This window comes from Azospirillum sp. A23, from assembly GCF_042938965.1.
Taxonomy (GTDB): domain Bacteria; phylum Pseudomonadota; class Alphaproteobacteria; order Azospirillales; family Azospirillaceae; genus Azospirillum; species Azospirillum melinis.
Window position 1 is genome coordinate 56,249 of record NZ_CP170669.1, and the last position, 55,419, is coordinate 111,667.

Genomic DNA, 55,419 nt, shown 5'->3' on the forward strand with positions numbered 1-55,419 from the left:
CGCCCCGAATCCTGAAGGCACCTGCCGAGCTGGCCCCCGAAAATTGGGCAATTGGTACACTGGTCTTCTATTCCAGTGGATAGTGCACCGGGCGAGGGCCTGTCAACTGCATAACGCTGGATGCACAAAATGTTTTGTTAACGTGCGACCGACGGTCGCAGGGCAACGCCTTGACTTCCCGGGCCTTCATGGACCGAGCACCACGGCCCGACGGGGTTTTCCGCTTGGACGCCCATGCCCATCCCGTTGATGGAACGTCATATTTTTCCTGACACCCCCGGCACGCCGGCAATCGCCGCTGCCCTATGCCAACGACGCCTGCCGCAAGTCCGAACACGCCGTGTTGACAAGTGCGTGCGACCAGCATAATCATCGAACCAGAAGACCAATTTGCACATTGGTCCATTTTACCGGATCCGCGCCACCGCCGCTGCCGGGCACCTTGGCAAAGCACGAGGCGCCCGCGGGCCGGACAATCGGACCGCATCCCACACGGACAAGAGGCGCGACGGCGCGCCGTTACCTTTCAGGAGAGACCAGATGCGCGGCTGTGTTCTGCATGGACAAAAGGACCTTCGCCTTGAAACGCTCGACGAACCGGCCCTGAAGCCGGGAGAGGTCCGCGTCAGGATCGCCGCCGGCGGCATCTGCGGCTCGGATCTCCATTATTTCTTCGAAGGCCGCGTCGGCGATTTCAACGTCCGGGAACCGATGGTCCTGGGCCACGAGATCAGCGGCGATGTCGTCGAGGTCGGCCCCGACGTCACCCGGACCAAAATCGGCGACCGCGTCGCCGTCAACCCCGGCAAGCCGTGCCGGACCTGCCCGCACTGCCTGGCCGGCCGGGAAAATCTCTGCGCCAACATGATCTTCTTCGGCAGCGCCTCGCGCTTCCCCCATGTCCAGGGCGCCTTCCGTGAAACGCTGGTGGTGCGTGACTTTCAGTGCTTCCCGGTGCCGGCCGACACGAAGCACACCAATCTGGTCTTCGCCGAGCCCTTCGCCGTCGCCCTCCATGCGGTGGCACAGGCCGGCAGCCTGCTCGGGCGGCGCGTGCTGATCACCGGCGCCGGGCCGATCGGCTGCCTGATCGCCGTCGCCGCGCGCCGGGCGGGGGCGGAACACATCACCATCACCGACCTGTCCGACAAACCGCTGGAAATCGCCGCCCGGATCGGCGCCGATGAAACCGTCAACGTCCTTGCCGACAGCGAAACCCCCAACGGCTGGCAGGCCGACCGCGGCTGCTTCGACGTCTGCTTCGAAGCGTCGGGCAGCGCCAGGGCGGTGGAGACCTGCGTGCTGAGCACCCGCCCCGGCGGCGCCGTCGTCCAGGTCGGCATGCTGGCGCCCGGCCTCACCCCGATCCCGCTGAACCGGCTGCTCGCGAAGGAAGTGACGTTCAAGACCTCGTTCCGCTTCCACGAGGAATTCGCCTGGGCGGTGTCCGCCCTGACCACCGGCGGCGTCGACCTGTCGCCGCTGGCCACGGCGCAGTTCCCGTTCGAGGCGGCGGCCGACGCATTCGCCGCGGCGCATGACCGCAACAGCAACATGAAGGTTCAGATCGTCTTCTGATCCGGCGGCGCCGTGCCGCGGCACGGCGCAAGCCCACCCCTCCCTTGCGAGCGCTCCATGAAAATCACGCAGCTGGAAACACTGAGGACGGACGAGTTCTCCAACGTCGTCTGGGTCCGCGTCCACACCGATGCCGGCATCGTCGGCCTTGGCGAGACCTTCTACGGCGCCGGCTCGGTCGAGGCGCACATCCATGACGTGCTGGCCGCCCGCCTGCTCGGCAAGGACCCGCTGCGCATCGAGGCCCATGCCCGCGAGCTGGTGAATCTGCCGATGGCGCAGTCCTCGACCGGCGCCGAATACCGCGCCGCATCGGCCATCGACCTCGCATTGTGGGACATTCTCGGCAAGGTCTGCGGCCAGCCGGTGCACCAGATGCTGGGCGGCCTCTGCCACGACCGGGTGCCGGTCTACAACACCTGCGCCGGCTACGGCTATGTGCGCTCCAACAAGATCAAGCCGGTCGACACCTGGAACCTGGGCTCCAGCGAGGGGCCGTACGAGGATCTGAACGGCTTCATGAGCGATGCCGGCCGGCTGGCGGAAAGCCTGCTGGAACAGGGCATCACCGGCATGAAGATCTGGCCGTTCGATCCGGCCGCCATCGCCAACGACGGCCGTTTCATCACCGCCGAGCAGATGAAGCGCGCGGTCGAACCGTTCGAGAAGATCCGCAAGGCGGTCGGCGACCGCATGCAGATCATGGTGGAGTTCCACTGCCTGTGGAACCTGCCGACCGTCAAGAAGATCGCCCGCGTCCTGGAGGACTACGATCCCACCTGGTACGAGGATCCGATCCGCATGAACTCGGTCAATGCGCTGACCGAGCTGGCCGCCTCGACCAGCGTGCCGATCTGCGCCTCGGAAACGCTGGGATCGCGCTTCCCCTACAAGGACATGCTGGAATCCGGCGCCATCGGCGTGGTGATGACCGATCTGGTGTGGACCGGCGGCCTCACCGAGGGCCGCAAGATCGCCTCGCTCGCCGACACCTACCATCGCCCCTACGCCCCGCACGACTGCACCGGCCCGGTCGCCTATGTCGCCGCGGTCCACTCCTCGCTGTCGAACCCGAACACGCTGATCCAGGAGTCGGTGCGGGCCTTCTACACCGGCTGGTATGCGGAACTCGTCACCGAGGTCCCCCGCATCGTCGACGGCCATGTCCTGCCGATGGAAGGGCCGGGGCTCGGCACCGAACTGCTGCCGGCCGTCTTCGAGCGTCCCGATCTGCGCGTTCGCCGCACAAGCCTCTAACCGGAAGACTCAACCATCATGACCACCATGTTCGATCTGAGCGGGAAGACCGCCCTTGTCACCGGATCGGCCCGCGGGCTGGGCAACGCCATCGCCGAAGGGCTGGCCGAGGCCGGTGCCGCGATCATCCTCAGCGACATCAACCCCAATTCCCTTGCCGATGCCGCCGCCAGGGCGCGCGACAAGGGCTATACCGTCCATGAATCCGCCTTCGACGTGACGGACGAGGACGCCGTGGCGAAGGCTTTCGCCCAATTCGACGAGCAGGGCATTTCCGTCGATATCCTGGTCAACAACGCCGGCATCCAGATCCGCAGCCCGCTGGTCGATTTCCCGGTGGCGGACTTCCGCAAGGTCATCGACACCAATCTGACCAGCGCCTTCCTCGTCGGGCGCGAGGCCGGCCGCCGCATGGTCGCGCGACGGGCGGGCAAGATCATCAACATCGGCTCGCTGACCAGCGAGCAGGCCCGCGTCACCGTGGCGCCCTATGCCGCCGCCAAGGGCGGCATCCGCCTGCTCACCAAATCGATGACCGCGGAATGGGCGGAGTTCAACGTCCAGATCAACGCCATCGGTCCGGGCTACATCGTCACCGAGATGAACAAGCCGCTGATCGAGAACGAGGAGTTCGACGGCTGGGTGAAGAAGCGCACGCCCGCACGCCGCTGGGGCAACCCGGCGGATCTGGTCGGCACCGCGGTGTTCCTCGCCTCGCCGGCATCCGATTTCGTCAATGGACAGCTGATCTTCGTCGATGGCGGCATCATGGCCGTCTACTGATCCTCCGATCTTCCCTCCCGCCGGGTGGAGACGCCCGGCGGGGGCCTGCGATTGACTCGGCCGTCAAGGATGCCTAAACAACTGGAGTGATCGTAAACCAGCGAACCAGTTCGGTGATCGGAGAGCGGCATGGATGATCCTGATTTCGACGTCTCCCGCCACTTTCAGAAGATCAAGATCCGGCGTCCGCCCGACATCATCATCGAGCAGATCAGCGACCTGATCGCCCGCCGGATCATCAAGGCCGGCCAGAAACTGCCGGCCGAACGGGTGCTGGCGGAGCGTTTCGACGTCAGCCGCGGCACGGTCCGGGAGGCATTGCGCCGCCTGGAGTTCTTCGGGATCGTCCGCACATCGCCGCAGAGCGGGACGGTGGTGGAAAATCTCAGCGAGCATGTGCTGATCGGCCTGATCAGCAACATCCTGAACGCCGGCGACACCAGCCCGGAGATGCTGATCGAGGTGCGCGGCGCGCTGGAGGCATTGTCCGCCCGGCTGGCGACCGAACGCGCCCATGGCGCCCAGATCGCCGAAATCCGCAAGGCACAGCAGCGCATGCGCGAGCAGGCCGAGGCCAACGCCTACACGCTGGAAGAGGATCTCCTGTTCCATCTCAAGGTTGCCGAAGCGACCAACAACAACCTGCTCCGCTCACTGATCGCCCTGATGGGACCGGACGTGCTCCGCTTCTCGCACCAGCACGCCACCTACAAGGACGGCCGCATGCATGCCGCGGCCAACGAGCATGATGCGATCATCGCGGCCATCGAAAGCGGCAAGCCCGACGAAGCCGAAAAGCTGATGAAGCAGCATATCGACAAGTCCTATGAGCATTACCGCCGCGACGGCAACACCGACGCCACGCTGGCCGACGACGATGCGGAGTCCGGGAAGCCGGTCCGCAAGCGGCGCTCCAAGGCCACGGCCCTGTGAAGGCAGGCTTGTGAAGGGGGGCGGCCGGACCGTCCGCGCGCAGGATCGACGCCGTCAGAACAGCGGGAGCTGGACGCGGCCGCCGTCGTCCGCATGGGCTTTCGCGGCACGCAACGCGGCATCCTGGGCACCGGCCATGGTGCGCGCGGTTCCGGAGCGGACCTGCTCGCCGGCGACGGTGACGACCCACGCCCACATCTCCGGCCCCCGCCAGATCACGGCGAGGTCGCACCCGTGAACCCGCGTCACCGCGTGCCGAATCGTCCAGTCCGTCTGTGTTGGCATGCCGGCGTCCCCATCAGTTTCGGCATGCTGTAGCACAGGGTCGGGGGAGCCAGCCAGCACCGGTCCGCAGCCCATCGGTGTCTGCCGGTGTCGGCGCCGATTTTCCGTCACTCCTCCACGATGCGTTCGATCCGCCGGTCCGGCACCAGCCACAGCAGGATCACCAGGATGTAGAGGGCGACGGACAGCCACTGCAAAACGAAGGCCAGCGGGATGGCCAGGGCATACAGCCCCAGGCTGATCTTGCCCTTCAGGTCGGTCCCGACCGCCCGTGCCACCACCGACTCGCGCCCGCCGCAGGCGATGATCGCGCGTTCGGTCAGGCTGTAGCCGACGGCCGCCATGCCGAGCACGACGCCGTAGGATGCCGTCGCCACCGGCGAGAAGTCGCTGGCATCGAGCCAGCGGATGACGAAGGGGACCAGCGACAGCCAGAACAGCAGGAACAGGTTGGCCCACAGCACCCGCCCGTCGATGCGCGTGGTGGCTTGCAACAGATGGTGATGGTTGTTCCAGTAGAGCCCGACATTGATGAAGGACAGCACATAGGCCAGCAGGATGGGGACACGCTCCGCCAGGGCGGCGAGGCTGCCATCCTCCGGCACCTTCAACTCCAGCACCATGATGGTGATGGCGATCGCCACCACGCCATCGGTGAACGCTTCCAGCCGGCCGGCCTTCATGCTCCGAACTCCTGTCTTTGCGGAGGACGCCGTACCGGGGCGGCAAAGCCCCGGCACGAAATCGCCCCGGTACGAAATCGGTCTCGTCAGGCCGCATCCACCATGACGATTTCGCTGTCCTCCAGCGCCGTCACCGTCAGGGTGTCCAGATCGGCGATGGCCGCACCGTCGCGGGCATTCACCCGCACCCCGTCGATCTCGACGGCACCGCTGGCCGGGACCAGATACGCGCGGCGGTCCTTGCCGAGCGGGTAGGTCGCCGTCTCGCCGGCCTTCAGCGTCGCCCCCAGCACGCGGGCGTCGGTGCGGATCGGCAGGGCGTCGCCGTCATCGGAGTAGCCCGACGCCAGGGTGACGAAATGGCCGCTGCGGTCGCCCTTGGGGAAGGGCTTGCTGCCCCAGCCCGGCTTCTCGCCGCTGCGCGTCGGCATGATCCAGATCTGGAAGATGCGGGTGGTGACATCCTCCAGATTGTATTCGGAATGCGCGATGCCGGTGCCGGCGGACATCACCTGGACGTCGCCCGCCTCGGTACGGCCCTTGTTGCCCAGATTGTCCTGGTGGGTGATGGCGCCCTCACGGACATAGGTGACGATCTCCATGTCGCGGTGCGGATGCGTCGGGAAACCGGTGCGGGGGGCGATGGTGTCGTCGTTCCAGACGCGCAGGTTGCCCCAGTTCATCCGCTTGCGGTCATGGTAGTTGGCGAAGGAGAAGTGGTGCTTGGCATCCAGCCAGCCGTGGTTCTCGCCGCCCAGGCTCTCGAAGGGACGCAGTTCGATCATGGTCCGTCTCCTGATTGTGCGACCGATGGGTCCTTGCCGCATCGGCCGCCGTGTTTCGCTTGAGAGGACAATAGCGCTGGTCTCCTTTCAGGTTTACCCCTATAAAACGCCGCAAGATGTTCAAGAAAGTTGAACGATGAGCAGCGTCGGCACCCCCAGCTTCGACCAACTCAGCATCTTCCTCGCCGTGGTGGATGCCGGCAGCTTCGCCGGGGCGGGACGGCGGCTGAACCGGGCGGTCTCCGTCGTCAGCTACGGCATCGCCAACCTCGAAGCCCAGCTCGGCCTGGCCCTGTTCGACCGCGAAGGGTCGCGCAAGCCGGCGCTGACCGCCGCCGGGCGGGCGCTGCTCGTCGAAGCCCGGACGATTGCACAGGCGATGGACGGCTTGCGCGCGAAGGTGCGGGGCCTGCACGAGGGGCTGGAAGCGGAGGTCGATCTCGCCGTCGACGTGATGCTGCCGGCCGACCGTCTGGGCCGGGTGCTGCGGGACTTCGCGCGCAGCCATCCGACGGTTTCGCTGCGCCTGCATGTCGAAACTCTGGGCGCGGTCGCCGCCCTGGTGCTCGACCGCCGGGCGGTGCTCGGCATTTCCGGCCCGGTGGCGGCCGGCATGGACGGGCTGGACCGGACGACCGCCGGATCGGTGCCGATGGTGCCGGTCGCCGCCCCCGACCATCCGCTGGGCCGCATGGCGCAGATCGCCCCCGGCGCCGGACGCGACCATGTGCAGCTGGTCCTCACCGACCGGTCGCGTGCCACCGAGGGACAGGATTTCTCGGTGATGAGTCCGCGCACATGGCGGCTCGCCGACCTGGGCGCCAAGCACGCGCTGCTGCGCGAAGGAATCGGCTGGGGCAACATGCCGCTGCCGATGGTCGAGCCCGATCTGGTCGCCGGCACCCTGGTGCGGCTCGCCATGCCCGACCATCCGGGCGGCACCTATCGCTTCTCCGGCGTCTGGCGGCGCGACACGCCGCCCGGCCCGGCCGCCTCCTGGCTGCTCGCCCAGTTCGTGCAGTCAGGAGCCGGCGACCGTGAGGAAGACGGCTTCACCGACCTCTGACGGATTGTTCCCGGTATCGCCGCACCGGCATCAGGCCGCAACCGGTGCGGTCGAGGCCGGGTGAAGCGCGCAGAACGCGGTGCCTGCCAGCACCAGCGCGCCGACGACAACCAGGGGCAACACCAGCCCGCTCTGCATGACCATGACGGCGCCGAGCGCGGCACCGAGGAAGATCGCCGCCACGCTGGCCATCCGGCGTCGCGCATTGGTGTTCGCCCCGCCGGCAAGGGCGGAATCGGCGGCCAATCCGGTCAGGGTCAGGGTGAGGACCGTCGTCGTCAGATCGGGAACCTTCATCTGCCGGACCGTGGCGTTGCGGAATCCCATGGCGAAACCGGTCAGGACGATGATCGCATAGAGGGCGGCCGCCGGAGCCTGCGTCCCGACATCGAAGCCCGCGGCGACGGCAGCGGCGATCCAGAACAGGGCCGTTTCGAACAGGGCGGCGGTCAGCAGCCAATGCCGCATCGGCCGGCCGGCGAATGTCCTGCCGAGCCGGCCGGCGATCAGGGCGCCGGTCAGGAAGGACAGCAGCGCCGCCACCGCCGGCAGAACCCGGAAGCCCGGCGTACCGACGACGGCGAAGCCGAGAAAGACGATGTTGCCGGTCATGTTGGCGGTGAAGACCTTGCCCAGGCCGAGCACGCTGACGGCATCGACGAGCCCCGTCGTCACCGACAGCAGCAGCAGCAGGATGGGCAGTGGGGAGGTGCCGGGTACGGCCGGTGCGGACATGGCTGTCGCTTCCTGCGGTTTCTTCGGGTGAAGGGGTTAGTATCGGCGACGGCGGCCGGCATGGTCTTGTCGCATCGGCACGAAGTTGGACCATTCTGGACCTCCCGGCAGGTCTGGCCGCAGGTCTGGCCGCATGGCGAACAGCCTCGACAGGATGGACGGATGGGTTAGGCTGCCGGAACTCCCGGTCGTCACCAGCCGTCATCCCCATGAACAGCAGCGCCATCCGCTTTTCGGACTCACAGCTGGAAGAGCGCCGCCCGGTCTGGGAAGCGTTGTCGACGATGTATCTGGACACGGACGTTGCGCTGTCCCGCGCATGGCGGGTGCAGGTTCTTTCGGCCTCGCCCTACAGCCTGGAGGAGATGGACGCCATCCTTCGCGAGGAAATCCACCCCGTCTGCTTTTCGAACCTGCTCCAGCCTGCCGGTGAATGGGCCGGCTTCGATCCCGCCATGCTTGAGCTGGCGATCCGAGGTCGCCGGACGCGCTGGCGCTCCAGGCTGCTGGCGAGGCTCAGCCAGGCCCTGCCGGGGTGCTTCCCGAGGGAGGAATGGACGGTCACGCGCCGCGAGATCGCCTGCCGGCGCAGCCGGCGCAGGGCATCGCAGACGTGAGGGGCACCATGCAGCCGCGCACGGGTGAGGCCGGGCACGCCGCATCACGGCGTCGTCCTGATATCGGATAATGTATCGCAGACGCTACACAATCGGCATCTAACGTACTATCTATGAGACGCAAACCGGCCCGGCCCGAGGCTTCGCTCCGATCTGCATAACGTCTCGCACATGAGGCCTAATTTCTGGATTGCGCATCAGGTGTAAGACGATGAAAACCGCAGACGGAACCTACAGGACCAAAGGATCGCCGGTCTATCCGGCGGTGGCTCGGGCAATCGCGAAGCTCGGCCGGGACATCTCTCTCGCACGCCGGTCGCGCCGCATTCCAGCCGAGGATTTCGCGCGGGCGATGGGCGTGTCCCGAGCGACCCTGCATCGGCTGGAGAAGGGCGATGCCGGCGTCTCGCTCAACACACTCGCGATGGCGCTCAACGCGCTCGGCCGGCTGGATCTGCTCACGAACCTCCTCGACCAGACGAAAGATGACGTTGCCTTGATGATGCTCCGCCAGGACGTGCCGACCCGCGTCTCGAAGCCTCGGGCGAAGAAAAACGGGTCGAAGCCCGATGACGCCACGACCGGCCCCATCGTCTCCAACGAAGAGGTGGAGGGTTGGTGAGATGACGACACGAAGGATCGACGTCCGGCTCGGAACGAATGCCGTTCCCGTGGGAGAGTTCATCCACGAGAGCACGGGCACCCGCGAAACGTCCGCATTCACCTATCACGCCTCGTGGCTGGACAACCCGCGGGCCTTCGCCATCGCGCCCGACCTGCCGCTCCAGGTGGCTCCGTTCTACCACGCGCGCACGGGCAACGCCTCCGCGCTTCCCGGTCCGATTGCCGATGGTTCCCCGGATTCGTGGGGCCGTGCCATCATCAGGATGGCGCTGGGCGGCCGCGTGGACTCGGAACTCGACTACCTGTTGGAGGCCGACGACGAACTCCGCTCCGGAGCGCTTCGCTACTTCGACAAGCCGGGCACTGCCGGGAAGCCGCTCGCACCCCCCAGGGAGGCGGGCGAGATCTCCATTCCGCGCCTTTTCGACCTCGAGCAGATCGTGGCCGAGTCCCGTGCGTTCGAGGCGGACCCCATCCACTACCGGGAGAGCCGGGCGAAGATGCTTCACGGCGGTCTGCTCAAGACCGCCATCGGATCGCTCGGCGGCGCGAGGCCGAAGGTGAACGCCCGCGATGAGCATGGTGCTCTGTGGATCGTGAAGCTGGCGAAGATGGACGATGAGTATGCTGTCGCCCGTGCCGAGGTTCTGGCGCTCCGCCTGGCCAAGCGCGTCGGCATCAAGGCGTCCACGGCCGACGTGCTGCCGACCGGTCAGCGCTTCCCCGTCGCGATCATCCGGCGTTTCGACCGCATTGCCGGCCGCGCAGCCGGTCAGCCGCACGCCCGTGTCCCCTTCATCTCGGCACAGACCTTCATGGGGCTGCGCGGTGCCCAGCCGGGCAACTACGTGGATCTGGCCCAGCGGATGCTTACGCACTGCGCGACCCCACAGACCGACATGCGCGAACTCTTCCGGCGGGTGATGTTCAGCATCCTGATCCGGAACACCGACGACCATCTGCGGAATCACGGTTTCCTCGCCGCGCCCGGAGGCAAGTGGACCCTCTCTCCGGCGTTCGACGTGAACCCGGTTCCGGAGGAGGGCACCCTGAAAACCGCCATCTCCGAGATCCACGGCAATGAACTCAGCGTGGCCCGCCTGATCGAGGCCGCTCCGTATTTCCAGACGAGCGAGGACGAGGCCCGCAAGATCGCCATCGGCATGGCCAATGCGATTTCCGCCGAGTGGCGGCAAATCGGAACGAGGCTCGGCATGACCGGGCAGGACATGCGGGCCATCGCCCCGGCGATGGAGAACCGCCAGATCGAGGAAGCGCTTGCGCTCGGGCGAACGACGGCTCCCGGCGCCACCATCCCGTGAGGCGGGGCATGCCCGGTTTCCGCTGCCGGGCATGCCGCACCCGTCATTCCGGTACGGAGCCTTTCACCACGACGCGCATCAGCACGCGGCGGTGCTTGCCCATCTCGTAATTGGCGGTGGCGCGGTGCAGCAGGCAGCGGTTGTCCCAGAAGACGAGGTCGCCGTGCCGCCAGCGGTGGATGTGGACGAAGCGGTCCTGCGTCGCATGCTCCAGCAGTTCCTCCAGCAGGGTGCGCCCCTCCTCCTCCGGCATGCCTTCGATGTGGGAGCTGTACATGCCGATGTAGAGGCTCTTGCGCCCGGTCTCGGGATGGGTGCGGACCAGTGGATGGGCGATGGGCGGAGCGGCGGCGATGTCGTCCTCGGTCGGCGGGGCGCTGCCGGTGTAGCGGCGCATGAACTCCAAACTCTGCACCGACTTCAGCCCGTCGATCCGCCGGCGCGTGGCCTCCGGCAGCGCGTCGTAGGCGGCGGTCATGTCGGCGAACTGGGTGTCGCCGCCGTTCGGCGGCAGTTCCACCGCCTGCAGCATCGTCAGCAGCGACGGCTCGCGCAGGAAGGACTTGTCGGTGTGCCAGAAATAGTTGGAGCTGATGAAGGGCTTGGCCACCGGGTTGCCGGCGGCGTCCAGATTGGTGATGGTGTGGACCGCATCCCACTTCGACCCGTCGGCCAGCCGGATCATGTGGCCCTCGATTGGGCCGAACAGTTCGGCGAAGCGGTACATGCGCTCCTTGTCCAGCGACTGGTTGCGGATCACCAGCAGATGATGGTCGCGGAAGGCCGTCCGCACCGCATCGACCGTCGCGTCGTCGAGCGGCCGGGACAGGTCGAGCCTGTCGGTTTCCGCCCCGATGATGCCGTCGAGCGGCGTGAACAGGGGAATGGTCGCGGCCGAGGCGGCGGAAGCAGCGGCGGAAGAGGCGGCTGGCGCATGGAGGCTGGTCATCGGGACGGTTCCTCGTGCAGGTCGGTTGGTTTTCAAAGCGGTCGGCGGCAGGCCCAGAGGGCGGCGCGCGTCAGTATTTGGCGGTGGACCGGGTGTTCCAGGGACGCGCGGTCATGGCCCAGCGTGTCGGCCACCACCCGCCCCGGCCCGGCGTCGCGCGTCCACAGGGCGGGCCAGGCGTGTCCCCCTTCCGGCGCCACAAGCGCCAGCGGCCGGACATCGCCGGCCAGATCGAAGTCGCCGTATGCCTCGTCGGTGACGGTGAAGGGCGGCAGGCCGGCGGTCAGGGGATGGGGAAGGTCGGTGGGGACCAGAGTGACCGGACCGCGCGGCGGGTGGGCGGAGCGGCCCCACACCCAGGCGCCGCCCAGCAGATCCTTCCAGTCCGGCCAGTCGTCGAAGCAGATCAGCGCGGTGTGCAGGCCCAGCAGCCCGCCCCCGCCGGTGACGAAGTTCCACAGCCTCCGCCGCCCGTCGGGCGACAGCGAGAAGGCCCAGCGCTCACGGTGGGGGGCGTATTTCTCGCTGCCCAGCATCCGCCAGCGCAGCGCATAGACGGTGAGCAGGTCGAAGCCGCCCTGTTCCAACGCCGCCAGCCCGCCTTCGATGTCGTCGGTGACGGTCGAGACGATCCCCGCACCGGCCAGAATCCTCTCCAGAGCCGGAGCGGCGTCGGCGAAGGGGTGGCCGATGCCGCCGGTCAGGATCAGGTTGCGGACCGCCCCGCTCATCGGTCGTCCGCCGGGGACTTCACCGCCGGCGCACGGCGGGGCAGGTGCATCTTCAGGCTGAAGGACACGCCGCCGTCGACCATGAGATGCTGTCCGTGGATGTAGCGCGCCCGGTCCGAGGCCAGGAACAGCACCGCGTCGGCGACATCGTCGGCGGTGCCGAGCGACCGGGCGGGGACGGCGGCGCCGCGCACCGCGCGCACCTCCGCATCCGCATAGATCGGCGCCGACATGCCGGCGTCGATGAAGCCGGGGGCGACGGCGTTGACCCGTACGCCGCGCGGCGCCAGCGCCAGCGCCAGATGTTCGGTCAGCAGCGCGACCGCCGCCTTGGTCGCCGGATAGGCCCCGGCGTCGGGGCTGGGGGCGACGGCGTTCAGCGAGGTGATGTTGACGATGGCCCCCGACCCGCGGTCCGCCATCCGCCGCGCGACGGCACGGGTGACGATGAAGGTGCCGGTCAGGTTGACGTCCACCACGCGGCGGAAATCGGCGACGCTGTGCTCCAGCAGGTCGCCGAAGCGGACGATGCCGGCATTGTTGACCAGCAGGTCGGGGCCGTCGCCGAACGCCTCAGTCATCGCGGCGACCACCGCGTCGATCTGCGCCTCGTCGGTCACATCGGCGGTGAAGGCCAGGGCGCCGGGAATGCGCGCGGCCTCGACCTCCAGCCCGGCGGGATCGAGGTCTAGCAACGCCACGCGGTATCCCTCGCCGGCCAGACGGCGCGCGATGGCCGCGCCCAGCCCGCCGCCGGCTCCGGTCACCAGAGCGGTCTTGGTCATGCGATCCTCCCGGAAAAACGGGTTTTGAAGGTTGACGGGATCCCCGTCGCAGCGTGCTCTGCACCCATCGCAGTGGTCTTCCTTGTTCCGGATGCGGCGGCCCGTCAGCCGCGCGGGCGCCTGCTGACGACGGTTCCGGCCTCGGGCTGGAAATAGCTGCGCTCGGGCTTGTAGGTACCGCTGACCACGGTGATGCCCCAGCTTCCCTGCTCCAGCGCCATGAAGCCGTGAATGTCGGCGGGCGGGGCGATCACCACGCTGTCGCCCGGCTCCAGCACGCGGTCCTCGACCATGGTCAGGTCGGCCTTGCCGGGAACCGAGCCGTCGTCGCGCCGCTCATAGACGGTGTGCTTCACCCGCCCCCGGTAGATCGCCATGCTCTCCCAGTTGCCATGGTCGTGGACGGCGATGGGCTGGCCGTCGGGCAGCTCGAACAGCAGGATCGACAGGTCGCCGTCATAGTAGAGGTACTGGGAATTGGCGACGTGGTTGCCGATGCGCGGCACGCCGGCCGTGCACAGGTCGGGCCGGGCGGCGAGCGCGGCCAGCGGTTCGCGCAGCGCCTCCGTCAGGCGGGGGGTGTCGTGTCCGTGCGTCTCGATCGCCCGGATCGCCGCCTGGGCGCAGGCGCGGATGGCGGTGCCGGTCTCTGGGCTGGCGGCCATGATGGTTCCTCCTGGGTGGGCGGTGGTCAGAGCGTCGCCAGCAGGCGGCGGGTGGCGGCGACGGCGCGCGCCACGCGGGCCGGCGCGTCCATCTTCCGCGCCAGGGCGGCGGTGGGGATTTCGAGGGCGAGCGGCAGGCCGGGCGGAAGCGCGCGCAGCAGCCCGGTCAGGTCGATGCCGCCGTCGCCGGGAAACAGCCGCTCCTTCACCGCGGTGTGCAGCAGGGCGTCGCGGTCGGTCCCATAATCGCGCGGGGCGTCGCAGAGATGCATGTAGGCGAACAGGCCGGGCGGGATCGCCGCCACCTCGGCCGGCGTGCCGCCGGAGCGGTCGTAATGCAGCGCGTCGAGCGCGAGGCCGATGTTCGGGCGCCCCACCCGGCCGATCAGCCGGGCGGCGGCGGCGGCGCTCGGCACGCTCATCCAGGGCACGAACTCGAACTGCACGGTCAGGCCGAAGCCGGCGGCATCGTCGCACAGCCGCCCCAGCCTTGCCGCCAGCCGCCCCTCGTCGGGGTCGTCGCCGGTCGCCAGAACATGGCGGGCGCCCAGCTCGGCCGCCGCCTCCAGGAAGGGGCGGAAGGCGTCGAGGTCGGTGTGGGGCAGGACGCGGGCGGTGTTGGCGTCGAGCGCCGTGACGCCGCGGTCAGCCATGCGCCGCTTCATCTCGCGCCGCAGGACGGGGTCGGCCAGCAGCGGCATCGGATCGCCGTCGGGCTGGCCGCCCAGCAGGCGCAGGCCGACATGGGCGCAGCCCTGGTCCGCCGCCACCGTCACCATGTCGGTCGGCGACAGCTCCGGGACCGTGTAATAGGAGAGCGACAGCGGGTTCACGCGGCGCCTCCCGCCGCCTGGAGGGGGGAGGGAGCCGGACGGACGCCGCCATACTGCGCCCAGCTGCCGGCGACGTGCCATCCGGCATCCACCACCAGATTGACGCCGGTGATCGCCGACGCCCGGTCGGAGGCCAGGAACTCGATGCTCTCCGCCACCTCGCGCGGCTGCACGATCCGGCCGAGCGCCGTGAATTCGGCCGGATCGGCGGCGTAGCGGCCCGACCGGATCCGTTCGACCACCCGCGGCACCAGCGTCGAGCCGGGCGAGACGCAGTTGACCCGGACCCCGGCGCGCCCCCATTCCCCGGCGAGGTTCAGCGTCAGGCTGACCACCCCCGCCTTGCTCGACGCATAGGCATGGACCGGCACCGAACCGATGGCAGCGATCGACGCGATGTTGACGATGCTGCCCCGCCCCTGCCGCGCCATGCGGGTGCCAAAGGCGCGGTTGGCGTAATAGGTGCCGGTCAGGTTGACGTGGACCGTGCGCTCCCACACCTCCAGCGGCAGCTCGGCCGGCGGCAGCACCGGCTGGAAGACGGCGGCGGCGACCACCAGCGCGCCGACCGGACCATGCGCCGCCTCGATGACGGCAGCCGCCCGCTCCACCGCGCCGGCGTCGGCGATGTCGAGCGCCAGCGCGGCGCCGCCGAGATCGCCGGCCACCCGCTCCGCGGCATCCGGGTCGAGGTCGGCGACCGCCAGCCGCCAGCCGCGCGCCGCCATCAGCCGGGCGGTCTCCTCGCCGATGCCGTTGCCGCCGCCGATGACGACGGCCAGCGCGCCGTCCGCGGTCGAGGTCTGCTGCGTCATGGCCGGGTCCATTTCCGGGTTCTCCGTCACTTGCGCAGATCTGCGGCGAGGAAGGAGCTGTCCAGCACCTTCGACCAGTCGACCGGGCCGGACCATTCGCCCATGCGCTCCATGCCCTTGACCCAGATGTTCAGGGCGTCCATGTCGAAATCGCCCTGGCTCCAGTACTTGATCGCCGCCATGCGCTTCATCGAGGCGGTGGCGACATCGACCGGCAGCGTGTCGCCATAGCGCTTGGCGACCATCTTCGCGGCCTCTTCCGGATTCTCGTAGATGAAGTTCACCGCGGAGCGCCAGGCGGCGAGCAGCCCGCGCAGCTGGTCCGGGCTCTTGCGCATGAAGTCGCCGGTGGCGACGCCGACGGTCGGCGTCATCGACGGCAGGTTCTCCAGCGAGAAGGCGACCTTGTAGCGGTCCTTGCGGGCGCTGTAGAGCGGCTCCAGGATCAGCGCCGCGTCCACCCCGCCCTGCTCCAGCGCCGACAGGCCCGAGCCGACCGATCCCAGCGCCACCATGTCGGCCTTGCCGGGATAGCCGGCCGCCTCGAAGGCCATGACGACCATCAGCTCGCTCGACGATTTCGGCGCGGTGATGCCGACCTTGCGGCCGACCAGATCCTTGACCGAAGACACGCCGCTGTCCGGCCGCGTCACCCACAGCAGGTCGTCCACCCGGCGGATCGCGGTGTGGACGATGCGGATGTCCATGCCCTGCCTGATGCCGGCCAGCGCGGTGGAGGTGCTGACGATGCCGTAGCCGAGCCCGCCGCCCACCATGTTGCGGATGCCGGTGCCGCCGCCGACCGAACTCATCACGTCGGTGACGTCGACGCCGTTCTTCTTGTAGTCGCCGCGCTCCAGCGCCACCGCGATGGGGGCGGTGTTCAGCAGGGCGCCATAGTGGGACGCCATGATCTCCAGCGCATGGGCCTGCGGCGCCGAGGCCAGCAGGCCGCCGATCAGCGGCACCGCCGCCAGCGCGCGGGTCAGGAAACGGGTGATGGTCATGGCGTCCCTCCGTTGTAGGTTTTGTCTTTTCTCAGCAGGCGGCGGGCGTTGCCGGCCAGCGCCGGCGACACGGCGCCGTGATGCCCGTCCTCCGGCTGGTCCCAGCCGGCGAAATTGGTGCCGAAGACCAGCCGGTCCGGCCCCACCACCTGCGTCAGCAGCGCCAGCGCCCGGTCGTCGTTCAGGTGCGTGTCGAACCACAGGCGCGACAGCATTTCCTCGAAGGCGCCGTCCTTCTTCATCGACTGGCTGGCCCACGGGCGCTTCATGCCGGCCTGCGCCAGCCGCCCGGCGGTGAAGGCGGCGGCACCGCCGCCATGGCTGATCCAGACGTCCAGCCGGGGATGGCGCTCGAGCACGCCGCCGAAGATCAGGGTGGCGACGGCGATGGTCTCCTGCGCGGCGAAGCCGATGATGACGTCGAGGTCGAAACGCTTCAGCGCCGGGTCGCCGGGCGGCCCGTCGATGCCGGCCGGGGCCGGATGCAGGAACAGCGGCACGTCCAGCCGCACGAATGCCTCATAGAGCCTGTCGAACTCCGGGCTGTGCAGCGGCTCGCCCGCGAATTCGGTGCCGGTCGCCGCCCCCCACAGTCCCAGCTCGCCGACGGAGCGCTCCAGTTCCTCCGTCGCCGCGCGCGGATCCTGCATCGGCAGGGCGGCCAGCCCGCCCAGCCGGTCCGGATAGCGCGCGATCAGCTCGGCCAGCGCGTCGTTGTGCCGGCGGCAGAAGGAGACGGCGGAGGGCACGTCGATGTGGTGGAAATAGTTCAGCGGACTGGCCGACAGCACCTGGAAATCGATGCCGGACTGGTCCATGCGGCGCAGCCGCAGCTCCGGGTCGGTGAAGGGGCTGTTCAGGTGGCGGACGCCGCTCAGCCGGTAATTGCCGACGCGGTACCAGGGCTGGCCGTTCTCGTCAACGCCATGCTCCGGCCCGTGGATGCCGGCGGCGCCGTTGGTCGCCTCGAGGCGGACATGGGCATGGACGTCGATCAGCGACGCGGTTTCGATGGGCATGGCAAGGTCCTTTCCGCCGGGCGGGCCGGCGGCCGGGAAGAAAGGGGCTGGCGGAGAGGGCGTTCGAATGCGGGCGCCGCTCAGGCGACCCGGTGCATCCGGTTGTCGAGCGCGAGCAGCGCGCTGTTGACCGCCAGGGCGAACAGGCCGATCAGCACGGTGACGCTCATCATCGTCGCGGTGTCGTTGACGCTGATGCCGTTCATGATCATGAAGCCCAGCCCGCGCTTGGACGCGAACATCTCGCCGACCATCACGCCCAGCAAGGTGATGGAGAAGCTGATGCGCAGGCCGGTCACGATCTCCGGCACCGTCGCCGGCACCAGGACCGCGGTCAGCGTCTGCATCCGCGTCAGCCGCATGGCGCGGGCCGAGCGCCGCAGCACCGGGTTCATGGCGCGGATGGCGCCCATGGTGACCAGCATCATCGGGATGAAGCCGTGCAGCGTGCCGAAGGCGACCTTTGCCGGCATGCCCAGCCCGAACAGCAGCAGGATCACCGGATAGAGCGTGACCTTGGGAATGGCGTAGAGGGTGACGAACAGCGGTTCCAGCACGTCCGACAGCGACCGGTTGGCACCGATCAGCACACCCGCCAGCCCGCCGCCGATGCAGGAGATCAGCAGCGACAGCCCCAGCGCCTTGGCGGTCTCCGCCACATTTTCCCAGAAGGACGGGTTGCCGAACAGCACGGTCATCCGGTTCAGGGTGACGGCGGGCGAAGCCAGCGCCTCGTCCCCGGCGAGCCCGTGGAACAGCTGCCAGCCGCCCAGGATCAGCAGGGCGATGACGGCGGCGGCGGCCAGCTTCTCCCCCGCCCCGGCGGTGTCGCGGGCGCCGCCGACGCGGCCGGCACCGGAACGGTGGCGCACCCGCTGTTCCGCCCAGTGCAGCAGCACGGTCAGGCTGGAGACGAAGACCACGACGAACAGCAGCAGCGCGTACATCGTCCGGTCCTGGAGATTGTTGTACGCGAAGGCGATGGAGTAGCCGAGCCCGCTGCCGGCCAGGATGAACTCCGCCCCGATGACGCCGGTCACCGAATAGCTCAGCGCCAGCTTCACCCCGGTGAAGATGTGCGGCCCGGCGGCCGGAAGCTGGATCAGCAGCGCGTCCTGCACACGGTCGAGGCGGTAGGTGCGGCCGACCTTGCGCAGCACCGGCGGGATGCGGTCCAGCCCGGACAGCGTCGCCGTCACCATCGCCATCACCGCATAGAGGAAGCCCATGGCGATGATCGGCAGCGCGTTCATGCCGAGCAGCACGATGAACAGCGGATACAGCACGAAGAACGGCAGGGCGTAATAGCTGGCGATCAACGGCTCGACCGCCCGGCGGACCCGCGGCAGGGCGTGGAGCGCGACGCCGCCGGCGAAGCCCGCCACCATCGCGGCGACGGCGGCGGCCAGGATGTTGCGCAGGGTGAAGCCGATCTGCGACCAGAAGCCGTCGGTTCCCATCAGACGGACCAGCTCGGCAAACATCTCCGACGGTGGGATCATGGTGCCGCGCCCGACATAGCCCAGCCGGCAGGACGCCTCCAGCGCCAGGACGGCCGCGGCGGTGATCAGCAGGCGCTGGATGCCTGCCCGCGTCATCCCGCGACCCTCCGCTGGCTGGCCATCGCCTTCAGCGACTCCTCGCGCAGCGTGTTCCACAGGCGGGTGGTGACCTCGCCGAAGGCGGGTTCGGCGGCGATGGCGCTGGTGCGGTCGCGCGGCCAGCCGGTTTCGACGATCTCGATGAAGCGGCCGGGGCGCGACGACATCACGCCGATGCGGTCGGACAGCATCGCCGCCTCGTCCAGCGCATGGGTGATCAGCAGGACGGTCGCCCCGCTGGCCCGCCACAGCCGCAGCAGCTCGTCGCCCATCAGCAGGCGGGTCTGCTGGTCGAGCGCGCCGAACGGCTCGTCGAGCAGCACCAGGCGCGGGCGCATCACCAGCGTCCGGGCGATGCAGACGCGCTGGCGCATGCCGCCGGACAGCTGGTTGGGATAGGCGTCGGCGAAATCGTTCAGCCCCATGAAATCGATGGCATGGCGAACGCGCTCTTCCGCCTCCGCACCGCGGAAGCCGGCGCGGCGCAGGCCGAAGGCGATGTTGTCGCGCACGGACAGCCAGGGGAACGACGCATCCTCCTGGAAGACCACGCCGACCCCGTCGGGAACCGTGCCGCGCACGCGCTTGCCTTCGAAGGCGATGGTGCCGTCGGTTGGGCTGCTCAGCCCGGCCAGCACGTCGAGCAGGGTGGATTTTCCGCAGCCGGACGGCCCGACGATGGAGAAGAACTCTCCCCGGCGCAGGTCAAGATCGACCGGACCCAGCGCATGGACCGCCGATCCGAAGATGCGGGTGACGCCGGTCATCACCGCGTGGGCGTCGGCCGCGAGGCCGTTGGAACTCTGGGCACCGTTCGGACCCTGGGCGCGGCCGAAGGGAATGGGCTGCGCCGGATGGGACGCGCCTGCCGGCCCCTGGGAGGGATTCTTGGAAGGATCCTGGGGGATCGGTGCTCTTTCTGACGATAGGCCACGCATGGGCTGCATCTCCCTCCCGGTGTCGGGCGTTCGGCGTTGCCGCCTGAATTCTGTTTGTTTTGTAAGCATACAAATGCAGCCCGCCGGCCCTGTCTAGGACAGCTTTGGACCACCCCCATACAAAAATTGTTTGCCCTCCCCCGCCGCCGATGCGAGGCTTCCGTCCCTGCCGGTGGCGTGCCGCACGGCCGCCACGCTGGGCCGCCACATGGGGCCGCCCCACTGGGCCGCAACGATGGATCCCGACCGATGCGCAGCCGCCAGTTGGAGAGCTTCATCCTCGTCTGCGAACTGGGCAGCATCAGCAAGGCGGCGCTGGCGCTGAACATCGCGCAGCCGGCGCTGGGGGTGCAGATCAAGGCGCTGGAGCGGGAGTTCGGCGTGCCGCTGCTGGTCCGCACCGTCACCGGAACCTACCCCACCCCGGCCGGCCTCCTCTTTCTGGAAGAGGCGCGGCTGATGGTGCGGCGCCTGCAGGATTTGAAGCGCTCGCTGCGCGAGGTCGCCGGGCAGGTCCCGAGAACGCTGGCCGTGGGACTGACCCCCAGCCTGTCCGGGCTGCTGGCCGGCAGGCTGATGGAGCGGCTGCACGGCGCCCTGCCGGGGGTGGAACTGAAGCTGTTCGAAGAGCTGAGCCATGCCCTCATCGGCCATGTCTCATCGGGCAAGCTGGATCTGGCGCTGGCCTACACGGTGCCGCGCAGCCGCATGCTGCACCGGGAACCGCGGCTGAACGAGGCGCTGTGCCTGATCACCCATCCCGGTTCGCGGTTCGACGGGACCGGCCCGCTGTCACTGGCGGCCATCGCCGACGCCGAACTGGCGATGCCCAACGAGGGCGATCTGGTCAGGCGTCTGGTCACCGACGCGATGACGGCGCGCGGGCTGGTGCCGAACATCGCCTTCTCGCTCGAATCGATGCAGGCGATCAAGGACATGGTCCGGCGCGGACTGGCCTGCGCGATCCTGCCGCACAGCGCCGTCGCGGAAGACATCCAGGCCGGCACCCTGGTGATCCGGCCGATCTGCGACCCGGCGCTGATGCGCACGCTGTTCCTCATCCATCCCGCCGGAACCGACGTGAATGCCGCCACGGCAGAGGCGCTGCGCATCATCGACGGCCTGCTGGACGAGCTGAGGCGGAGGGACCGGAACTTCACCGTCGCGACGGAAGAGGAGTGATCGTTTCCGTGATCCTGCTGCCGACGCGGAAGCGCCGGCGGTCATTCGGCCGGCTCGGCCGCCCTTCGATGCTGCAACGCCCCAAGCACGCCACGCTCCGATTGCCGCAGATACGCGTCGAGCGTCGTCATCGATGCCAGCCGTTCGCCCGTCTCCAGCGCACGGAGGAGGGTGTGGTTGAGGTCGATGTAGGGCTCGTGAAGATGGGCCATGTCCTTGAGCTGCCCGAAGGCAAGCCGGAGTTCGGCGAGCACGAGGTCGAAGCTGGCGCTGAGCCGGGGGCTGTCGCACAGGCCGACCATGGCGCGGTGGAACTCCATGTTGTTCGTCCCGACCTTTTGCCAGTCCCGTTTGGCGCCAAGCTCCCTGCCCTCTTCGACCAGGACCCGCATGCGGGCGAACGCCGGATGGCCCCGGCTCGCCGCTTCGACGGCGCCACGCTGGATCACCGCGCGGACACGGTAGATGTCGATGATCGCGGCCTCGTCCGGCACCACGACGAAGACGCCGCGGTTGGGAATGTAGGAGAGCAGCCGCTGGCTGGTCAGAAAGCGGAACGCTTCGCGCAGCGTGTTCCGGGACACCGCGAAATCCGCCGCCACCCGGTGTTCCGAAAGCTTCTGGCCGGGCTCGAACTCACCGGCGATCAGCATTTCACGGATGCGGATCGCCACCGCGCCGGCAAGGGAAGCCTCGTCGGCTTCCATCGTCGTCCTGATCGTCATCGGCACCTCCCAAGATCCCGGCACTGCCGGATCGAGTCAAGATTGTTGAACAATAATTTTTGTGATACTCAACAATCTATACTCACTCGTTGAGCATATTACCGCATGGCCGTTATCGATCTCAATGATGATCACGGCGGCGATTCCGGCGGTGATGCCAGCGGCAATCCTGATGAACCGAACGGAAAAGCCAATGAAGCCCACCCCCATCACCGCGCCCCCCGCAGATGCCGCTGCACGCAAGGCGGTCGGGCCGGTCATCTGCTATCCGACGCAGAGCCTGCCACGTGCCGATCTGGCGGCATACCGCGCGGTGCGGGACGGGATGGAGCTGGTCGGGACGGTGGTGGTCCCGCCGCGCGATGCGGCCACCTGGACCGTGCCCGCCGGTCACTTCTTCCGCATCGTCTCGACCGAGGGCGCACAGGTTGGCGACCTCAACCTCTTCAACGCCAACGATTTGACGGAGCGGCTCTACACCGGCAAGACCCGCGCGCTGAACGGCACCCATGTAGGGCTTGGCGATCAGCTGTTTTCCAACTTCCCCTACCTCCGCCCCATCGCCACCATCACGCACGACACGCTCGACTGGTACGGTTTCGACGAATTCGGCGGATCGGTGCATGACGTCATCGGCACCCGCTGCGACCCTTACACGCACAACCTGCTCAGCGCCGGGGACCACTACCACCACTGCTGCCATTCGAATCTCACCCGCGCCCTGGCGAAAGCCACCGGCATGACCCTGCCCGAGGCCGAACCCCACATCCACGATGTGCTGAATGTTTTCATGTGTACGGGCTTCACCCGGGACACCGGGCAGTATTTCATGAAGGCAAGCCCCGTGAGGCCGGGCGATTACCTCGAGTTTTTCGCCGAAGTCGACCTGCTCGGCTGCATGTCCGCCTGCCCCGGCGGCGATTGCTCGTCGGAACATTCCTCGGACGCGGCCAGTTGCCATCCGCTCCTCGTCGAGATCTACAAACCGTCGCGATTGCCGGAGGGATGGCGCGCACCGGCCATCAATGGCTACGACCGAAGCCACGGCTGCTGAACGGCTCCGGACATCGCAGATCGCACTTGCACCGCGGCCGATCCCGATGACTCATGGAGCGGGCATCGAGCGGAGTGACGGACACATCATGCGTGAAATCCTGAAGATGGGTGATCCCCGCTTGCAGCGGGTGGCGAGGCCGGTCGAGGATATCCACGACCCGGCGGTGAAGTCGCTGATCGCCGAGATGTTCGAAACCATGCACGCCACCAACGGCGCCGGGCTGGCTGCACCGCAGATCGGCGTCGACCTGCGGGTGATCGTCTTCGGCTTCGACTTCAATCCGCGCTACCCGGACGTGCCCCCCGTCCCCGTCACCACGCTGATCAATCCCTGGTTCGAAAAACTTACCGACGAGGTGGAGGAGTCCTGGGAGGGCTGCCTGTCGGTTCCGGGACTGCGCGGGATGGTTCCGCGGTGCACGCATATCCGCTATGGCGGCACCCTGGAAGACGGCACAACGCTCGTCCGCGAAGCGACAGGCTTCCACGCCCGGGTTTTCCAGCACGAGTTCGACCATCTCGACGGCTTCCTCTATCCCCAGCGGATCGTGGACATGTCCAAGTTCGGCTTCATCGATGTCCTGTTCCCGGAGTCCGGACTGGCCGATCTGGAAGCGCACTGACCCGATCCAGGCGGGAGATGTCCTCGGCCGAAAACCCCCAATCCTCCAGGACGCTCCGCGTGTGCTCTCCCGGCTCCGGCGGCGGCCCCTGGACCGCCGGCCTGCTGCGGCTGAAGCGCGGGGCCGGCGCCGGCTGAACCACGCCGTCCATTTGGACGAAACTTCCACGCGCAGCCATGTGCGGGTGGTGCGGCGCCTCCGCCATCGACAGGACGGGGGCGAAGCAGACGTCGGTCCCCTCCAGCAGAGCGCACCACTCGTCGCGCGTCCGCGTCCGGAACGCCTCGGCGAACGCCTTGCGCAGACAGGGCCAATTGGCTTCGCTGCGGTCGCGCAAGGCCGCGTCGGTCAGCCCGAGAAGCTCCAGCAGTCTCTCGTAGAAGCGCGGCTCCAGCGAGCCGATGGCGACATGCCTGCCGTCGCTGGTCTCGTAGCTGTCGTACCAGGGAACGCCGCCGTCGAGCAGGTTCCCCGCCCGGCGGTCCCGCCACAGTCCGGCATCCAGCAGCCCATAGAGCGCGGCGCCCAGCGAAGCCGCCCCGTCGACCATCGCCGCATCGACCACCTGCCCCCGCCCCGACCGGTCGCGTTCGAGCAGGGCGCAGACGATGCCGAACGCCAGGTACATGGCCCCGCCGCCATAATCGCCGATCAGGTTCAGCGGCGGCAGCGGCCGGTCGGCCGGACCGATGGCGTGCAGCATGCCGCTGAGCGCGATGTAGTTCAGGTCGTGCCCGGCGGCCTTCGCCAGCGGCCCCTCCTGACCCCAGCCGGTGATCCGGCCATAGACCAGCCGCGGGTTGACGGCCAGCAGGTCGTCGGGGCCCAGGCCGAGCCGCTCCATCACGCCGGGGCGGAAGCCTTCGATCAGGGCGTCGGCCCGGACCGCCAGCCGCTTCAGCGCCGCCACCCCTTCCGGACTTTTGAGATCGAGCACGACCGAGCGCCGGCCGCGGTTGGTGACGTTGCTGGGGACCGGAATATCGATGCCCTGGTCGGGCGCCGAGGCGCGGTCGATGCGGATCACCTCCGCCCCCATGTCGGACAGCATCATGGCGCAGAACGGGCCGGGCCCGATACCAGCGATCTCGATGACGCGCAGGCCTACCAGCGGCCCCGTCGGCTTCCCATTCTCCATCGCATCGCGCTCCACAAGGTTTCTGCTCATTCGCCACACCACAGCGGCGACGCACGCCGTCTTTCCGGGCGTGCGGCGTCCCGGTCAGCGTGCGGCGTCGAAATCGAGCCGGATCACCGGCTTGCCGACGCTGCGCCGGTTCCGGAAATCGTCCAGCAGCGCGACCAGCGCGGACAGCGGATGAACGATGGGCCGTTCCGGCCGGAGAACGCCGGACCCGAACAGCGTGCGCAGGCGCGCCAGCAGCGCCCGGTTGGCCGCCGGCTCCTGCTGCATGAAGCCGCCCCAATCCACCCCGACGACGCTCGCCCGCTTCAGGAGCGGCAGGTTGAGCGGAATGCGCGGGATCTCGCCGGCGGCGAAGCCGACGACCAGATGGCGCCCGCCGGGGGCGAGGCTGCGGAAGGCCGGTTCTGACAGGGCGCCGCCCACCGGGTCCAGCACCAGATCGACCCCGCCGCCCAGCTTTTCCGTCATCGTGCGGCGCCAGTCCGGGGCGCCGTAATCGACCGCCAGATCGGCCCCACGCATCCGGCAGAAGGCCAGCTTCTCCGCCGAGGAGGCCGCCGCGACCACCCGGCCGCCGAGCCCGCGCGCGATGTCGATGGCAGCCGCTCCCACCGTCCCGGCGCCGCCGAGCACCAGCACCGTCTCGCCGGCGCGCATCCGCCCGCAGGTCTCCAGCGCATAGAGGCTGGTCGCATAGGCGCTGAGGACCGAGGCGGCGGTGGCGGCGTCCATATCCGGCGGCGTCGCCATGCAATGGTCGCAGCGGGCCACCGCGCGTTCGGCCAGCGCACCCTTGAAGGCGATGGCGGCGACCCGGAGGCCGACCAGCGCCGGATCGCCGCCCTCCCCCACCGCCAGCACCCGCCCGGCCAGTTCGCGGCCCGGAACGAAGGGCGGTTCCGGGCGCTCCTGGTAGCGTCCGCCCAGCAGGACCGCGTCGAAGCCGCCGATGCCGACCGCCTCGACCGCGATCAGCGCCTCGCCGGGGCCGGGCTCCGGTCCGGCGGTCTCGGCGATGCGCAATTCGGGCGGATCGCCATAGGACAGGCACTGCAACGCCTTCATCGGATGGTCCCCCCGCGCAGCCGGCTCAGGCCGTTTTTGACCACCACGATCTCGCGTGCCTTGACCCGCGCCTGGAAGGACACGGCGTCACCGTCCACCCACAGATCGACGGTGATCGTCTCCCCCGGAAAGACCGGGGCCGAGAAGCGCGCCTGATGGTGCAGCATGCGCTCCGGCTGGAAATCGCAGCAGGCCGCCAGCACGGCGCGGGCGGTGATCGCATAGGTGCAGAGCCCGTGCAGGATCGGGCGTGGAAATCCGGCGGCACGCGCCGCTTCCGGGTCGGCGTGCAGCGGGTTGAGGTCGCCGGAATGCCGGTAGAGCAGCGCCTGCGATGGCGTGGTCGGCATGTCCAGCGACAGGTCGGGTGCGCGGCCGGGCACCGGATGCGGCGCCGGCTGTCCGTCGGCCGGCCCGCCGAAGCCGCCTTCCGCCCGGCCGAAGGCGGTGGTGACGACGGTCGCCAGCGGCTCGGGATCGCCATCGAGGCGCAGGATCTTCTCCTGGGCGAAGACCGCGCCCTTCCCTGCCCCCTTGTCCCAGGCGCCGATCATGCGGCCCTCGACGATGCCCCTGCCGCTCGGCGGAAACGGTCCGTGCAGGGTGACGGACTGCTCGCCGTGCAGGAGGTAGCGGGTGTCGAGCCCGATCTGGAACAGCGGTCCGCCGGCGAAGGTCGGGACGATGGGGAAGGTCGGCAGCACCTTCAGGCCGCGTTCGTAGACGAAGGGCAATTCCTTTTCGTCCAACGAACTGGCCGCCGAACTGACCACTGAATTGGCGCCCGCCCCGACGCCCAGCGCGTAAAGCATCACGTCGCGCTCGGTCCAGGACGCCGGATCCTGCGTCCTCAGTGCCATGATCGCCGCATGGTCCAGCATGGTCCGCTCCCTTCCGCTTCAGTTCACCCCGCGCGTTCTGCCGCGCCAGTAGGGTTCGCGCAACGCCTTGCGGTCCACCTTGCCGAGTCCGGTCAGCGGCATGTCGGCGACGATGTCGATGGATTTCGGCGACCAGGGCGCGCCGCGCACTGCCTTCACATGCGCCTGGAGGTCCGCCGGTTCCACCGCGGCGCCGGGGCGCAGGGTGACGAATCCCTTCACCGCTTCGCCCCATTTGCTGTCCGGGATGCCGATCACCCCGGCCAGCGACACCGCCGGATGCGCCATCAGCGCATCCTCGACCTCGCGCGGATAGATGTTGAAGCCGCCGGAGATGATCATGTCCTTGGTGCGGTCCACGATGTGGAGGAAGCCCTCGGCATCGCGCCGGGCGACGTCGCCGGTGTGCAGCCAGCCACCGTGGAAGGCCTGCTCCGTCAGTTCCGGCTGGCGCCAGTAGCCGGCCATCACCAGCGGTCCGCGCACACAGAGTTCGCCCGGCTCGCCGACCGCGACCTCGCGCATGTCCGCGTCGAACAGCTTCACGTCGCACAGCGCGGTCGGCCGCCCGCAGGAGCCGAGCCGCTCCGGCTTGCGCAGGTCATGGTCGATCCGGCGCAGCGTGGTGACGCATTGCGGCGCCTCCGACTGGCCGTAGAGCTGGAGGAAGATGGGACCGAAGGCGTCGATGGCCCGGCGCAGCAGGTCCGGAGCCATCGGGGCCGCCCCGTAGACGATCAGACCTAGCGACGACAGGTCGTGCCGGGCCAGCAGGGCCGGGTCCTCCACCAGCGTATTGACGATGGTCGGCACCAGGAAGGCGGCGGTGATGCGCTCCTCCTCCACCGTGCGGCAGAACTCCGCGCCGTCGAAACCGGGCAGCAGCCGGGCCGAGCCGCCCATCAGCATGATCGGGTACAGCATGATGCCGCCGGCATGGCTGATCGGCGTGACCGCGGCATAGCGCAGCTCGGCCGGCCATTCCCATTCGGCGGCGATGGTCGAGGCCATGGCGGCGATGGTCCGGTGCGGCAGCATGATGCCCTTGGACCGGCCGGTCGTGCCGCCGGTGTAGCAGAGCAGCGAGATGTCCTCCGCCTCCACCTGCGGGTCGAGCGGCGCCGGCTCCAGCTGCGGCAGTTCCTCCAGAAGATCCCGAATGCCGCCGCCCGGTCCGCCCAACGGACCCAGGGACAGCAGATGGTCCAGCGCCGGCACCCGCGCGCGCAGCGCCAGCGCGCGCGGCCCGAACCGTTCGGCATCGACGATCAGGGCGCGCGCCTCGCAGTCGGCCAGGATGAAGGCGTGGTCGTCCTCGCCGGCCAGCGGATGCAGCGGCGTGTAGCGGATGCCGAGGATGTTGGCGGCGCAGATGGCGGCCCAGGGCTCCACCCGGTTGCCGGTCAGGATGGCGACGCCGTCGCCCTTGCCGAGACCGAGGGAGCGGAAACAGGTGACGAAGCGGCCGATCCAGCCGCCAAGCTCGGCATAGGTCCAGCGCGTCCGGCGGTCGGCCAGCGCCGGGCGGTCGGCGAAGCGGGCGACGGCGTCGGCGATCAGGCGCCCCGCCGTGCCGCCGGTGTGCAGGGATGGCATCGAACGGTCCCCTCACGGGCAATGATGGCGTGAAAGCCGAAACCGGCCCGGCGAAATGCCGTAAAAGGCCCCCTCCCCGTTGGGAGAAGGTTGAGGGAGGGGGCGAGAGCCGTCATGCGCTCACTTCTTCACCAGCGGGCACTTGCTCTCCGACAGCGGCGCGAAAGCCTCCTCGCCGGGGATGGTCTTCAGCAGGGAGTAATAGTCCCAGGGCTGCTTGCTCTCCGACGGCACCTTGACCTTGAACAGGTACATGTCGCGCAGCACGATGTTGTCGGCGCGCAGATGCGAGGGCTTGGTCACCGCGTCGCTGATCGTCGTCTCCTTCATCGTCTTCAGGACCGGAGCGGTGTCGGTGCTGTTCGCCGCCTTGACGGCCTTGAGGTAATGGTTCACCGCCGAATAGAGGCCGGCCTGCACCATGGTCGGCATCTTGCCGCGCTTGTCGAAGAAGCGCTTCGACCATGCCCGCGTCCGGTCGTTCAGATCCCAATAGAAGGACTCGGTGACGTACATCCCCTTGGCCATCGGCAAACCCATGGCGTCGATGTCGGTGATCATCGGCAGGAGCGGCGTCAGGGCGACGCTGCCGTTCAGGCCGTACTCGTTGGCCTGCTTCACCGCGTTGATGGTGTCGGGACCGGAGTTGCCGAAGCCGATCGCCTTGGCGCCCGAGCTTTGCCCCATCAGGATCTGCGAAGAGAAGTCGTTGTTGTTGAAGGGATGCTTGACCGAACCCAGCACCGTGCCGCCGGCCGCCAGAACGCCCTTGGTCGCATCCTCCTCCAGCGAACGGCCGCCGGCATAATCGGCGGTGACGAAATACCAGGTCTTGGCGCCGTCCATGGTGACCGCCTTCGCCGTCGTCGCGGCGACCGCGCGGGTGTTGTAGCTCCAATGCAGGGTGGTCGGCTTGCAGTCCTCGCCGGACAGGCTGTTCTGGCCGGAGGCGGTGGCGAGCACCAGCGTGTTCTTCTCGGCGCCGATGTTCGACACCGCCAGCGTGACCGAGGCGCCGGCCACGTCGGTCAGCACGTTGACGCCCTGCTCGTCGATCCACTTGCGGGCGATGCTGGAGGCGACGTCGGCCTTGCTGGTGTGGTCGGCGGACACCAGCGAGATCCTGAAGCCGGGCTTCTCCGCCGCGGTGAAGTCGTCGATCGCCATCTGCGCCGCCAGCACCGAGCCGGGTCCGACCAGATCGGAATAGATGCTGCTCATGTCGGTGAGCACGCCGATCTTCACCTCCTTGACCGGCGTCTCGGCCCCGGCGGCGGTGGGCGCGGCGGCCGTCACCGCCGACAGGGCGGCGGCGATGGCCAGACAGGACACGGCACCACGAAGCGACTTGGCGAACAACATGGTTTTCCTCCCCGGATTTCGGATTTTTCGCTTTTGGATTCTGTCTGCCGGCCCTTGCCCGCCGGCCGGCCGGCGCGGCTCAGCGCAGAGCCCGGCTCAGCGCAGAACCTGCTCGATGCTGTAGACCCTGGCCGCGGTGCGGCTGAACAGCGCCGCCTTCTCGTCGGCCGACGCGCCGGCGGCAAGCCGCTTGAAGCCGTTCCAGAGGACCGCGTAGCTGCACGACAGCTGGTCCACCGGGAAGTTGCTTTCGAACATCGCGCGGTCGGGACCGAACGCCTCGATGCAGGTCTCGATGTAGGGACGCCATGCCGCGGCCAGATCCTCGGAGGACGGCGGCACCGGCCGTTCGTGGAAGCCGAAACCGCCCAGCCGCATCGCCAGCCCGCCCAGCTTCACGGTCACGTTGGGACGGCGCGCCACCTCCAGGATGCCGGCCTTCCACTGCGCGAAGACCTCGTCGCGCCGGCCGGCATAGGGACCGATGCCGACCGGGCCGCCGACATGGTCGAGAATGATCGACGTGTCCGGGAAGGCCGCCGCCAGATCGGCGACATCGGAAAGCTGGTGATGGTAGACCCAGGCATCGAAGGTCAGGCCCAGCGGCGCCAGACAGGCGAAGCCGCGGCGGAGCTGCCCGTCGCGCAGCAGCCCTTCCGGCGGGGTGCGCATGGTGGTGCGGATTTCCGGATTGGGGTCCCAGGAGGTCGATTGGCGGATGCCCTTGAAGCGCCCCTTGCCGGCGGCGATGTGAGCCTCCAGAACGGCGCGCACACCCTCGCCCTCGCGCAGGTCGGCATAGCTGATGATGCCGGCGCACAGGCCGGCCGGCCGGTAGACGCCCGCCTCGCACCGGTCGGCGATGGCGGTGACGAATTCGGTCTCGCCGACCGGCCGCATGTTCTCCGGCCCGTCGGTGCGGTACCCCTCGGTGCAGTCGGCGAAGACGGTGGCGACGACATTGTGGCCCGCCTGCGCGTCGCGCTGCAATTCCTCGGCGAGGTAGCGCGGCGACCGCGGAGAGTCCCACAGATGGTGGTGCGGGTCGATGATCGGCAGATCCGGCTCCAGGATCGCCTCTTCCCGCAGGGCCAGCCAGTTCGGATCCGCCGACGGCAGGATCGCGCTCTGCGTGCCGCTCTTGGTCTCGGTCATTCGGTCCTCTCGTGAACGTCGGATGAGCGGCCGGGAAGCGGACCGGCGGCGCCGATCCTCCCGCCGCCATCCCGGCGGGTGTCGCAGCCGGCGCGGCGAGGTCCGCGCTTCGCACACCGTTTATTTGCTGGGCAAGTCAATCATAAGCTAGACGAACATGGAACATAAAAAATCACTCAGGATTGATTTTTAGAGGTGCTCCGATGCGTGCGCGGCTCTGCCGCTGCTTTCCACGCTTCGATTGCGAGGTTTGTCGTCCAGCCATCGGCGGGCCAGGGGCCGAGAAGCGGATTGACAGATAAAATAATTCGTGTGTGATTGTATTGAATCGACCAACAACCCCGGCCGGCGCACTGGCGCTCCCGGCCGGTGCCGGCAGCCCCCCGGTCCGTCGCGGCCCCGCGGTTTCAATTTCCCCCAACCGCCCACCGCCGGCCGGCCCCGCCGTTTGGAGCCTTTCCGATGAACGAAAGCGGCATGATCGACAACGGCGTCCCCGTCAGCGGCCCCAATAGCGGAACAGCCCGGAGCGGCACGGCCCCCCCGTCCCGGCTTTTCGAAATGCTGGACGGCGCGCCCGACGACGCGACCATGGTGGTGGGACAGCAAGGCCCCGTCACCTACGGCCGGATGCGCGCCGAGTCCGCCAAGCTCGCCACGCGGCTGAAGGATCTCGGCCTGCGGCGCGGCGACCGGCTGGCGCTCTGGCTGCCCAACATCCCGGAATGGCTGACCACGGCGCTGGCCTGTTCGCGTCTCGGTGTCGCCGTGGTGCCGATGAATGTGCGGCTGGGCGCCCATGAGGTCGCCTTCCTGCTGTCGCGCGCCCGCTGCCGGGCGGTGGTGTTCGCCCCCGGCTACCGCAACGGCGCCTGCGCCGACGTTCTGCGCGCCGTCGATCCCGCCGAGCGCGCGGCCCTCGATCTGGTGGTGACGCTGGGCGAGGGCGAGGCGGCGCTGCTCGACGGCGTGCGCCAGACCCGGTTCGCCGACCTGATCGCGGAATCGCCGTCTCCCGTGCCCGAGGTCGCCGACGGCCGGCCGGAGGATGTCAGCCTGATCCTCGCCACTTCCGGCACCACCAGCGCGCCCAAGCTGGTTCAGCACACGCAGGAACGCAGCACCCGCCATGCCGGCGACGCCGCGGCCGCGGTCGGGCTGACCGGGCCGGGAACCAGCCTGCTGCTCGGCATCCCGATGTGCGGCGCCTTCGGCTACACGCTGGCGATCACCACCATCCGGGCGCAGCGCCCGCTGGTCCTGATGGAAGCCTTCGTGCCGGAGGATGCCGCCCGCCTGCTGGTGGAGCATGGCATCACCCACATGCTCGGCACCGACGACATGCTCGACAAGATCCTGTCGGTGGTGCCGGAGGGCAAGCCCTTCCCGGACCTGCGCATGTTCGGCCATGCCAACTTCACGCCGGCCCTGACCGCCATCCTGCCGCCCAAGGCGGAGGCGCACGGCGTGCTGCTGCGCGGCTTCTTCGGCATGACGGAGACGCTGGCCATGTTCGCCGCCCAGCCCGCCGACGCCGCGCTGGAGCGCCGCGCCCAGGGCGGCGGCCGGCCGGTCTGCCCCACCGCCGACCTGCGGGTGCGCGACCCGGACAGCGGCGCCCTGCTGCCCGACGGCGAGATCGGCGAGGTGGAGGTGCGGACCCCCAACGCCATGATCGGCTATCTCGACAACCCGCAGGCGACGGCCGCGGTCTTCACCGGGGACGGCTATCTGCGGACCGGCGACTACGGGTACCGGCTGGCCGACGGCGGGATGATCTTCGTCTCGCGCATCAAGGACGTGCTGCGCATCGCAGGCTATCTGGTCAGCCCGACCGAGATCGAGGAGGTCATCCTGGCGCTGCCCGGCGTCACCGTCTGCCAGACCGTCGCCGCCAGCTGCCCGGCCGGCGTGCGCCCCATCGCCTTCGTCGTCATGGAGCTGGGCACGGCGCTCGACGAGGCGGCGGCGCTGACCGCCTGCCGGGCTCAGCTCGCCGTCTACAAGGTGCCGGCGCGCATTTTCGCGATAGCGGCGATGCCGGTCACCGACGGGCCGAACGGCGCCAAGGTCAAGAAGAACGTCCTGCGCGACATGGCGACGGCCTGGATGACCCCATCCGGCGAAGCCGCCACGGCATGAACCGCCCACACCCCGTCGCCGGACGAAACACCCACAATCGGGAGGAGAAGGCCTTGGGCCAGAGCGCGCTGTTCACGCCGTACACCATGCGCGGCGTCACGCTGAAGAACCGGATCGTGGTCGCCCCGATGTGGCAGTATTGCGGGGTCGACGGCTTGCCCACCGACTGGCACCTGATGAATCTCGGCCGCTTCGCCGCCGGCGGGGCCGGGCTGGTCTTTCAGGAAGGGACCACGGTGGAGCGGCGCGGCTGCGGCACCGTCGGCGACCTCGGCCTGTGGGACGACCGCTTCGTCGAACCGCTGCGGCGCATCGTCGGCTTCGTCAAATCCTGCGGCGCCGTTCCCGGCATCCAGCTCATGCATGCCGGCCGCAAGGCGCGTCAGCGCTTTCCCTGGGACGGGCGCGGCGCCCTGCCGCGCGATCCGCAGATCGCCGATTGGGACGATTGGGACGTGGTGGCGCCCAGCGCCATCCCGCAGGACGAGGGTTATCCGATGCCGCGCGAGATGACGCGCCGGGACATCGACGACTGCGTCGAGGCGTGGGGCGCCGCTGCGGCACGCGCCGACCGCGCCGGTTACGAGGTGATGGAACTGCACGCCGCGCACGGCTACCTGATCCACGAATTCCTGTCGCCCGCTTCCAACCGGCGGACGGACGGCTACGGCGGCTCCTTCGAAAACCGGATCCGCTTCGCGGTCGAGGTGGTGCAGCGGGTTCGCTCCTCCTGGCCCGACCACAAGCCGCTGGTCCTGCGCGTCTCCACCGAGGATGACGGAGGCTGGGAGGTCGAGGACAGCGTGGCGCTCGCCCGCATCCTGAAGCCGCTGGGGGTGGATGCCTTCGACTGCTCGTCGGGCGGCATCTCCGGTGCCTCGCCCATCGAGACGCGAATTTCCCTGGCCTACGGCTATCAGGTCGGCTTCGCCGAGCGGGTGCGCCGCGAGGCCGGACTGCCGACCATGGCGGTCGGCCTGATCATCCATGCCGACCAGGCCGAGGCCATCCTCCGCGACGGCTGCGCCGATCTGGTCGCCGTCGCCCGCGAGCTGCTCTACAACCCGAACTGGCCGCTCGACGCCGCACAGAAGCTCGGGACAGACCCCGCCTTCACGCTGGCTCCGGTGCGGCACGGCCATTTCCTGCACCGCCGGTCGGTGTCCGGCTTCACCGGCTCGCTCTCCACCTGGAGTTCGGGGATGGGCGCCGGGGCCGCCGATCCTCCATTGTCCAATCCTCCATTGTCCTGATCGAGGATCGGGCCTCCTTCCCCCAAAGCCGGAAGGAGGCCCGGCTTCGTCATGCCACCATCAACTCTTCACGTCTCAGCTCTTCACGTGGCAGTCCGGGCTGATCGGCCCGAAGGCCTCTTCCGCCGGCACGGTCTTCACCAGATCGACGACGTCGAGCGGACCCGTCATGGCGTCGCGCGCCTTCGCCCTCATCACATACATGTCGTACATGACCCGGCCGTCGGCGCGGATCCAACCCTTGCCGGTGACCGGATCCTCGACGGGGATCTTCTGCATCTCGGCGATGACCTTCGCCGAGCCGGTGGTCCCCGCCGCCTTCACCGCCTTCAGGTAATGCAGCACGCTGGAATAGGTCGCCGCCTGGCTCTGCGACGGCAGGACGCCGCGCTGGTCCATGAAGCGCTTGGCCCAGGCCGTCGCCAGGGCGTCGCGATTCCAGTAGAAGCTGGAGGTGTAGACCAGGCCCTTGACCGCCGCATCCTCCAGCGCCTTGATCTGGGTGGTGTCGAAATAGAGCCCGACGATCTTCATGCCGCTTTCGCGGATGCCGAACTCGTTGGCCTGCTTCAGCGCGGTCAGCGTGTCGGCGCCGGTGTTCGACAAGGCCAGAACCTTGGCGCCGGAGCTTTGCGCCTGGAGCAGGAAGGACGAGAAATCGGCGGTGTTGAAGGGATGGCGGGCGACGCCGGCAACTGTGGCCCCCTTGGCCTTCAGCACCTCGACCGCCGCCGCCTCCAGCGACTTGCCGCCCGAATAGTCGACGGTCAGCATGAACCAGGATTTCTCGGTCTCCGACACCACGGACGCCGTGGTGCCGGCGATGGCATGCGCGGTCGCCGTCCACAGGATGCCGGTCGGCGAACAGTCGGCGCCGACCAGCGAATCCGCCGTGCCGCCGGCGATGACGTCCACCTTGCCGCGCTCGCGGGCGATGGCGCGAACCGCCAGCGCGACGGCCGAATTGGACATCCCGGTGATCATGTCCACCCCGCCGCGGTCGTACCATTCGCGCGCCTGGGTGCTGGCGATCTCCGGCTTGTTCTGGTGGTCGGAGGCGAGCAGCCTGACCGGCTTGCCGAGCACGCTGCCGCCGAAATCGTCGATGGCCATCTGGGCGGCGACCACCTTGCCCTTGCCCGACAGGTCGGCGGTCGGACCCGACAGATCGTCGAGCAGGCCGATGACGACCGCATCCTCGGCCGCCTCCGCGCTTCCGGTCCCAACCGCCAGCAGGCCGCAGACAGTCGCGGTGACAGTGGCGGTAACGGCGGCGGTAACGGCGGCGGCGGTGGCAGCCTTGGCGAACAACGCTCGCTTGGTCATGTCCCTGTTTCCTCCCCTGGATCGTTTCCGGACGGGTGCCAGCCGGTGTGGAGCAGGATCTTGCCCCGGTGGCGGCCCTCATGCATGTAGCGGTGGGCGTCGGCGGCGGCCGACAGTGCGAAGCCGCGGTCGAGCACGGCACGCAGGCCGCCGCCGGCGACATGCGGCCACAGCGCGGCCCTGACCCCGGCGACGATGGCCGCCTTGTCGGCGGCACTGCGTCCGCGCAGGGTCGAGCCGGTGATGGTCAGCCGCTTGGTCATCACCGGACGCAAATCCGCGCAGATGCGCGACCCGGCGATGAAGGAGATGTGGACGAGGCGTCCGCCGACGGCCAGCGCCTCGATGTTGCGGTCCAGATAGTCGCCGCCGACCATGTCGAGGATCACGTCCACCCCGCGTCCGCCGGTGGCGTCCTTGACGACGCGGACGAAATCCTCGTTGCGGTGGTCGACGGCGCGGTCGGCGCCGAGTTCGCTGCACAGGGCGAGCTTGCCGGGGCTGCCGGCGGTGGCGAACACCGACGCGGCGCCCAGCAGGCGGGCGGCCTGGATGGCGATGGTGCCGATCCCGCTCGCCCCGCCATGGATCAGCACGCCGTCGCCGGAGCGCAGGGCTCCCCGCTCGACCAGATTGGTCCAGACGGTGCAGAGCGCCTCGGGCAGCGCCGCAGCCGTCGCCAGGTCCAGCCCGTCGGGAACCGGAAGGCATTGCGCCGCCGGGGCGGCGCAGTACCCGGCATAGCCGCCGCCGGCCACCAGCGCGCAGACGCGGTCGCCCGGCGCAAAGCCCTCCACCCCGCCGCCGCAGGCCGCCACCAGTCCCGACACCTCCAGACCCGGCAGGTCGGAGGCGCCGGGCGGCGGCGGATAGAGCCCCTGCCTCTGCAGCAGGTCGCCCCGGTTCAGTCCGGCGGCGACCACCCGGATCAGGACCTCGCCATCGGCCGGCATGGGGATCGGCCGCTCCACCGGGCGCAGCACCTCCGGCCCACCGGGCTGTTCGATCTCGACGGCCGCCATCCGGCCGGCCGGCGGATCGGCCGTGAAACCGATCACCGTCCCGTCCCCGGGAAGGTCGCGGCGTGCCGGTGAACCACCGGCGGGCGGCCGTCAGGCTCCTTGAAGGCGATGGAGGTGCCGCCGCAGACGAACAGCACCTGTCCCGTCACGAAGCGCGCGGCGTCGCTGGTGAAGAAGGACACCGCATGGGCGATGTCGTCCGGCGTGCCGATGAAGCCGACCGGCACGCCATGCATCAGCTTCTCAGTCATCGGATGGCCGGGCGGATTGGCGGCATCGAACAGCGACGTCCGCACCGGTCCGGGCGCCACCACATTGACGGTGATGCCGTCGCTTCCCAGCTCCAGCGCCCAGGTGCGGACCAGACCGGACAGCGCCGCCTTGCTGGCGGCATAGGCGCTACGCCCCTCCTTGCCCAGCGCGGCGCGGCTGCCGATGGCGACGATGCGCCCGACCCCCTGGCGGCGCATCGATGGCAGCAGCACCTGCGTCAGCGCGACGAACGCCCCGACATTGACGGCATAGACACGCGCAAGCTCGGCGACCGACAGTTCGGCTCCCGGCGCCAGCGGGGCGATGGCCGCGTTGTGGACGAAGCGCGTCACCGGCCGGTCGCCGACCGCTTCGGCCAGCGCCGCCGCCGAGGCGTCCGGGTCGGCAAGGTCCAGCGGCACATGGCCGGCATGGAAATCATGCTCTGGCGGGGTGCGCGACGCCACGATCACCTGAAAGCCGTCCTCGGTCAGCCGGCGGGCGATACCCGCGCCGATGTTCCGGTTGCCGCCGGTGACGACCGCCCATTCCGTCATGATGGATATCCCGTTTAAGAGGGTTGGAAATGGCCCGGCGTCACTTCGGCAGACGGTGCAGCAGCTCGCCGACGATGCCGCGGCGGAAGAGCAGGACGCAGACGACGAAGATGCAGCCGATGACGACCGGCACCGGCAGGCTGGTCGCGGCGAGGTAGCTTTCCAAGGTCACCACCAGCCCGGCGCCGACCACCGGCCCGAACAAAGTGCCCATGCCGCCCAAGAGCGTCATCAGCACCACCTCGCCCGACATCTGCCACGTCACGTCGGTCAGGCTGGCGAGCTGGAACACCAAAGCCTTGGTGCCACCGGCAAGCCCTGCCAGAGATGCCGACAGCACGAAGGCCACCAGCTTGTAGCGGTCGGTGCGGTAGCCGAGCGACACCGCGCGCGGCTCGTTCTCGCGGATCGCCTTCAGCACCTGCCCGAAGGGCGAATGCACCGTGCGCCAGATCAGGGCGAAGCCGGCGACGAAGATTGCCAGCACGGTGTAGTACATGGTCAATGGCTGGTTGAGGTCGAACAGCCCGAACAGGGTGCCGCGCGGCACGCCCTGGATGCCGTCCTCGCCATGGGTGAAGGGCAGCTGCAACGCCAGGAAGAACACCATCTGGCTCAGCGCCAGCGTGATCATGGCGAAATAGATGCCCTGGCGGCGGATCGCGATCAGGCCGAAGACCAGACCCAGACCGGCCGCGACGATCACGCCCGCCAACATCGCCAGTTCCGGCGGCAACGCCCAGACCTTGGCGGCATGCGCGGTGACATAGGCCGCCGAGCCGAAGAAGGCGGCATGACCGAAGCTCATCAGCCCGGCGAAACCGATCAACAGGTTGAAGGCGCAGGCGAACAGCGCGAAGCACAGCACCTTCATCAGGAAGACGGGATACAGCAGGAAGGGTGCCGCCAGGGCCAGCAGCAGGCCGCCGGCGATCAGCAACGCCCGGCGCGATGCCGCCTCCACCCCCGTCCGTCGCAGCGCATGGGTTTGCATGGTCATGGCTTATCTCTCCCGTCCGAACAGTCCGGCCGGCTTCACCATCAGCACCACGGCCATGATCACGAACACGACGATGTTGGAGGCCTCCGGGTAGAAGACCTTGGCCAGCCCCTCCAGCAGCCCCAGCCCGAGCCCGGTGAGGATGGCGCCGAGGATCGACCCCATGCCGCCGATCACCACCACCGCGAACACCACGATGATCAGGTTCGACCCCATCAGCGGCGACACCTGATAGATCGGCGCCGCCAGCACCCCGGCCAGACCGGCCAGCGCCACGCCGAAACCGTAGGTCAGCGACACCATCACCGGCACGTTGATGCCGAAGGCCTGCACCAGCGTCGGGTTCTCCGTCGCCGCCCGCAGATAGGCGCCCAGCTTGGTCCGCTCGATGGCGAACCAGGTGCCCAGGCACACCAGCAGCGACGCCGCCACCACCCAGCCGCGGTAGGTCGGCAGATACATGAAGCCCAGGTTGGTGCCGCCCTTCAGCAGCTCGGGGATCGGGTAGGGCTGCCCCGACACGCCATACTGGTGGCGGAAGGCGCCCTCGAAGATCAGCGCCAGCCCGAAGGTCAGCAGCAGCCCATAGAGATGGTCGACCTTGTAGAGCCGGCGCAGCATGGTGCGCTCCAGCACCAGCCCGACCGCCCCGACCGCCAGCGGCGCCAGCACCAGCGCCCCCCAATAGCCGACGCCCAGATAGGTCAGCAGCAGCCACGCCACGAAGGCGCCGACCATGTACAAGGCGCCGTGCGCCATATTGACGACATTGAGCATCCCGAAGATCACCGCCAGCCCCAGGCTGAGCAGCGCATAGAAGGAGCCATTGATCAGGCCGAGCAGAAGCTGGCCGAACAGGGCCTGCGGCGGAATGCCGAACAGGTGCGACATCGGACGGTCCTCTCCCGCTCACACGCCGAGATAGGTGTGCAGCTTGTCCATGTTGGCGTGGAGTTGGTCGTTGGGGATCATGTCCACCACATGGCCTTCCTCCATCACGTAATGACGGTCGGCGATGGTGGCGGCGAAGCGGAAGTTCTGCTCCACCAGCACGATGGTGAAGCCGCGTGCCTTGAGCGCCCGCACCGCGACGCCGATCTGCTCGATGATGACGGGAGCCAGCCCTTCGGTCGGCTCGTCCAGCAGGATCAGGGTGGCGCCGGTGCGCAGGATGCGGGCGATGGCCAGCATCTGCTGCTCGCCGCCCGACAGGCGCGTGCCCTGCGTCGAGCCGCGGCCCTTCAGGTTGGGGAACAGCTCGTGGATCTGCGGGACGGTCATCCCGCCTTCCTTGACCACCGGCGGCAGCGTCAGGTTCTCGTCCACGCTGAGCGAAGAGAAGATGCCGCGCTCCTCCGGCACATAGCCGATGCCGAGCCGCGGGATTTTGTGCTGGGCCATGCCGATCAGCTCGGTGCCCTGGAAGCGGATCGAGCCGGTGCGCTTGCCCATGATGCCCATGATGGCGCGCATGGTCGAGGTCTTGCCAGCGCCGTTGCGGCCCAGCAGCGTCACCACCTCGCCCTGCCTCACCTCCAGGCTGACGCCGTGCAGCACGTGGCTCTCGCCATAGAAGCCGTGCAGGTCGGCGATCTCCAGCATCGCGGTCTTGGTGTTCATCCCGTCAGGCATGTCCGGTCCCCCCCGTGCCCATATATGCTTCCATCACCTGCGGGTTCTTCGAGACGACCTCGTAGGGTCCCTCCGCCAAGATCTCGCCGCGGCGCAGAACGGTGATGGTGTCCGACAGGTGGGCGACGACCGACAGATTGTGCTCCACCATCAGCACGGTGCGGTCGGCGGCGACGCGCTTGATCAGGGCGGCGGTGCCCTCGATGTCCTCATGGCCCATGCCGGCCAGCGGCTCGTCGAGCAGCATCACCTCCGGGTCGAGCGCCAGGGTGGTGGCGATCTCCAGCGCGCGCTTGCGGCCATAGGGCAGCTCGGCGGCGGTGTGGCCGGCCCAGGGGGTGAGGTTGACCGCCTCGATCAGTTCCAGCGCCCGGTCGTGCAGGTCGTGGAGCGACGATTCGGACTTCCAGAAATGGAAGCTGGTGCCGAGCGGCCGTTGCAGCGCGACGCGGACATTCTCCAGCACGCTGAGATGCGGGAAGACGGCCGAGATCTGGAAGGAGCGGACCAGCCCCTTGCATGCGATGTCGGCCGGCTTGGTGCGGGTGATGTCGCGGCCCTTGTAGAGGATCTGGCCGCGGGTGGGGGTGAGGAACTTGGTCAGCAGGTTGAACACCGTGCTCTTGCCGGCGCCGTTCGGGCCGATCAGCGCGTGGATGGTGCCGCGGCGAACCTGAAGGTTCACATCGCGAACCGCGACGAAGCCCTTGAACTCCTTCGTCAGACCACGCGCTTCCAGGATGATGTCGGTCACGACGGGGTTCTCCCCATGATGATGAGGCTTAAGTCAAAGAGCCGGGGTGCGGACCGAAACCGGTCTGCCTTCCGGGGCCGGTGACGCATCGGTGCCAGATAAGGCTTTGGCCCGAAATTTTTTGGAGAGCTGCCGGGACATCACGGCGGAGAGCGCCGGACGAAGCGCTGGCACATTTCAAACATCGGCCATGCGGCAAACTGTCCGCGAGACAAACCATAGGCAAGGCGGGTCGGCCTTGCAACAGAAATCATTCACCAATGATTTTTATATGCGCTCGCATTGAACGGTGCGCGGAAGCGGCTGGAGCACGCTCACCAGAAATCTCTTCAGAAGGGTGAGTTGCGGTGCGAAATCCACGGCCGGCCCCTCCTGGATCTTGCGCAGGGCAAAGCCCCGCAGCGTGTCCAGCACCATGCGGCGCAGCCGAACCACGGTCGCCGTGTCGGCGGGAGAGTCGGCGAACAGCCGCACCCATTCGAGGTCGCGCGCCTCTGTCACCTTGCCCAGCTGGGTGCGGATGCTCTGGTGCAGCCAGTCGTTGAAGCGTTCGTAAAGGCGGATTTCGAGAGCTGCGACATAGTCGTCGCTGCCGAAGACCTCCCAATGCTGGTTGACCACCCGCTCCACCCGCTCGGCGATGGGGAGCCCCACGAACTCCGCCAGATTCATCTCCTTGTCCATCCAGGCGGTGATTTCCTGGATGGCCGCGAAGTAGATCTCCTCCTTGCCGGCGAAGTGATACTGCAGCGCGCCGCGCGACACCCCGGCCCGGTCGGCGATGTCCGGCGTTGTGACGCTGGCATAGCCGCGCTCGCGCAGCAGATCGATGGTTGCCCGCACCAGCTTGCGGCGCGTCGCATTGCTCCGCTCCTGCTGGGGCTTGCGCTTGGCCTTGCGCCCCTCTTCCTCGCCGGTCTCCACCGTCTCGTCCTGGATCACCCGCACCATGCCCCACCGTCTCCCTTCTGCCCGGACGTCCCCGGCGCCAGCCGGCCTTGCCCGGACGGGCCCGGCAGGTCGTCCGTTCACAACCGTGGGGATGCTAGCACACTTCGCAGAAGACCGTTGACGACAAAAAAAGTCGTGTGTGATTGTATTTGTCCGGGCTTCGATCTTTTGCCGCCCCGCTCCCTTTCCGGCCCACAGCCCCCGGCGCCACGGCTCCACGCCACGGCCCGGCACCGCGACTGAACGCCATGGACATGATTGGACGCCACGATGGACCCCGCATTCCCCACTCTCTTTTCTCCCGGCCGCCTGCGCGGACTCGTGCTGCCGAACCGGCTGGTGATGGCGCCGATGGAATCCAACATGGCGGCGCCGGACGGCTCGGTGTCGGACGAGATGCTCGCCTACTACACCGCCCGCGCCGCCGGCGGGGTGGGAATGGTGATCGTCGAGTATGCCTGCGTCGACCGTCCGCTCGGGCTGGGCGGGTCGCCGCAGCTCGGCATCGACGACGACAGCCTCATCGCCGGCCACCGGCGGCTGACCGCCGCCATCGCCGCCGCGGGCGCGCGCTCCTGCCTCCAGCTGTTCCATGCCGGGCGCCAGACCCTGCGCCGCTTCACCGGGGGACAGGCTCCGGTCGCCGCCTCGGCCATTGCCTGCCGCGTCTATCGCGAGGAGCCGCGCGAGATCGCCGTGCCGGAGATCGAGGATCTGATCGGAAAATTCGGCCGTGCCGCCGCACGCGCAGTGGCCGCCGGCTACGATGCCGTCGAGATCCACGGCGCCCACGGCTATCTGATCGGCGGCTTCCTGTCGGGCGCCAGCAACCGGCGGACGGATGCGTATGGCGGAACGCTGGAGAACCGGCTGCGCTTCCCGCTGGCGGTGGTCTCGGCCGTCCGGACGGCGGCCGATGAGGCGCCGGTGATCTTCCGCCTGTCCGCCGAGGAGTTCGTGGAGGGCGGCACCACCCTGGACGAGGCGGTGCGGATGGCGCCGGAGCTTGTCGCCGCCGGGGCCGATGCGCTGCACGTGTCGACCGGAACGGCGGAACGGATGGACTGCAACGTCGATCCGGTCTCGTCCCCCCAGGGATGGCGCATCCCGCTGGCCCGCCGGCTGCGGGAGGTCGCCAGCGTTCCGGTGCTGACCGTCGGCGTCATCCGGCAGCCCGACGTGGCGGAACGCGCCGTCGCCGACGGGTCGGCGGATTTCGTGGCGCTCGGCCGCGCCCTGCTGGCCGACCCGCAATGGCCGGAGAAGGCAAGGCGCGGCGCGGTGGCCGACATCCGGCCCTGCACCTCCTGCAACTGGTGCGTCGACCAGCTTCTCGCCCACAAGCGGCTGGGCTGCGCCGAGAATCCGCGCACCGGACGCGAGACCGAGCCGGCGATCCTGCGCAGCGGCGCCGGCCGCACCGCCGCCGTCGTCGGCGGCGGACCGGGCGGGATGGCGGCGGCCCTGCTTCTAGAGGATGCCGGCTTCCGCGTCACCCTGTTCGAGAAGGCGGACAGGCTCGGTCTCGGGCTGGTCGCCTCGGCGACGCCGCCGGGCAAGGACAAGTTCTTCTGGTACCGCGATTATCTGGTCCGGCGGCTGGACGCCTCCGGGGTGGAGGTGCGGCTCGGCTGCGAAGCCGGACCGGACGACATCCTCGCCCTGCGGCCGGCGCTCGCCATCGTCGCCACCGGGGCGTCCAACCGCCCGCTCGCCGTGTCCGGCAGCGGGTCGGTCCCGGTCGGCTACGCCCATGACCTGCTGACGGGGCAGGAGCCGCTCGCCGCCGGCCGGGCGGCAGAGAAGCCGGTGGTCATCGTCGGCAGCGGCGAGACGGGGTGCGAATGCGCGGAGTATGTCGCGGAGTCCGGCCGGGACGTCCTTCTGGTCAGCCGCTCGCCGGAACGGCGGCTGGCGCGCCGCGCGCAATATGTCTATCGCCGCCAGCTGATCGCGAGGCTGGAGGGCAACCCGCGCATCCGCATCGAGACCGGCATGGAACTCGCCGCGGTCGGCGGCGGAGAGGTCGTGCTGCGCGACCGCGACGGCGCCGACCACCGCCGCCCGGCCGCGCAGGTCCTGCTGGCGCTGGGCCGGATGCCAGAGACCGGGCTGGCCGCGGCGCTGAGAACCGCCGGAGTGCCGACCCATGTGATCGGCGACAGCCGGGAGGTCGGCCGCATCGGCGATGCCGTCCACGACGCCTATGCGGCGGTGCGCCTCGCCACCCGCACCGTTGCCGGGGACACGGATGCGGCCGAGCCGGTCACCGCCCTGGCCTGCTGACCGGCCGCAGGATTCTAAAGGTGCGGCAGCGCCGGGGCCAGCGCGCGGGCGACCTCGCCGAGCGCCCCGGCGATGCGCTCCGCCCGTGCCTCGTCGAACTGGCTGAGGAACATGGTGGCGGTGCAGGCCATCAGCGGCCCCCCCTGCGGATTGAGGATCGGCACGGCGACCGATGCGGTGCCGAGCGCGTAGTTTCCGTTGTCGAGCGCCCAGCCGCGCCGCGCCGTCTCCTCCACCTCGGCCATGAACGCCTCGAAGGACAGCGGCCGGTCCCAGCGCAACGCGGCGAACTGCCGGAGCAACTCCGCCTCCGTCAGTCCGGCATGTGGCACCATGGCGCGGCCGGCGGCACCGATCGTCAGCGGCAGCCGCTGCCCGACATCCATCTTGATGCGCATGTTGCCGGTGCCGAGCGCCTCCAGCACCAGCATCATGCGGTCGGCCGAAATCCGCCGCCACAGCGTCACCGTCACGCCATGGTCGTGGGCGATGCGCTCCATCAGCGGACGCACGAGGTTGATGTCGCTGGCGACGGTCGCCGCCCCGCGCACCAGATCCATCACGCCGAGCCCGATGGCGTAGACCTTGGTCTGCGGGTCGAAGCGGACGTAATCCTCCTGGACCAGCGTGCGCAGGATGTTGAAGCCGGTGCTGGTGTTCATCCCCAGCTCCTGCACGATGTGGGTCAGGCTGACCGGGGCTGCGGCATGGCTCAGCAGCTTCAGGATCCGGATGCAGTTCAGAACCGCGCCGACCGGCTTGCCGGCGGCGTCCGCAACAGTCTCCGCGGCCGTCTCCGCATCGGCACCGTCCTGCGGCTCCGCCCCACCGCCCGCAAGCATGGCGGGAGGCCCGGATTGCGCCCTGGCCGCCTGCCTGGCCGCCTGCCTGCCCGCGTCCTTGAGCGGACGGCCGCGCGGGCGCGGCGCCTTCGGTGCATCGCCGGCATCGGCGTCCGCCGCTGTCTCCGTCCCGCCTGGCTTTGCCTGCACGTTCCGCTCCCCCCTCGTTTTGACCGCCGCATCCGACTTATGGAACGCGGCCGGCATCGGCGGAATTAATTTATATCTTCAGAAAAGAATTCTCTATGGAGAAAAACCGCTTGCGCCCTGCTTTCGCCCGGCATAGCGTAACGGTGGCGGCACGGACAGTCCGCGACACGCAGCGCCTTCCTGGCCGCCCCTCCTGGCCGCAGTCCGCGGCGGCGCGCGGTTCCCCGCCGGCCCTCACGGTTTTCCGGGAAATCCCCATGCCCACCGACCAAGACACCCACGGCGACGACGCCGTCCTTGTCGAACGGCGCAACGGCGTCGGCATCGTCACGCTCAACCGCCCGGATGCACTGAACGCCATAAACATGGCGGTGCGCCGCGGCCTCACCCGCGCCTGCCGCGATCTCGAAGCCGATCCCGCCATCCGCACCGTCCTGATCCGGGCGGCGGGGGAACGCGGCTTCTGCGTCGGCGCCGACATCAAGGAATTCCGGCAGGTCGACTCCGCGGTTTCCGCGCGCCGGGTCGACCCCGGAATCGCCTACATCGACGCGGTGGCGTCGCTGACCAAGCCGGCGATCGCCGCCATCCATGGCTTCTGCCTGGGCGGCGGCTTCGAGATCGCGCTGGCCTGCGACATCCGCATCGCCTCGGCCGACGCCGTCTTCGGCCTGCCCGAGGTCAATCTCGGCCTCATCCCCGGCGCCGGGGGAACCCAGCGGCTGCCGCGCCTGATCGGCACCGGCCGTGCCCTCGACCTGATGCTGACCGGCGAGCGCTTCGGCGCGGAGGAGGCGCTGCGGCTCGGCGTCGTCTCGCGTCTGGCACCGGCGCGTCAGGCGCTGGACGAGCAGGCGCTTGCCCTGGCCGACGCCATCGCCGCCAAGTCGCCTACGGCCGCCGCCTACGTCAAGGAAGCGGTGATGAACGGCGCCGACCTCGACCTGGACGCCGGGATCGCCCTGGAAAAGACCCTTTTCACGCTGCTGCTGACCACCGAGGACCGGATGGAAGCGGCGGCCGCCTTCCGCGAAAAGCGCCGCCCCGTCTTCACGGGGCGCTGAGACGCCGCCCCGTGAAGACGGGGCGCCCAGACAAGGTGAACCAACCGATGAACGCAAGCATTCCCGACGGCGCCAAGGTCACGGTGGTCGGCGCCGGCATCATGGGGCGCGGCATCGCCCACGCTTTCGCCGTGCGCGGCTATCCCACCGTGCTGTTCGACGTGAAGGGCGCGGCGCTGGACGACGCGCTCGGCAACATCCGCAAGATCGTCTCCGACGCGGTCGGTCTCGGCAAGCTGACGGAGGAGACGGCGGAGCGGACGCTGTCGCTGATCACCCCGGCCAGCGACCTCGCCGCCGCCGCCGCCGGATCCGATCTGGTGGTGGAGACCGCGTCCGAGCAGCTGGCCGTCAAGATCGACATCATCCGCACCATCGACGCGGTGGTGGCGGCGGACGCCGTCATCGCCACCAACACCTCGGCGCTCAGCATCACCGAGATCGCCGCGGCGTCGGCCCGGCCGGCGCGCGTCGCGGGCATGCATTTCTTCAACCCCGTCCACAAGATGAAGCTGGTGGAGATCATCCGCGGGCTTGCCACTGACGACAGCGTGGTCGAACGGCTGAAGGCCTGGTCGGACGCTCTTGGAAAAACCTCCATCGTCGTCAACGAGGCGCCCGGCTTCACCACCAGCCGCATGTCGGCGATGCTCGGCAACGAGGCGATGTACATGCTGGAATCCGGCGTCGCCAGCGCCGAGGACATCGACACCGCGCTGCGGCTCGGCCTCGGCCATCCGATGGGACCGCTGGAACTGGGCGACATGACCGGCTGGGACACCCGGCTGGCGGTGCTGCAATACCTCCACCAGTCGCTTGGCGAGAAGTTCCGGCCCTGCCCGCTGATCGCCAAGATGGTCAAGTCGGGCCGCACCGGCCGCAAGGCCGGCCACGGCGTCTACAGGTACGAGAACGGCACGAAGGTGCCCGGTTCCGGCTTGTTGGGGAGCAACTGACCATGCCTTCCTTGAATGCACGGGCCTTGAACCCACGGCCCCTGAACCCGCGGGATGTCGTCATCGTCGAGGCCGTCCGCACCCCCATCGGCCGCTTCCGCGGCGCGCTGGCCCCGGTGCGGGCAGACCATCTGGGGGCGGTCGTTCTCCAGGAACTCGTCCGCCGCGCCGGCATTTCGCCGGAACTGGTGGACGACGTCGTGTTCGGCTGCGTCACCCAGGTCGGCGAGCAGTCCACCAACCCGGCGCGCACCGCCCTGCTGAGCGCCGGCTGGCCGGCGTCCATTCCCGGCATGACGGTGGATCGCAAATGCGGTTCGGCGGAGGCGGCGGTCCATGCCGCACTGGGCTCCATCGCGTCCGGCGAGTACGACGTGGTGGCGGCCGGCGGCGTCGAAAGCATGAGCCGGGTGCCGATGGGCGGCAACCGCGACGTCCACGGCAAGCCCTTCGGCTGGAAACTGCTGGAGGCCCATCCGCAGATCTCCCAGGGCGAGGCGGCGGAGCGCATCACCGATGCCTGGGGCCTGACCCGCGACGAGATCGACGACTATGCCATCGCCAGCCACCGCAAGGCCGCGGCGGCGGCCGATGCCGGCTGGTTCGACCGCGAGATCGTGCCGGTGCCGGTCGAGGGGTGGCGGGAGCGCGACCTGCCGGAAGGCGGCGTCACCCTGACCAGGGACGAGACGATCCGCCGCGACACCAGCCGCGAGAAGCTGTCCACCCTGAAGACCAGCTTCCGCGAGAATGGCCGGATCACCGCCGGCAACTCCTCGCAGATCGCCGACGGCGCCTCGGCCCTGCTGCTGATGGCGGCGGAGGTCGCCAAGGCGCATGGGCTGAAGGCGCGCGCCCGCTTCCGCGCGGTGACGACCCTGGGCGCCGATCCGACCCTGATGCTGACCGGCCCGATCCCGGCGACCCGCCGGGTGCTGGACCGCAGCGGACTGACGCTTGGCGACATCGACCTGTTCGAGGTGAACGAAGCCTTCGCCCCGGTGCCGATGGTCTGGCAGCGCGAGTTCGATGCCGATCCCGCAAGGTTGAACGTCAATGGCGGCGCCATCGCGCTCGGCCACCCGCTGGGCGCGTCGGGCGCGCGGCTGATGACCACGCTTCTGCACGAGCTGGAACGGCGCGACGCCCGCTTCGGCCTCCAGACCATGTGCTGCGCCGGCGGGCTCGGCACCGCCACCATCATCGAACGGCTGGGCTGAGTCCCGCCGCCGTGCAGGAGTGCCGCATGAAACCCTGGCCGCTTTGGGACACCCCCTTCTTCGAGGACCGGCACCGCAGCTTCGCGGGCATGCTGCTGGAGATGGAGCTTCCGGAAATCGACGAGGACAGCCCCGACCTCGGCGCCGTCAGCCGCGTCCTCGCCCGCGCCATGGGAGCCCAGGGTCTGCTCGACATCGTCGTCCCGCCCGGCGCCGAAGGGGGAAGCGCCGGCATCGACCTGCGCAGCGTCTGCCTGGCGCGCGAGGTGCTGGCCTACCGCTTCGGCGATCTCGCGGACTCGGTCTTCGTCATGCAGGGCATCGGCACCGCCGCCCTGTGGCAAACCGGCTCGGCCGAGCTGTGCCGCCGGTACCTGCCCGCCGCCCGGACAGGCGAGGCCATCGCGGCGCTGGCGCTGACCGAGCCGGAGACCGGTTCCGACGTCGCCAACATCGCCACGGCGGCCGAACGCGACGGCGACGGCTGGCGCATCACCGGCGAGAAGACCTTCATCTCCAACGCCGGCTTCGCCGACCATTACGTCGTGATCGCCCGGACCGGCGAAGCGCCCGGGTCGCGCGGCCTGACCGCCTTCCTGGTCGACGCCGACGCCGCAGGACTGAGCGCCGGCCCGCCGATCGACTTCATGGCCCCCCACCCCGCCGCCCCGCTGCGTCTCGACGCCGTGCATGTCGGCCCCGACCGTCTGGTCGGCGCCCCCGGACAGGGCTTCAAGGTGGCGATGGCGACCTTCGACATCTTCCGCGCCTCGGTCGGGGCGGCCGGGATCGGCGCCGGGCGCCGGGCGCTCGACGAGAGCCTCGCCCGCGTCACCGGGCGCCGGCTGTTCGGCAAGGCGATGGCCGAGATGGACGGGGTGCAGACCAAACTGGCGGAGATGGCGACCACGCTGGAGCAGGCGGCGCTCTGCGTCTACCGCGCCGCCTGGGCCAAGGACACGACCGGCGGACGCTGCACGCGCGATGTCTCCATGGCCAAGCTGACCGGCAGCGAGGCCGCCGCCAGCGTGGTGGACGCCGCCGTCCAGCTTTTCGGCGGCGCCGGCGTCATGCGCGGCAGCGTGGTGGAGAAGCTCTACCGCGAGGTCCGGCCGATGCGCATCTACGAGGGCGCATCGGAGGTGCAGAAGCTCGTGATCGCCCGCGACCTCATCAAGACCCACCAGCAGGACTGACGGCCGATGACCGACGACATTTTTGCCGACGACATTTTGGCCGACACCGCCCGGCGCCTGTTCGCCGGCCGCGTGACGCCCGACATCCTGCGGCTGGCCGAGGAGGGGCATTGGCCCGCCGATCTCTGGGCCGCCGTCGAGGAGATGGGCCTGCCGCTGGCCCTGGTCCCCGAGGAAGCCGGCGGCTTCGGCCTCGATATCGTCGAGGCGCTCGGGCTGGTCCGCATCGCCGGCTCCGCCGCCGCCCCGCTGCCGCTGGCCGACAGCATGCTGGCCGCCTGGATGCTGGCCGGTGCCGGGCTGGAGGTGCCGGCCGGGCCGCTGACCGTCGCTCCGCCCGTCGCTCCGCCCAAGGCCGGACGCGCCACGCCGTCGCTGATCCGCGACAAGGGCGGCTGGCAATTGTCCGGGACCGCGGACCGGGTTCCCTGGGGACGCGACGCGGCGGCCGTCGCCCTGCTGGCCGAGCATGATGGCCGCACGCATGTCGTCCGCCTCGACGCCGGGGACTGGGAGATTGCCGAGGCCGGCCGCAACATCGCCGGCGAGCCGCGCGACGGCCTGCGCTTCGGCCTCGCGCTGGCCGACGACCGTGTCGCTCCGGCGCCGGATGGGCTGGACGGGGCCGTCCTGCACGGCTTGGGCGCCACCCTGCGCAGCCTCGCCATGGCCGGGGCCGTGGAGCGGGTGCTGGACCTGACGGTTCGGTATGTCGGCGAGCGCGTGCAGTTCGGCCGGCCCCTCGCCAAGTTCCAGGCGGTCCAGCAGAATCTGGCGGTGCTCGCCGGGCAGGCTGCCGCCGCCGGAGCCGCCGCCGACGGCGCCGCGGAGGCCTTCGCCGACCTGTCGGCGGGCGGATCGCGCATCCTGCCGGTGGCCGCCGCGAAGATGCGGTGCGGCGAGGCGGCGGGAATCGCCTGTTCGATCGCCCACCAGATGCATGGCGCCATCGGCTTCACCCACGAACATGTCCTCCACACCCTGACCCGCCGGCTGTGGTCCTGGCGCGACGAGTACGGCAACGACGCCTTCTGGGCCCGGCAGCTCGGCCAGGAGGCCGCGGCGGCCGGCGCAGACGGTCTTTGGCCGCTCGTCACCGCCGCCTGATTCCGCGCCGCCCGCTCCGGAGAGAGACACCAATGCCCCGCATCGCCTTCCCGCCCCCGCCCGCCGGCGACGCCACCGAGGCGTTGCGGGCGGAGGTCCGCGATTTCCTGAAGACAGAGCTGGCCGACCGGCCGCCCCGCCTGCGCGCCGACTCCTGGAACGGTTTCGACCGCGCGTTCAGCCGGAAGATGGGCGCCCGCGGCTGGATCGCCATGACCTGGCCCAAGCGCTATGGCGGGCACGAGCGCAGCGCCCTGGAACGCTATGTCGTGCTGGAGGAGATGCTGGCGGCCGGCGCGCCCGTCGCCGCCCATTGGATCGCCGACCGCCAGAGCGGCCCGCTGCTGCTGAAGAGCGGCACGGAAGCGCAGCGCCAGGCCATCCTGCCGCGCATCGCATCGGGTGACTGCACCTTCTGCATCGGCATGAGCGAGCCCGATTCCGGTTCCGACCTCGCCGCCGTCCGCACCCGCGCCGTACCGGTGGACGGAGGCTGGCGCGTCAACGGCACCAAGCTGTGGACGACCTACGCCCACCGCGCCCAATACATGATCCTGTTCTGCCGCACCGACGGCGCCGCCGAGGACCGCCAGGGCGGCACGAGCCAGCTTCTGGTCGATCTTTCCACGCCCGGCATCACCATCCGCCCCGTCCTCGACCTGTCGGGCGCGCACCATTTCAACGAGGTGGTGTTCGAGGACGTGCTGCTGCCCGGGGACGCGCTGATCGGCCAGCGCGGCGACGGCTGGACCCAGGTGATGGGCGAGCTGGCCTTCGAGCGCAGCGGACCGGAGCGGTTCCTGTCCTCCATGGCCCTGCTGACCGAACTGGTGCGGGCGCTGGGGCCGTCGCCCTCGGCGCATGCCGCAATCGCGGTCGGCCGGCTGGTCGGCCATCTGGTCGTGCTGCGCCGGCTGTCGCGCTCGGTCGCCGGCATGCTCGACAAGGGCGAGAACCCGACCTTGCAGGCATCGCTGGTCAAGGATCTCGGCGCCCTGTTCGAGCAGGAGATCCCGGAGATCGCCCGCCAGCTGGTCGAGACCGAGCCCGACCTCGACTCCACGCGCGAATTCTCGGCCGTGCTGGCCCATACGGTGATGAACGCGCCGGCCTTCTCCCTGCGCGGCGGCACGCGCGAGATCCTACGCGGCATCATCGCGCGCGGCCTGGGACTGCGCTGAGCGGATGGGAAGCGCGCCGTGACGCTCCGGTGTCGGCGGAGAAGCGTGACAGGGTGCCATCGCCACAGGGACGACAATCGGTGCCCTCGAACTCACGTGAGTTCACGCGAGTTCATGCCGCCAGCAAAGCCCCAAGGCGGCGTAACCCCGGTTCGATCCGGTGGGCGGCAATGGAGGTGAAGCCCAGCCGGAAATACCGGCGGCCCTCGGCCGGGTTCAAAAAGAAGATATCGCCGGCTTCGATCAGGACGCCCTGATCGCGCGCCCTGCGAACCAGATCGCGGCTGTCCAGGTCGGGCGGACCTTCGATCCAGAAACTCTTCGCGCCGAAGTCGCGGCGGGACCGGCAGCCGGGCAGAAGCGTCGGCAGCAGCCCGGCGATCAGCTCGGCCCGCTCCTCCAGCACGGCGGCGGTCCGGCGCAGATGCTGGCGGTAATGGCCGAGCTGGATGAAGGTGGCGAGGCTGCGCTGGTTGTTGGTCGGCGGGTGGCGCAGCATCAGCCGCCGCAGGACGCGCAACTCGTCGATCACCGGCTTCGGCGCCACGACGTAGCCGATGCGCAGGCCGGGTGCCAGGATCTTGGAGAAGCTGCCGGTGTAGATCACCCGGTCCGCCCGGTCGAGGCTCTTCAGGCAGGGCAGATCGGCATCCCCCTCCACCGACAGGTCGGATTCGTAATCGTCCTCGATCAGGACGACGTCGTGGCGGGCGGCGGCGTCCAGCAGGGCGCGCCGCCGCCCCATCGGCATCACGGCGGTGGTCGGACACTGGTGCCCCACCGTCACGAAGGCGACCCGGCGGCTCGCGAACACCGCATCGGGCAGGACGCCGAAGCCGTCGCAGGTCAGCGGCCTTATGTCCGCCGTCGCCATGCCGACCATGTGGCGCACGTCGGGATAGCCCGGATTCTCGATCCCGACCGGCGTGTCGCGACCGACCAGCAGCTGGACCAGCATCGACAGCGCATGCTGGGAACCGATGGTGACGATGATCTCGCCCGGACCGGCGAAGATGCCGCGGCGGGGCAGCACCTTGTGGCGCAGCTGGTCCAGCAGGTCGGGGTCGTCGTCGTCGATCATGTCGCGGGCCCAGCGGGTGATCTCCTGCACGCTCGACGCCGCCTTCACGCTCTCCCGCCACGGGTTGGTCGGGAACAGGCTGGGATCGAACTGTCCGAACAGGAAAGGATAGGGATAGTCCGTCCAGTTGCGCGGCTTGGTGATCTGCGGAAGACGCGATGGCCGGATGGCGAAGCGCGCCGCCCAGCCGCCGGCCTTGTCCGCCGCGACGCCGGCCTCCGTCCGCTCCGACGCACGCCGGTCGTCCGACGGGGCAACGAAAAAGCCGCTGCGCTCCCGCGCGACCAGCAGACCGTCGTCGATCAGATGCTGATAGGCGGCGTTTACGGTGTTGCGCGAGATGCCCAGCGCCTCGGCAAGGCTGCGGCTGGAGGGAACCCGCATGTCGGGTGCCAGCAGGCCGGTCTCGATGGCGTCCGCGACGATGCCGCGGACACGCGCGCTCAACCCCTGCGGGTCGCGCTCCATCCCGCCGAAAAGAAGCCGCCAGGCGGTGTCGATCTGCATGGTGCAACCGTCCTTCTTTCCCCGAAACCATCGCGCCGGCCATCACGCCGGGCTGCCTGCCCCGGTATGCGGAAAAGCAAGAAGGGTGCCGGCCGGTGGCGGGCGGAAAGGCGTCGATTGCGGCGGCTGGGATGATCACCGGACGGGCGTCTGCCCAAAGGGGCGCCACATGGCGCGGGATGGGGCAGCGGATCGGGCGCCGGACCAGTCACTGCCGCAAAGCGGGAGGATCTGGACCTTTCGGCGGGGGCGGCGGCTGGGTCCTAATGGCCGCATCGGCCTATTGGTCGCATCGGCCCAATGGTCGCATCGGATTGACCGGCCTCGACGGAGACCCCGCCATGACCTTCAGCAAGACCCTGCTCGCCACCGCTTTCGTCGCAATCGGCGCGCTGTTCGGGGCCTCCGCCCCGGCCGTGGCCGCGGAGAAGACCGTCACCTTCGCCTATCAGGACATGATGACGCCCATCCGCGTCCTGATGGAAAGCGGCGATCTGGAGAAGAAGACCGGCTATGCCGTGAAATGGGTGAAGTTCGGCGGCGGCGGCGACGTGATCCGTGCCATGGCGTCGGGCAATGTCGACATCGGCGAAGCCGGTTCCTCCCCCATCGCCGCGGCGGCTTCCCAGGGTCTTCCCATCACGCTGTTCTGGATCCTGGACGACATCGCCAACGCCGAACAGCTGGTCGCCCGCAACGGCAGCGGCATCAAGTCCATCGCCGACCTGAAGGGCAAGACGGTGGCCGTGCCCTTCGTGTCGACCTCCCACTACCAGCTGATGTACGCGTTGCAGGAGGCCGGGCTGTCGGGCAAGGACGTCAAGCTGCTGAACATGCGTCCGCCGGAAATCGCGGCGGCGTGGGAACGCGGCGACATCGACGCCACCTTCATCTGGGCGCCGGTCCTGACCGCCGCGAAGAAGAACGGCACCGTCATCGCCAGCGCCGGCGATTTCGCGAAGAAGGGCAAGGCGACCTTCGACGGCATCGTCGCCACCAAGGCCTTCATGGCCGCCAACCCCGACTTCATGACGACCTTCGTCAAGCTGCTGGCCGCCGCCGACGCCGATTACGCGAAGACCGGGGACGGCTGGACCGCGACCTCGCCGCAGGCCGCCGCCATCGCCAAATGGACGGGCGCCGCCCCGGCCGACGTGCCGGACGGGCTCGCCGCCTACCGCTTCCCGACCCTGGAGGAGCAGGCGTCCAAGGAGTGGCTGGGCGGCGGCGCCGCCGAGGCGCTGAAATCGACCGCCGAGTTCCTGAAGAGCCAGGGCCGCGTCACCGAACTGGCCCCCGACTACGGCCCCTTCGTGACCGCCGACGTGGTCAAGGCGGCGGCCAAGTAACGGTCCGGTCCGCAGTTCCATTCCCCCGCCTCAGGAGGCTCAGCATGCTCGAAGTCCGCAATGTCAGCGTCCAGTATGGCGGCGGGGAAAGCGCCACCGTCGCCTTGTCCTGGGTCGATCTGACCATCGAGCCGGGGGAATTCGTGGTGGCGCTCGGTGCGTCAGGCTGCGGCAAGACGACCCTGCTGTCCTGCATCGCCGGCTTCCTGCCGCCGACGGACGGGGAAATCCTGCTCGACGGCAAGCCGGTCACCGGGCCGGGGGCCGACCGCGGCGTGGTGTTCCAGCGCCACGCCCTGATGCCCTGGCTGAGCGTGGCCGACAATGTCGCCTTCGGCCTGAAGATGCAGGGCATGGGCAAGGCGGAACGCGGCCGGCGCGCCCGCAGCATGCTGGAGCTGGTCGGGCTGGCGTCCTTCGCCGACAAGCGGATCTACGAGCTGTCGGGCGGCATGCAGCAGCGCGTCGGCATCGCCCGTGCGCTGGCCGCCGACCCGCGCATGCTGCTGATGGACGAGCCGCTGGGCGCGCTCGACGCCTTCACCCGCGAACAGATCCAGGAGCTGATCCTGCGGGTGTGGGCGGAGACGCGGAAGATGGCCTTCTTCATCACCCACGAGGTGGAGGAGGCGATCTTCCTGGCGACCAAGCTGATCATCATGACCCCGCGCCCCGGCCGGATCGCCGAAACGATCCCGCTGGAGTTCAGCCGGCGTTTCCTGGCCGGGCAGGATGCCCGGTCGGTCAAATCCTCCCCCGATTTCATCGCGATGCGCGAGCGGGTGCTG

General features: G+C 69.2%; 53 protein-coding genes (1 of these 53 running past the window's edge). 22 read left to right on the forward strand and 31 right to left on the reverse strand.

Annotation, left to right across the window (positions count from 1 at the left end; all coding sequences use genetic code 11):
- Nucleotides 1-540: 540 nt before the first annotated feature.
- The 4 genes from ABNQ40_RS32940 (at nt 541) to ABNQ40_RS32955 (ending at nt 4,551) form a co-directional block, all read left to right on the forward strand.
- Entirely contained in the window at nt 541-1,578 is a 1,038-nt protein-coding gene (locus tag ABNQ40_RS32940) for an L-idonate 5-dehydrogenase (protein WP_109050197.1), read from the forward strand.
- A 57-nt stretch (nt 1,579-1,635) separates the two neighbouring features.
- Nucleotides 1,636-2,835 (forward strand): mandelate racemase/muconate lactonizing enzyme family protein, encoded by a 1,200-nt coding sequence (locus ABNQ40_RS32945; RefSeq protein ID WP_109050196.1) that lies wholly within the window; start codon nt 1,636-1,638, stop codon nt 2,833-2,835.
- Between the two features lie 18 nt (nt 2,836-2,853).
- Nucleotides 2,854-3,618 (forward strand): SDR family oxidoreductase, encoded by a 765-nt coding sequence (locus ABNQ40_RS32950; RefSeq protein WP_109050195.1) that lies wholly within the window; start codon nt 2,854-2,856, stop codon nt 3,616-3,618.
- A 129-nt stretch (nt 3,619-3,747) separates the two neighbouring features.
- Nucleotides 3,748-4,551: a FadR/GntR family transcriptional regulator gene (locus ABNQ40_RS32955; protein ID WP_109050194.1), complete on the forward strand. Its 804-nt coding sequence runs from the start codon at nt 3,748-3,750 to the stop codon at nt 4,549-4,551.
- A 54-nt stretch (nt 4,552-4,605) separates the two neighbouring features.
- Here ABNQ40_RS32955 and ABNQ40_RS32960 read toward each other — a convergent pair whose 3' ends face one another.
- From ABNQ40_RS32960 to ABNQ40_RS32970, 3 genes are all read right to left on the reverse strand, one after another.
- Nucleotides 4,606-4,836, reverse strand: a complete 231-nt coding sequence (locus ABNQ40_RS32960) for a hypothetical protein (RefSeq protein WP_109490969.1) — start codon at nt 4,834-4,836, stop codon at nt 4,606-4,608.
- A gap of 107 nt (nt 4,837-4,943) precedes the next feature.
- Entirely contained in the window at nt 4,944-5,519 is a 576-nt protein-coding gene (locus tag ABNQ40_RS32965; protein ID WP_109050193.1) for a TMEM175 family protein, read from the reverse strand.
- An 86-nt stretch (nt 5,520-5,605) separates the two neighbouring features.
- Nucleotides 5,606-6,304, reverse strand: a complete 699-nt coding sequence (locus ABNQ40_RS32970; RefSeq protein WP_109050192.1) for a pirin family protein — start codon at nt 6,302-6,304, stop codon at nt 5,606-5,608.
- A gap of 136 nt (nt 6,305-6,440) precedes the next feature.
- Between ABNQ40_RS32970 and ABNQ40_RS32975 the strand changes: the two genes are divergently transcribed.
- Nucleotides 6,441-7,370: a LysR family transcriptional regulator gene (locus ABNQ40_RS32975; RefSeq protein ID WP_109050191.1), complete on the forward strand. Its 930-nt coding sequence runs from the start codon at nt 6,441-6,443 to the stop codon at nt 7,368-7,370.
- 30 nt (nt 7,371-7,400) lie between these two features.
- On the opposite strand, the gene ABNQ40_RS32980 is transcribed toward ABNQ40_RS32975, so the two are convergent.
- Nucleotides 7,401-8,105 (reverse strand): YoaK family protein, encoded by a 705-nt coding sequence (locus ABNQ40_RS32980; RefSeq protein WP_109050190.1) that lies wholly within the window; start codon nt 8,103-8,105, stop codon nt 7,401-7,403.
- Between the two features lie 209 nt (nt 8,106-8,314).
- On the opposite strand from ABNQ40_RS32980, the gene ABNQ40_RS32985 reads away from it, so the two are divergent.
- The 3 genes from ABNQ40_RS32985 (at nt 8,315) to ABNQ40_RS32995 (ending at nt 10,668) form a co-directional block, all read left to right on the forward strand.
- A complete protein-coding gene (locus ABNQ40_RS32985; RefSeq protein WP_109050189.1) occupies nt 8,315-8,722 on the forward strand; it encodes a hypothetical protein in 408 nt (135 codons plus the stop codon).
- A 211-nt stretch (nt 8,723-8,933) separates the two neighbouring features.
- A complete protein-coding gene (locus ABNQ40_RS32990) occupies nt 8,934-9,344 on the forward strand; it encodes a helix-turn-helix domain-containing protein (protein WP_109050188.1) in 411 nt (136 codons plus the stop codon).
- Between the two features lies 1 nt (nt 9,345).
- Nucleotides 9,346-10,668 carry a type II toxin-antitoxin system HipA family toxin gene (locus tag ABNQ40_RS32995; protein ID WP_158285592.1) on the forward strand — a complete coding sequence of 441 codons (1,323 nt, stop codon included), beginning with the start codon at nt 9,346-9,348 and terminating at the stop codon, nt 10,666-10,668.
- 43 nt (nt 10,669-10,711) lie between these two features.
- Here the strand turns inward: ABNQ40_RS32995 and ABNQ40_RS33000 are convergent, their stop codons facing one another.
- From ABNQ40_RS33000 to ABNQ40_RS33045, 10 genes are all read right to left on the reverse strand, one after another.
- A complete protein-coding gene (locus tag ABNQ40_RS33000; protein ID WP_109050186.1) occupies nt 10,712-11,617 on the reverse strand; it encodes a TauD/TfdA family dioxygenase in 906 nt (301 codons plus the stop codon).
- A gap of 32 nt (nt 11,618-11,649) precedes the next feature.
- Nucleotides 11,650-12,348, reverse strand: a complete 699-nt coding sequence (locus tag ABNQ40_RS33005) for a ThuA domain-containing protein (protein WP_109050185.1) — start codon at nt 12,346-12,348, stop codon at nt 11,650-11,652.
- Nucleotides 12,345-13,133, reverse strand: a complete 789-nt coding sequence (locus tag ABNQ40_RS33010) for an SDR family NAD(P)-dependent oxidoreductase (protein ID WP_109050184.1) — start codon at nt 13,131-13,133, stop codon at nt 12,345-12,347. Before ABNQ40_RS33010 ends, ABNQ40_RS33005 begins: the two co-directional genes overlap by 4 nt.
- A gap of 104 nt (nt 13,134-13,237) precedes the next feature.
- Nucleotides 13,238-13,798 carry a hypothetical protein gene (locus ABNQ40_RS33015; protein WP_109050183.1) on the reverse strand — a complete coding sequence of 187 codons (561 nt, stop codon included), beginning with the start codon at nt 13,796-13,798 and terminating at the stop codon, nt 13,238-13,240.
- Between the two features lie 26 nt (nt 13,799-13,824).
- Complete coding sequence (locus tag ABNQ40_RS33020; protein WP_158285591.1) at nt 13,825-14,631, reverse strand: sugar phosphate isomerase/epimerase; 807 nt, start codon at nt 14,629-14,631, stop codon at nt 13,825-13,827.
- Complete coding sequence (locus tag ABNQ40_RS33025; RefSeq protein ID WP_109490968.1) at nt 14,628-15,446, reverse strand: SDR family NAD(P)-dependent oxidoreductase; 819 nt, start codon at nt 15,444-15,446, stop codon at nt 14,628-14,630. Before ABNQ40_RS33025 ends, ABNQ40_RS33020 begins: the two co-directional genes overlap by 4 nt.
- 26 nt (nt 15,447-15,472) lie before the next feature.
- Nucleotides 15,473-16,453, reverse strand: coding sequence for an ABC transporter substrate-binding protein (locus ABNQ40_RS33030; RefSeq protein ID WP_109050181.1), 981 nt, complete (start codon nt 16,451-16,453; stop codon nt 15,473-15,475).
- A complete protein-coding gene (locus ABNQ40_RS33035; RefSeq protein ID WP_109050180.1) occupies nt 16,450-17,472 on the reverse strand; it encodes an amidohydrolase family protein in 1,023 nt (340 codons plus the stop codon). The genes ABNQ40_RS33030 and ABNQ40_RS33035 overlap by 4 nt, the downstream gene beginning before the upstream one ends.
- An 80-nt stretch (nt 17,473-17,552) precedes the next feature.
- Complete coding sequence (locus ABNQ40_RS33040) at nt 17,553-19,070, reverse strand: ABC transporter permease (RefSeq protein WP_247879827.1); 1,518 nt, start codon at nt 19,068-19,070, stop codon at nt 17,553-17,555.
- A complete protein-coding gene (locus ABNQ40_RS33045; protein ID WP_109050179.1) occupies nt 19,067-19,840 on the reverse strand; it encodes an ABC transporter ATP-binding protein in 774 nt (257 codons plus the stop codon). Before ABNQ40_RS33045 ends, ABNQ40_RS33040 begins: the two co-directional genes overlap by 4 nt.
- 420 nt (nt 19,841-20,260) lie before the next feature.
- Between ABNQ40_RS33045 and ABNQ40_RS33050 the strand changes: the two genes are divergently transcribed.
- On the forward strand, nt 20,261-21,193 hold the full coding sequence (locus ABNQ40_RS33050; protein ID WP_109050178.1) for a LysR family transcriptional regulator: 933 nt from the start codon (nt 20,261-20,263) through the stop codon (nt 21,191-21,193).
- 41 nt (nt 21,194-21,234) lie between these two features.
- Here ABNQ40_RS33050 and ABNQ40_RS33055 read toward each other — a convergent pair whose 3' ends face one another.
- A complete protein-coding gene (locus ABNQ40_RS33055; RefSeq protein WP_109050177.1) occupies nt 21,235-21,918 on the reverse strand; it encodes a GntR family transcriptional regulator in 684 nt (227 codons plus the stop codon).
- Nucleotides 21,919-22,111: 193 nt separating this feature from the next.
- Between ABNQ40_RS33055 and ABNQ40_RS33060 the strand changes: the two genes are divergently transcribed.
- Complete coding sequence (locus tag ABNQ40_RS33060; protein WP_109490966.1) at nt 22,112-22,972, forward strand: DUF1989 domain-containing protein; 861 nt, start codon at nt 22,112-22,114, stop codon at nt 22,970-22,972.
- Nucleotides 22,973-23,057: 85 nt separating this feature from the next.
- Nucleotides 23,058-23,597, forward strand: coding sequence for a peptide deformylase (gene def, locus ABNQ40_RS33065; protein ID WP_109490965.1), 540 nt, complete (start codon nt 23,058-23,060; stop codon nt 23,595-23,597).
- Here def and ABNQ40_RS33070 read toward each other — a convergent pair.
- From ABNQ40_RS33070 to ABNQ40_RS33095, 6 genes are all read right to left on the reverse strand, one after another.
- Nucleotides 23,545-24,765 (reverse strand): CaiB/BaiF CoA-transferase family protein, encoded by a 1,221-nt coding sequence (locus ABNQ40_RS33070; RefSeq protein WP_247879824.1) that lies wholly within the window; start codon nt 24,763-24,765, stop codon nt 23,545-23,547. The two genes, def and ABNQ40_RS33070, sit on opposite strands and share 53 nt — an antisense overlap.
- 54 nt (nt 24,766-24,819) lie before the next feature.
- Nucleotides 24,820-25,809, reverse strand: coding sequence for an NADPH:quinone oxidoreductase family protein (locus ABNQ40_RS33075; RefSeq protein WP_109050176.1), 990 nt, complete (start codon nt 25,807-25,809; stop codon nt 24,820-24,822).
- Nucleotides 25,806-26,690 carry a MaoC/PaaZ C-terminal domain-containing protein gene (locus ABNQ40_RS33080; RefSeq protein WP_109050175.1) on the reverse strand — a complete coding sequence of 295 codons (885 nt, stop codon included), beginning with the start codon at nt 26,688-26,690 and terminating at the stop codon, nt 25,806-25,808. The genes ABNQ40_RS33075 and ABNQ40_RS33080 overlap by 4 nt, the downstream gene beginning before the upstream one ends.
- Nucleotides 26,691-26,708: 18 nt before the next feature.
- Nucleotides 26,709-28,286, reverse strand: a complete 1,578-nt coding sequence (locus ABNQ40_RS33085; protein WP_109050174.1) for an AMP-binding protein — start codon at nt 28,284-28,286, stop codon at nt 26,709-26,711.
- A gap of 120 nt (nt 28,287-28,406) precedes the next feature.
- The gene (locus tag ABNQ40_RS33090) at nt 28,407-29,648 is read right to left on the reverse strand and encodes an ABC transporter substrate-binding protein (RefSeq protein ID WP_109050173.1); all 1,242 of its coding nucleotides are present in this window, start codon (nt 29,646-29,648) and stop codon (nt 28,407-28,409) included.
- Nucleotides 29,649-29,744: 96 nt separating this feature from the next.
- A complete protein-coding gene (locus ABNQ40_RS33095) occupies nt 29,745-30,803 on the reverse strand; it encodes an amidohydrolase (protein WP_109050172.1) in 1,059 nt (352 codons plus the stop codon).
- A gap of 462 nt (nt 30,804-31,265) precedes the next feature.
- Here ABNQ40_RS33095 and ABNQ40_RS33100 point away from each other — a divergent pair, with 462 nt between their 5' ends.
- Nucleotides 31,266-32,945 carry an AMP-binding protein gene (locus tag ABNQ40_RS33100; RefSeq protein WP_109050171.1) on the forward strand — a complete coding sequence of 560 codons (1,680 nt, stop codon included), beginning with the start codon at nt 31,266-31,268 and terminating at the stop codon, nt 32,943-32,945.
- A complete protein-coding gene (locus ABNQ40_RS33105; protein ID WP_199235341.1) occupies nt 32,942-34,198 on the forward strand; it encodes an NADH:flavin oxidoreductase/NADH oxidase in 1,257 nt (418 codons plus the stop codon). Before ABNQ40_RS33100 ends, ABNQ40_RS33105 begins: the two co-directional genes overlap by 4 nt.
- A gap of 75 nt (nt 34,199-34,273) precedes the next feature.
- Here the strand turns inward: ABNQ40_RS33105 and ABNQ40_RS33110 are convergent, their stop codons facing one another.
- The 8 genes from ABNQ40_RS33110 to ABNQ40_RS33145 all read right to left on the reverse strand — a co-directional run bounded on the left by ABNQ40_RS33110 (nt 34,274) and on the right by ABNQ40_RS33145 (nt 41,692).
- Nucleotides 34,274-35,524, reverse strand: a complete 1,251-nt coding sequence (locus ABNQ40_RS33110; protein ID WP_109050169.1) for an ABC transporter substrate-binding protein — start codon at nt 35,522-35,524, stop codon at nt 34,274-34,276.
- Nucleotides 35,521-36,582, reverse strand: a complete 1,062-nt coding sequence (locus tag ABNQ40_RS33115; protein WP_391349396.1) for an NAD(P)H-quinone oxidoreductase — start codon at nt 36,580-36,582, stop codon at nt 35,521-35,523. Before ABNQ40_RS33115 ends, ABNQ40_RS33110 begins: the two co-directional genes overlap by 4 nt.
- On the reverse strand, nt 36,579-37,355 hold the full coding sequence (locus ABNQ40_RS33120; protein ID WP_109050168.1) for an SDR family NAD(P)-dependent oxidoreductase: 777 nt from the start codon (nt 37,353-37,355) through the stop codon (nt 36,579-36,581). Before ABNQ40_RS33120 ends, ABNQ40_RS33115 begins: the two co-directional genes overlap by 4 nt.
- Nucleotides 37,356-37,395: 40 nt before the next feature.
- Nucleotides 37,396-38,355 (reverse strand): branched-chain amino acid ABC transporter permease, encoded by a 960-nt coding sequence (locus tag ABNQ40_RS33125; RefSeq protein ID WP_391349398.1) that lies wholly within the window; start codon nt 38,353-38,355, stop codon nt 37,396-37,398.
- A gap of 3 nt (nt 38,356-38,358) precedes the next feature.
- Nucleotides 38,359-39,246, reverse strand: coding sequence for a branched-chain amino acid ABC transporter permease (locus tag ABNQ40_RS33130; protein WP_391349400.1), 888 nt, complete (start codon nt 39,244-39,246; stop codon nt 38,359-38,361).
- Nucleotides 39,247-39,264: 18 nt separating this feature from the next.
- Entirely contained in the window at nt 39,265-39,987 is a 723-nt protein-coding gene (locus ABNQ40_RS33135) for an ABC transporter ATP-binding protein (RefSeq protein ID WP_391349402.1), read from the reverse strand.
- Nucleotides 39,980-40,741, reverse strand: a complete 762-nt coding sequence (locus ABNQ40_RS33140; protein ID WP_391349404.1) for an ABC transporter ATP-binding protein — start codon at nt 40,739-40,741, stop codon at nt 39,980-39,982. Before ABNQ40_RS33140 ends, ABNQ40_RS33135 begins: the two co-directional genes overlap by 8 nt.
- A 267-nt stretch (nt 40,742-41,008) precedes the next feature.
- Nucleotides 41,009-41,692, reverse strand: coding sequence for a TetR/AcrR family transcriptional regulator (locus ABNQ40_RS33145; RefSeq protein ID WP_109049843.1), 684 nt, complete (start codon nt 41,690-41,692; stop codon nt 41,009-41,011).
- Nucleotides 41,693-41,962: 270 nt separating this feature from the next.
- Between ABNQ40_RS33145 and ABNQ40_RS33150 the strand changes: the two genes are divergently transcribed.
- Complete coding sequence (locus tag ABNQ40_RS33150) at nt 41,963-43,978, forward strand: FAD-dependent oxidoreductase (RefSeq protein ID WP_109049844.1); 2,016 nt, start codon at nt 41,963-41,965, stop codon at nt 43,976-43,978.
- A 14-nt stretch (nt 43,979-43,992) separates the two neighbouring features.
- Here the strand turns inward: ABNQ40_RS33150 and ABNQ40_RS33155 are convergent, their stop codons facing one another.
- Nucleotides 43,993-44,970: an IclR family transcriptional regulator gene (locus tag ABNQ40_RS33155; protein WP_158285583.1), complete on the reverse strand. Its 978-nt coding sequence runs from the start codon at nt 44,968-44,970 to the stop codon at nt 43,993-43,995.
- Between the two features lie 257 nt (nt 44,971-45,227).
- On the opposite strand from ABNQ40_RS33155, the gene ABNQ40_RS33160 reads away from it, so the two are divergent.
- Genes ABNQ40_RS33160 through ABNQ40_RS33185 form a run of 6 tightly spaced genes read left to right on the forward strand, consistent with a single transcriptional unit; the run spans nt 45,228 to nt 51,694 of the window.
- On the forward strand, nt 45,228-46,034 hold the full coding sequence (locus ABNQ40_RS33160) for an enoyl-CoA hydratase/isomerase family protein (protein ID WP_109049846.1): 807 nt from the start codon (nt 45,228-45,230) through the stop codon (nt 46,032-46,034).
- A 47-nt stretch (nt 46,035-46,081) separates the two neighbouring features.
- Complete coding sequence (locus ABNQ40_RS33165) at nt 46,082-46,990, forward strand: 3-hydroxyacyl-CoA dehydrogenase (protein ID WP_109049847.1); 909 nt, start codon at nt 46,082-46,084, stop codon at nt 46,988-46,990.
- Between the two features lie 26 nt (nt 46,991-47,016).
- On the forward strand, nt 47,017-48,210 hold the full coding sequence (locus ABNQ40_RS33170) for a thiolase family protein (RefSeq protein WP_199235324.1): 1,194 nt from the start codon (nt 47,017-47,019) through the stop codon (nt 48,208-48,210).
- A gap of 26 nt (nt 48,211-48,236) precedes the next feature.
- Nucleotides 48,237-49,406 carry an acyl-CoA dehydrogenase family protein gene (locus ABNQ40_RS33175; protein WP_109049849.1) on the forward strand — a complete coding sequence of 390 codons (1,170 nt, stop codon included), beginning with the start codon at nt 48,237-48,239 and terminating at the stop codon, nt 49,404-49,406.
- Nucleotides 49,407-49,412: 6 nt separating this feature from the next.
- Nucleotides 49,413-50,513, forward strand: coding sequence for an acyl-CoA dehydrogenase family protein (locus tag ABNQ40_RS33180; protein ID WP_109049850.1), 1,101 nt, complete (start codon nt 49,413-49,415; stop codon nt 50,511-50,513).
- 32 nt (nt 50,514-50,545) lie between these two features.
- Complete coding sequence (locus tag ABNQ40_RS33185) at nt 50,546-51,694, forward strand: acyl-CoA dehydrogenase family protein (RefSeq protein WP_109049851.1); 1,149 nt, start codon at nt 50,546-50,548, stop codon at nt 51,692-51,694.
- 112 nt (nt 51,695-51,806) lie between these two features.
- Here ABNQ40_RS33185 and ABNQ40_RS33190 read toward each other — a convergent pair whose 3' ends face one another.
- Nucleotides 51,807-53,282 carry a PLP-dependent aminotransferase family protein gene (locus ABNQ40_RS33190; RefSeq protein ID WP_109049852.1) on the reverse strand — a complete coding sequence of 492 codons (1,476 nt, stop codon included), beginning with the start codon at nt 53,280-53,282 and terminating at the stop codon, nt 51,807-51,809.
- Between the two features lie 341 nt (nt 53,283-53,623).
- Between ABNQ40_RS33190 and tauA the strand changes: the two genes are divergently transcribed.
- Nucleotides 53,624-54,631, forward strand: a complete 1,008-nt coding sequence (gene tauA, locus ABNQ40_RS33195) for a taurine ABC transporter substrate-binding protein (RefSeq protein ID WP_109049853.1) — start codon at nt 53,624-53,626, stop codon at nt 54,629-54,631.
- 44 nt (nt 54,632-54,675) lie between these two features.
- Nucleotides 54,676-55,419: the 5' portion of a taurine ABC transporter ATP-binding subunit gene (gene tauB / locus ABNQ40_RS33200; protein WP_109049854.1), read on the forward strand. Its footprint extends 60 nt past the window's final position; the window shows 744 of its 804 coding nt (coding positions 1-744); its start codon is at nt 54,676-54,678; its stop codon lies beyond the right edge, outside the window.

Bases quoted from the DNA above. Each gene is read 5' to 3' on its own strand.
- ABNQ40_RS33015 (WP_109050183.1), bottom strand. From the start codon at position 13,798: ATGGCCGCCAGCCCAGAGACCGGCACCGCCATCCGCGCCTGCGCCCAG.
- ABNQ40_RS32985 (WP_109050189.1), top strand. From the start codon at position 8,315: ATGAACAGCAGCGCCATCCGCTTTTCGGACTCACAGCTGGAAGAGCGC.
- ABNQ40_RS33095 (WP_109050172.1), bottom strand. From the start codon at position 30,803: ATGACCGAGACCAAGAGCGGCACGCAGAGCGCGATCCTGCCGTCGGCG.
- ABNQ40_RS33035 (WP_109050180.1), bottom strand. From the start codon at position 17,472: ATGCCCATCGAAACCGCGTCGCTGATCGACGTCCATGCCCATGTCCGC.
- ABNQ40_RS33190 (WP_109049852.1), bottom strand. From the start codon at position 53,282: ATGCAGATCGACACCGCCTGGCGGCTTCTTTTCGGCGGGATGGAGCGC.
- ABNQ40_RS33135 (WP_391349402.1), bottom strand. From the start codon at position 39,987: ATGCCTGACGGGATGAACACCAAGACCGCGATGCTGGAGATCGCCGAC.
- ABNQ40_RS32970 (WP_109050192.1), bottom strand. From the start codon at position 6,304: ATGATCGAACTGCGTCCCTTCGAGAGCCTGGGCGGCGAGAACCACGGC.
- ABNQ40_RS33080 (WP_109050175.1), bottom strand. From the start codon at position 26,690: ATGCTGGACCATGCGGCGATCATGGCACTGAGGACGCAGGATCCGGCG.
- ABNQ40_RS33005 (WP_109050185.1), bottom strand. From the start codon at position 12,348: ATGAGCGGGGCGGTCCGCAACCTGATCCTGACCGGCGGCATCGGCCAC.
- ABNQ40_RS32955 (WP_109050194.1), top strand. From the start codon at position 3,748: ATGGATGATCCTGATTTCGACGTCTCCCGCCACTTTCAGAAGATCAAG.
- ABNQ40_RS33010 (WP_109050184.1), bottom strand. From the start codon at position 13,133: ATGACCAAGACCGCTCTGGTGACCGGAGCCGGCGGCGGGCTGGGCGCG.
- ABNQ40_RS32945 (WP_109050196.1), top strand. From the start codon at position 1,636: ATGAAAATCACGCAGCTGGAAACACTGAGGACGGACGAGTTCTCCAAC.
- ABNQ40_RS32980 (WP_109050190.1), bottom strand. From the start codon at position 8,105: ATGTCCGCACCGGCCGTACCCGGCACCTCCCCACTGCCCATCCTGCTG.
- ABNQ40_RS33070 (WP_247879824.1), bottom strand. From the start codon at position 24,765: ATGAGCAGAAACCTTGTGGAGCGCGATGCGATGGAGAATGGGAAGCCG.
- ABNQ40_RS33050 (WP_109050178.1), top strand. From the start codon at position 20,261: ATGCGCAGCCGCCAGTTGGAGAGCTTCATCCTCGTCTGCGAACTGGGC.
- ABNQ40_RS33060 (WP_109490966.1), top strand. From the start codon at position 22,112: ATGAAGCCCACCCCCATCACCGCGCCCCCCGCAGATGCCGCTGCACGC.
- ABNQ40_RS33105 (WP_199235341.1), top strand. From the start codon at position 32,942: ATGAACCGCCCACACCCCGTCGCCGGACGAAACACCCACAATCGGGAG.
- ABNQ40_RS32950 (WP_109050195.1), top strand. From the start codon at position 2,854: ATGACCACCATGTTCGATCTGAGCGGGAAGACCGCCCTTGTCACCGGA.
- tauA (WP_109049853.1), top strand. From the start codon at position 53,624: ATGACCTTCAGCAAGACCCTGCTCGCCACCGCTTTCGTCGCAATCGGC.
- ABNQ40_RS33175 (WP_109049849.1), top strand. From the start codon at position 48,237: ATGAAACCCTGGCCGCTTTGGGACACCCCCTTCTTCGAGGACCGGCAC.
- ABNQ40_RS32995 (WP_158285592.1), top strand. From the start codon at position 9,346: ATGACGACACGAAGGATCGACGTCCGGCTCGGAACGAATGCCGTTCCC.
- ABNQ40_RS33185 (WP_109049851.1), top strand. From the start codon at position 50,546: ATGCCCCGCATCGCCTTCCCGCCCCCGCCCGCCGGCGACGCCACCGAG.
- ABNQ40_RS32990 (WP_109050188.1), top strand. From the start codon at position 8,934: ATGAAAACCGCAGACGGAACCTACAGGACCAAAGGATCGCCGGTCTAT.
- ABNQ40_RS32965 (WP_109050193.1), bottom strand. From the start codon at position 5,519: ATGAAGGCCGGCCGGCTGGAAGCGTTCACCGATGGCGTGGTGGCGATC.
- ABNQ40_RS32975 (WP_109050191.1), top strand. From the start codon at position 6,441: ATGAGCAGCGTCGGCACCCCCAGCTTCGACCAACTCAGCATCTTCCTC.
- ABNQ40_RS33165 (WP_109049847.1), top strand. From the start codon at position 46,082: ATGAACGCAAGCATTCCCGACGGCGCCAAGGTCACGGTGGTCGGCGCC.
- ABNQ40_RS33085 (WP_109050174.1), bottom strand. From the start codon at position 28,286: ATGCCATCCCTGCACACCGGCGGCACGGCGGGGCGCCTGATCGCCGAC.
- ABNQ40_RS33180 (WP_109049850.1), top strand. From the start codon at position 49,413: ATGACCGACGACATTTTTGCCGACGACATTTTGGCCGACACCGCCCGG.
- ABNQ40_RS33100 (WP_109050171.1), top strand. From the start codon at position 31,266: ATGAACGAAAGCGGCATGATCGACAACGGCGTCCCCGTCAGCGGCCCC.
- ABNQ40_RS33130 (WP_391349400.1), bottom strand. From the start codon at position 39,246: ATGTCGCACCTGTTCGGCATTCCGCCGCAGGCCCTGTTCGGCCAGCTT.
- ABNQ40_RS32940 (WP_109050197.1), top strand. From the start codon at position 541: ATGCGCGGCTGTGTTCTGCATGGACAAAAGGACCTTCGCCTTGAAACG.
- ABNQ40_RS33150 (WP_109049844.1), top strand. From the start codon at position 41,963: ATGGACCCCGCATTCCCCACTCTCTTTTCTCCCGGCCGCCTGCGCGGA.
- ABNQ40_RS33090 (WP_109050173.1), bottom strand. From the start codon at position 29,648: ATGTTGTTCGCCAAGTCGCTTCGTGGTGCCGTGTCCTGTCTGGCCATC.
- ABNQ40_RS32960 (WP_109490969.1), bottom strand. From the start codon at position 4,836: ATGCCAACACAGACGGACTGGACGATTCGGCACGCGGTGACGCGGGTT.
- ABNQ40_RS33025 (WP_109490968.1), bottom strand. From the start codon at position 15,446: ATGACGCAGCAGACCTCGACCGCGGACGGCGCGCTGGCCGTCGTCATC.
- ABNQ40_RS33000 (WP_109050186.1), bottom strand. From the start codon at position 11,617: ATGACCAGCCTCCATGCGCCAGCCGCCTCTTCCGCCGCTGCTTCCGCC.
- ABNQ40_RS33075 (WP_109050176.1), bottom strand. From the start codon at position 25,809: ATGAAGGCGTTGCAGTGCCTGTCCTATGGCGATCCGCCCGAATTGCGC.
- ABNQ40_RS33055 (WP_109050177.1), bottom strand. From the start codon at position 21,918: ATGACGATCAGGACGACGATGGAAGCCGACGAGGCTTCCCTTGCCGGC.
- ABNQ40_RS33125 (WP_391349398.1), bottom strand. From the start codon at position 38,355: ATGACCATGCAAACCCATGCGCTGCGACGGACGGGGGTGGAGGCGGCA.
- ABNQ40_RS33030 (WP_109050181.1), bottom strand. From the start codon at position 16,453: ATGACCATCACCCGTTTCCTGACCCGCGCGCTGGCGGCGGTGCCGCTG.
- ABNQ40_RS33040 (WP_247879827.1), bottom strand. From the start codon at position 19,070: ATGACGCGGGCAGGCATCCAGCGCCTGCTGATCACCGCCGCGGCCGTC.
- ABNQ40_RS33120 (WP_109050168.1), bottom strand. From the start codon at position 37,355: ATGACGGAATGGGCGGTCGTCACCGGCGGCAACCGGAACATCGGCGCG.
- ABNQ40_RS33045 (WP_109050179.1), bottom strand. From the start codon at position 19,840: ATGACCGGCGTCACCCGCATCTTCGGATCGGCGGTCCATGCGCTGGGT.
- ABNQ40_RS33160 (WP_109049846.1), top strand. From the start codon at position 45,228: ATGCCCACCGACCAAGACACCCACGGCGACGACGCCGTCCTTGTCGAA.
- ABNQ40_RS33145 (WP_109049843.1), bottom strand. From the start codon at position 41,692: ATGGTGCGGGTGATCCAGGACGAGACGGTGGAGACCGGCGAGGAAGAG.
- ABNQ40_RS33110 (WP_109050169.1), bottom strand. From the start codon at position 35,524: ATGACCAAGCGAGCGTTGTTCGCCAAGGCTGCCACCGCCGCCGCCGTT.